We start from the raw sequence: 57,671 nt of genomic DNA on the forward strand, positions 1-57,671 counted from the left end.
TCTCTGCCGGATGGTGTACTGTTTTGATGTGTTCACAAACTCTATGGTGTAGAGGTTGGTCTTGATCAGCGGATTCTGTGCCCGCTCGAAGCTGGTCAGCAAAATATCCAGATAATTCACAATCTCTTCATCGCTGAAATCTTTGGATAAAGTCTTATCACAGCGGAACTCTATGAGCTGTGTCACTTCTTTCCGGATCACGTAAACTGCCGGATTCCACCAGATCAACACACAGACGATGTTCATAAACAACTTCTTCCAGATATCATGGCGTCTCCAGTGCGTATATTCATGGAGAAGAATATAGCGGAGCTCCCTCTTCGTGTAAGAATACTCCGGAAAATAGATAGCCGGACGATAATAACCCGCCAGCACCGGAACAGAAATGCCTGAACAAATACGAACAGACAAGTGACAATCTTCATCAATGGATGCCAGAACTTCGGCCGCTTCCGGATAATCTGTGCAGCCATTATCCCGTATAACCTTCTGTACGTCCCTGGACTTCTTCAGCAGACGAAAAATACTAAACAGACTGCCGCCAATCCAGATTATAATCAGAATTGTCAGTACCATCCGGTGAAAATCCGGATGCAGGATAAACTTAAAGTGTTCCACAATCCATGAATACAGAAAATTATCTGCAAGTATGTACTGATGTTTTGGAAATTCCACTGGAAACAAAATCCTCACGATACAACATATAGTCAGGAACCGCAACACTGCCGTTCCATACTTGGAAATCAGCATCGTTCTGGTTCTCAGAAGAAATATAACAAAAGCCATCAGGCAACAGTTAATAATAGACCAAAATAAGGAATAAACGGTTATCATCTGTATTCTCTCCTGTTGTCATTTTAAATGATTCCTTCTGCCTGCGTTATTGTTCACATATTTCTTTCTAAATTATGAATATTTTATAATCATAATCGTTCTGTAAAAATCACAATTATGTATCCATAATAAATCATATGCTTATCACATTTTTTATAATACAATAACTTTCCATTTTTTTCAACAACTTTTGAAAAAAATCATTCTTTTTTACAGCAGACAGAAACAAATCTTTATAATATTTTTGTATCTGAAATGTTACATTTATTACATGTTTTTTATTATACCATTTCCAACCATAAAGATGGTGAAAAATACGCATCATAGACCTTATATATTTTTGTTATATCATTTTCTATATTTGTTATATCATTTTCTTTAAAAAAACAGCATGATATATATATCAGAAAAATCCTCTGCCATAAAAAAACATCGCAGTCTGCTTGCGATGTCATATGTCCGGGATTTTCTCCTTTATATAGTTTTGATCAGACGTTGATTAGATGCTATTTTGAGGCAAAATAAAAAGTACCCAAAACCTTTATAAATAAAAGATTTCAGGTACTTGCTGTCATGGACCTGAGGGGAATCGAACCCCTGTCCGAAAACCTATTCCGCACGGTATCTCCCATCACAGTCTTTATTTTGACATTCCCTCCATCCGGCGTCTAAAGACAAACTCCAGACTTCAGTAGCTTCATATTACTTCATACCCGGCAAAGCTTACGGATACGAGTGTCCCACATAATCGGTGCCGGACTCTCAACCTGTGGGTATGCTGAGGCCGACAGCTGCAACTTAGGCAGCGTATGCTAAATTATTATCTTCAGCGTTTATATTTAATTCCGAGTTTTAACGTGGTCCCGGACCACGGATGGCTGCCCCACGTGCAAAGCCCCCGTCGAAACCAGTACAAGCCCGTACTGTCTACGGCAGGCAGATTATGCTGCTGCCGTGTGGCTACGGCATGAACCGTAGTATATTTATTATACTGAATAGAAATATTTTGTCAAGCACATTTTTCAGCCCTGTGTTCTGTATGATTCTTTCACTTAGTACTTATCTATTCTTTTCCTCTTTTTTTAAAAAATCAAGAAATTTTTCCAGAGATTTTGTGAGATATTTTTCTGTGCGGACCAGAGCAAACATACGATTTTCCATCCGGACATTCTTCAGGCTGATACGCCGCAGTCTTCCAAGAGCCAGGGAATCCATCAGCAGTTTTTCCGGCAGAACCGCAATTCCCAGGCCTTCCTCCGCCGCCTTAATCAAAGCGAAGGAATTCACGCTCTCCCAGACCGGCACGGCTGTACAGCCGACGACAGCCAGCATGTTGTCAAAGGTATCACGAATAGCACTTCCCGGCTCGCGGAGAAGAAGCGGATAACGAACAAGCTCCAGAAGTGTGAGAGGTCCGGCCGGCAGTGTAAAGTCCGGCGCACAAACTGCCTGCAGGGAATAACTGCCAAGAGGAATCGCCAAAAAGTTTCCCCGGGGCATGGTTCCCTCCCAGAAAGCGGCGTCTGCTCCGCCATTGTTCAAAAGATCAAGGCACGTCTGCGCACTCTCCACCCGCACCGATATATGCAGTTCCGGCATTTCCCGGCGGATGTTGGAAAGAATGCGTGGCAGCAGAAATGAGGCTATCGTAATACTTGACGCGACATGAATCGGTATATTCTCCTCGAGATGGGGAATTCTCCGGTCCAGATCCCGGCAGGCGGTGAGGATCCCTTTTGCTTCATCAAGAAGCATTTCTCCGCAGGGCGTCAGCGCCACTCCTTTGGGCAGCCTGTAAAAAAGATCCGCCCCTGTCTGTTTTTCCAGTTCCGCCACAGCATGAGAGACCGCTGACTGGGTAATATATAGTTTTCTTGCCGCTCCGGTAAATGTTCCTGTCTGCGCGATGGCCTCCAGAATTTCCAGATGTCTCAATATCATACCCGCACCTTCCTTCTTTTGCTATTAATACTATTCATGGGTTTCATTAAATAATAGCATTATACAGATTGCACGGCAAGGAGTATAATAGGCCCGTGTACAATACGATTTTAATCAGAGAAACGAGGGATGCAACTTGTGTGAAGAAAGAAAAGAAAAATTAAAACAGTATCTCTGGCTGCTGGGCATCAATTTGTTTATCAGCGCTTTTACCTTTGGCGGGGGATATGTGGTCGTGCCGATGATCCGGCAGTATTTTGTGCTAAAAAAGGGATATTTCAGTGAAGAAGAACTGATGGATATGGCCGCCGTGGCCCAGTCCACCCCCGGAGCCATCGCTGTCAATCTGTCCGCTCTGGCAGGATACCGTACTGCCGGGATGGCGGGCGCCGTAATCAGCTGTGTGGCCGCGGTGCTGCCGCCGCTGATCATTCTCGGAACAATATCTGCTTTCTACCACATATTTATTTCCAATGCGGTCCTCGCCGCGGTTTTAAAGGGAATGGAAGCAGGGGTTGCCGCGGTAATGGCGGATATGATTACAGACATGTGCGCCATAGTTCTCCGGGAACGCTCTGTTTTCTTGTCTCTGATGATACCGGCAACTTTTCTTCTTAATTTTGTTTTTCATATCAATGCCGTTCTTCTTCTCATTTGCTGCTGTATTTTGTGTGTGGGACGGATTTGTCTGATCAGATAGGGGTAGACGATGAATACATTATGGATATTATTCTGGACTTTTTTAAAGATTGGTCTTTTCAGCATCGGCGGAGGCTATGCGGTGATTCCCCTGATCCAGGAACAAGTGGTGGAATCCTGCGGCTGGATCAGCGCCAAAACATTTTCGGACATTATTACCATATCACAAATGACGCCGGGACCACTGGCCGTCAACACCTCCACCTTTGTGGGACTCCAGATTGCCGGCATCGGCGGAGCGGTGGCCGCCACCGCCGGCTGTGTATTGTGCGGCGTGGTCATCTCCCTTGCACTGTTCCGTTTTTTCCGGAAACATCAGGATTCTTCTTACATTTTTGAATTGTTAAAAGGACTGAAATCTGCCTCGCTGGGTCTGATCATCTCCGCCGCTGCCACGATCCTTCTGCTGGCCTTATTTGGCAGTCAGACTATAAAACCGGAAGATATGCTGCATAACCTGAATCTCCCGGCTGCTCTATTGTTTCTGGCAGGTTTCTTTATTCTTCGCCGCAAAAAATGCGGTCCTGTACTTTTGATGCTTTTGTGCGGAGGCGCCGGACTGTTTTTCTATCTTTAACATACTGCGTCCGGCTGCCTTATGCCATTTATCCCAGATTCCGGATCTTAAAATCTCTCTGGGCTTCCCGCTGCGCGTCCTTTTTAGCAATATCCCGCCGCTTGTCATAAAGTTTCTTGCCTCGCGCCAGGCCGATCTCTACTTTTACAAGGCTGCCTTTCAAGTACACCTTCAGGGGCATAATAGTATAACCCTTCATTTTGACCTGATTTTCCAGCTTACGAATCTCCGCCTTATGAAGAAGGAGCTTTCTGGTGCGCAGAGGATCCTTATTAAAAATATTTCCTTTCTCGTAAGGGCTGATGTGCATATGCTGAATCAGCACTTCCCCCCGATTGATGGTGATGAAGGCCTCTTTGATACTGCATTTTCCCATGCGAAGAGATTTCACCTCCGTACCATGGAGAGCGATGCCTGCTTCATATTTTTCATCTATAAAATAATCATGATATGCCTTCTTGTTGTTCGCAATCAGGCGAATATTTTCTGATTTTGCCACTGTTTCCTCTCCTTTTCTATTTTATTTCGACTGTCTTAATATTCAGATGTCTCTCACGTCTTTCTTCGCGTAAAGCTTTAAGAGACGGTCTGCTTCCTCATCATCCAGCCAGTCATTTTTTGCGATATCATCTTTACTCTGAATCCAGCCTTCCTCCTCGTCGGAATACCATTCCTCCTCGGTACCATCAAAGAGGATCTCCTCTTCCCGGGAAGAATCGTCATTTTCGCTGCCGGCGGTATTATATTTCTCTCCATGCACATCCCAGCCGGCGGCGGCAGAGAATTCTTCCAGCACAAAATCAATGGTTTTTGCAGCTTTGCTGGCTGAAGCCATGACCACCCGCACTTTTTGCCCCAGGGTAAAGACACGTCCGGTCCGCTTGCCTTCCAGACGGTACTGCTGCTCGTCAAAAAGATAGTAGTCATCCATCAGGCTCTGGGTGGAAACCATACCTTCCACGGTATTTTCCAGCTCCACAAAGAAACCTTTGGCGGTAACGCCGGAGATTACGCCATCGAAAGCGTCCCCGATGAATTTTTCCATATATTCCAATTTCTTGAGCTTCTCCACTTCCCGCTCGGCGTCCTGAGCCCGGCGTTCCCGTTTGGAACTCTGCTCCGCCACCGACGGAAGAATCGCCTCATAATGCTCTACTCGTTTCCGGTTCAGCCGTCCATGGATGTTCTCTTTAATGATTCTGTGAATCTGCAGATCCGGATACCGGCGAATCGGCGAAGTAAAATGAGTATAATACTGGGTGGACAGGCCAAAATGCCCCACATTCAGGGTGGAATATCTCGCCTGTTTCATGGACCGCAGGGCCAGACGGCTGATCAGCGCTTCTTCCGGCTCTCCTTCCAGGGAAAAAAGCAGCTTCTGAATCTCTTTTGGATGAAAATGTTCTCTCCCTGTCTTCATATAGAAGCCGAAATTGCGAATGAAGGTGTCCAGCCGGGCAATCTTGTCCGGGTCCGGCTCCTCATGGGTCCGGTATACAAACGGCAGCTCCTGCCAGAAATAATCTTCCGCCACGGTCTCATTGGCCAGAAGCATGAAATCTTCAATAATATCCGTAGCCACATTTCTCTCATAAGGATGAATGTCCGTCGGATATCCGTCCTTATCGAGAACGATCTTGGATTCTGGAAAATCAAAATCAATAGCGCCGCGCTTTCTTCTTTTTTCTTTCAGGACGGCGGCCGCCTCTTTCATAAGAAAACACAATTCCCGGATATCCTCCCTCTCGCCTTCCGGATGCGGCTGTCCTTCCAGAATTGCCTTTACTCCCGTATAACTCATCCGTTTATCCACTCGTATGACGGACTCCACGATCTGATGTCCGATGACATTTCCCCTGGCATCCACCTGCATAACGCAGCTTAACGCCAAACGGTCCACGCCGGCATTGAGGGAACAGATCCCATTGGACAGCTCCCGCGGAAGCATCGGAATGACCCGGTCACAGAGGTACACACTGGTTCCCCGTTCCAGTGCCTCCTTGTCAAGAGGAGCACCCTCCTTCACATAATTACTCACGTCCGCGATGTGCACGCCCAGCTCATATCCATCTCCCTGCCGGCTTAGCGTAATGGCGTCATCCAGATCCTTAGCATCCTCACCGTCGATGGTCACCGTGAGCAGATTCCGGAAATCCGTCCTGTTTTCCCCTTTTGGAATCGTCACCTCATCCGGAATGGATCTGGCCTCCCGCATCACTTCGCCGGAAAATGTATCAGGAATCCCGAAGGCCCGCACGATGGCCGTGATATCGGTGGACGGATCATCGGTGTTACCGATAATCTCCACAATACGCCCCTCCGGCTTTTTGTCTCTGGTTCCATAGTTCAACAGCTCCACCACCACTTTATCATTATTCATGGCAGCATCACAGTCTTTTTTGGAAATGAACACATCCTGCCCGTAATGGGTATCGTCCGGACGGACAAATCCAAAAGATCTGCTCTTCATAAAGGTGCCTACCAGGGTCTTGGTCCCTCTCTCCAGAACCTTTACCACAACGCCCTCTCTGCGTTTTCCCTCTCCGTGGCTTTCCCGGGAGATCTTCACCCTCACCACATCTTTATGGAAGGCCCCGCCCGTATAAGGCGCAGGGATAAAAATGTCTTCCGGCTCTCCCTCCACCGTCACAAAACCAAACCCTCTCGGGTGAGCGGTGAACACGCCTACCAGACTCTCCTGATCCGCCTTCACGTATTTTCCTCTGGCGGTAAGTTCCACGCTGCCTTCCGCCACCAGCGCATCCAGGACCTCTCTCAATTTATCTTTCTCATTATGAGGAACATTCATCAGATAAGCCATTTCCTTAAACTTCAGAGGAATGTACTCTTCGTCATAAATCATGTTCCGTATACTTTCTTTTCTCTGTTCAAATATTTTTCTATCTTCTATTGTCACTATAAATCTCCTGTCTTTCCATATCTTCCATATTTTACGGGTCTGTGTGCAAGTCCGTTTGGGTGAACAGATTTTTCATCCGTTTTTACTAAAAAATCCCCTCCTGCCGGGCAGAGTCTGCCTGGCAAAAGGGGGTTCTTTCACTACACATACTGTGATCATTTATCTGTGGTCATTCATTTATAGGAAAAACTTCAATTCAAGACCAATGGCAATAACGAAAAACAGAACGCCAAGGATAACCGTCGTTCTCTCCAGCTTACCCTCTCTGGTACGTCCGTGATTCTTTCTCACATAGGAATCAACCTGTCCGCTTAATGCCCCGAGTCCGGCTGACTTGCCTTCCTGCATCAATACAACTACGATCAATGCAAGACATATTAAGATGAATAAAATTGTAACTGCTGTTCTTATCAACATCTTCACCTCCTGTCATCACACACAACTTGTATCATGATAACATATTATCTTCCGCAATACAAGAGGGAAAATCTGATTCCTGCGGCGGCATCTTTGATTTTTCCGAAATATCTGTATTGTCCTCACTCTGGATCCTGTTCTCATCCGGCGGCCCCGCAGCGCTGTGCTACTCTATTCCTCAGCGTCCTCCGCAGTGCTGCCGCTTTCATCTGCGGAATCTGATTCGCTGTCCGTGGTATTTTCTTCATCTCCCAGATAATTGTAAGTGCTTTCTTCCACGCCGTCCACAAAGAACTCCATGGATGGAGCGGAACGTTTTCCCGACTCTTTATATTCTCCGCCTTTTATATTTTTGGCGTACTTCTTAAAGTCAGCATCATCTTCTGCCAGAGTCTCCAGAGAGCTTCCGTCCACGGTAAACTTCTCCGTATCAAATACTTTGGCGTCGCCGTTTCTCAGCTCTTTCTCCACATCCTGAAGACGTTCCACACTGCCGTCGGCCAGATGTGCATCATTTAACTGACTCAGAGTGACCGCATTGTCATCGTATCCGCCGCACCAGTCAGTGTCAATGGCGGTTCCGTTCACCACACAATTGACCGCATAGGTATAGTATACATTCCAGTTGACGATGGCGGACGTCAGCGCCTCGCTCGGAGCCACATCAATGATGTTCACCGCATTGCCCACGATCGGAATATCATTTTCCGCGCAGATGGTGGCCACACCGGTGGTCGTGGTAAACTGGCTCATCAGCGAAACTCCCGCTGACAGAAGCTGCTGTGCTGCCTCTGCATCCGCGTCATAATCTCCGCTGCCGTCTGTATAGCGCACCAGCATGGACGCCTGCGAGCAGACTTCCCCGACACCCATATAAAAGGCGTTGATGCAGCTGGTCGTCTCCGGAGATTCCTCGCTGGCGACAAAACCAATCACACACTCGGAACTGGTGATTTTTCCGCTGTTCAGATATTGATTCAGCTTCATTCCGGATATCACACCGGCTGCATAATAAGCTTCGAAAAGACGTACATAGTAATTATGCATATTATCAAGGCCGCTCTTTTTGGCCTTGGTGCCGTCTTCCTGGCAGAACTGTACATCAGGATTCTGCTCTGCCGCCTCCAGCATGGTATTTTCATACCGGCTGTCACAGGCAAAAATAATGTTACAGCCCTCCTTCACCATCTCATCGATGGCTGAAGCACAGTCGTCCTTTGACACATCCGTCCGAATCAGCACCTGACTGTCTTTCAGTCCCGTCTCGTACTGCATCTGCCGAATGTCTTCAATCCTGGAATTGGTGTCTGTAGTGTCCGTTCCTGACGGAAGGATGTATCCCACCTTCATCCCCGACTCATCCACCGGCGCTGTCTGAGAAGAATCACCAGCGACGGTGCTTTCCGGAAACAGATCTCCGGACTGTCCGCATCCCATTATGGATAAAGCCATCAACGCAGCCAGTATCATCGCAATATATCGTTTCATTTTCTTCCTCCTGCTTCTTTTGCGGCGGCGCGAACACTGCCGCTTTTGCGTTTTTCACTGCCCGGGCACAGTTTTCCGCCAGCTTTCCTCATCATTCCGGCTCCGGCTGTCTCAGGCAATACTTATATCTATATTAGAATACATTTTAAAAGAAGTAAAGAGGGTAATTGTTAAACTGAGAAAAAAATTACGCGGCAGAACAAACTGCCGCGCCACAACACAGACATCCGGGACGTCTGATCCGGATGCCATTTTATTTTTCTTTAAAGCACGCCGTGCTGCCCATCTCCTCCTCAATGCGGAGAAGCTGATTGTATTTGGAGGTCCGCTCTGCCCGGCACGGGGCACCGGTTTTAATCTGCCCGGCGTTGACCGCCACGGCGATATCCGCAATGGTGGTATCTTCTGTCTCCCCGCTCCGGTGGGAGATCACGGTGGTATAACCGGCTTTTTGAGCCATCAAAATGGCGTCCAGAGTCTCTGAGAGGGTTCCGATCTGATTCGGTTTGATGAGGATGGAATTGGCGATGCCTTTCTCAATACCATCCTGCAGGCGTTTGGTGTTGGTCACAAAAAGATCGTCGCCCACCAGCTGGATTTTCTCGCCCAGACGGTAGGTGAGCACCTTCCACCCGGCATAATCCTCCTCGCCCAGCCCGTCTTCAATAGAGATGATCGGATACTGCTCCACCAGCGCCTCGTAATACTGCACCATCTCTTCGGCGTTCCGGTAGATTTCTTTTTCTTTCATACTACTCTCTCCCGGAAAATAGTAGCGCTTGGAATTCTCATCAAAAAGCTCGGAAGCGGCGGCATCCATAGCAAAGCAGATGTCCTCACCAGGCTTATATCCCGCTCCCTCTGTGGCCTGCACGAGAATATCCAGGGCCGCCTCCGCCGACTCCAGGTCAGGAGCAAAACCGCCCTCGTCGCCCACGCCGGTGGACAGACCTTTTTCGTGCAGGGTCTTTTTCAACTGCTGATAGATCTCCGCACACATCTGAATACCTTCGGAGAAACTCTCCGCTCCCACCGGCATGATCATAAATTCCTGAAAATCAATGGAGTTTTTGGCGTGAGCGCCGCCGTTGATAACATTCATCATCGGAACCGGCAGTGTTTTCCCGTTCACGCCGCCGATGTAGCGGTACAGCGGAATCCCCAGGGCGTCCGCCGCCGCTTTCGCCGTGGCCAGAGAAACACCCAGAATGGCGTTGGCCCCGTATTTTCCTTTGTTTTCCGTGCCATCCGCCTCAATTAAAATACGGTCGATCTCCCTCTGATTGAGAGCGTCACAGCCACAGAGGCGGTCATTGATGCGGGTGTTGACGTTGGTCACTGCCCGCTCCACGCCCTTTCCTCCAAACCGTTTTTCCTCATCCCGAAGTTCCACGGCCTCATACCGCCCTGTAGATGCCCCGGACGGAACCATAGCTTTTCCGATGGCGCCGCTTTTTAAGAGGACGGTGACTTCCACCGTAGGATTTCCGCGGGAATCCAGCACCTCCAGACCGTGTACTTCTTCAATCACAAATTTTTCTTTTCCATAACATTTTGCCATAAAAAATCCTCCTATACTGAAATGATGTAAATTTTTCCCGTTTTCAGTATTGGAGGATTTTTTTAATTTTATACATCCACTTCTATTTTAAAAGAAAGGATTCCCTTTCTTTATCACTGTCAGGATAAATAAAGCTCGTTTTCTCCAAACTGTCCTGGAGAAAGCCATGTGATTTTTTTACTTTGGTTCTCACCCCACATATTTTTATCGGTACGGTCAATCGTCCCGAACTTTCCCGGGGAAAGAATGGTTGTCTTTTTTGATCCATCACTTGTTCCATAGAGGGTTACAGCCTGTCCTAACCGTCCCGGAGAAAAGAAATTAGATTCTGATAACATCGCCCTTTGTTCTGTTTGAGAAGGTTCGCTCTGTGTTGTGCCCGAAGAGGCTGCCTGTACCATGACCATGTTGCCCAGACATGCAGCGAATATCATTGCAGCGATTCCAAATGCTAAAAATGTTTTTTTCATTAACATGATAAAATCCCCTTTCTTTTTTTGTGCTTCCTATTATATAATTTTCGGGAACCAAAAGTCTTGTTTTCTTGAAACAATTGTATTATACTTCCCGAAACACAATACGTAAAATATATATATAATATCGTTATTATTCTATTTTGTTATGGCTAGGAGGAATTATCATGGTTATTCTGGATTATTACCGCATTTTTTATTACGTCGCTCAATATAAAAGCTTCACAAAGGCCGCCGAAGCTCTGGACAACAGCCAGCCTAACATTACCCGCTGTATGAATCTTCTGGAAAATGAACTGGGCTGCCGGCTTTTTGTGCGCTCCAACCGCGGTGTATCCCTGACACCGGAGGGAGAGACATTGTTTCATTATGTCTCTGTGGGCTACAAACAGATCCTCGCCGGCGAAAAGCAGCTGAGGAAGGAGCGGAACCTGGAAGAGGGTCTCATCACGGTGGGCGCCAGCGAGATCGCTCTGCGCCTTCTCCTGCTTGATAAACTGGAAGCGTTTCATGAACAGTACCCGCACATTCAGCTCCAGCTGCTGAACTGTTCTGCTCCCCAGGCCGTGCGCTCCCTCTGCGATCATCTGGTGGATTTCTCCGTTATCGCAACTCCCGTAAAAATAAAAAAGCCTCTCACTAAAATTCCACTGTCTTCTTTCCGTGAAATCTTAATCGGAGGCGTCAAATATTCTTCTTTTGCCGAGACGAAACATCATCTCTATGAACTGCAGGAGCTTCCCATTATTTCGCTGGGGAAAGAAACCAGCACGCGGCAGTTTCACCAGCAGTTTTTTATGGATCACAACCTGACTTTCCGGCCGGAAATGACGGCAGCCACCACCGACCAGATTCTCCCTATGGTGCAGCATAATCTGGGTATTGGTTTCTATCCGAAAAAACTGACCAGCCATGCTTTTGAGCGGAAGGAAATCGTGGAGATTCCCCTCTATGAATCTCTTCCGGAGCGGGAAATCTGTCTTCTTCAGAATTCCACGCACTCCCTGAGTCTTGCCGCCCAGAAGTTTATTGAACTCCTGCTGCAGCATCCGGAACATCCGTGACAGGCTCGCCCGGCTGTCAATCTCTGATCTGCCGGAAACAGATCCGGCTCTTAAAAGAACTGTGTAAACAGAAAATGAAAATTCATCACCATCAGTTTTTCATCCATCTTTTCATTTTCCAGCATATACTCTGTCAGAAAAGTAATGAATGCATCCGAAAAGAAATCGACGGCAAAATTCTCCTTCTCCTCGCGCATTCTCCATACGTTTTCATCTATGGTTTCATCGATCAGACGGTAGATCAATTTCCGGATATAGGGGAGTACTTCTTTTCTTACCTGCTCCACACCCACATCCCGCACCACCGTCCGGTAGAATTTATAATCTTCGTTAATCTTCCGGACCAGATAGATAATCAGATCTTCCACATACTTCTTATCGTACTTCTCCGGAATATTCGCCACAAGCTGGTGTCTGCAGACCCAGCCTAAAATATCGTATTTGTCACGGAAATGATAATAAAAATTCTCTCTGGTCATTCCGCATTCCTTTGTAATGTCCGCAATGGTCGTCTTTGTAAAAGACTTTTTGCAGACAACTGTCTTAAAAGCCTCTGCGAGTTTCTCTTTTGTCTTGCTTACCATCTCGTGTTCTCCTCTCCTGTGGTTACTCCAAAGTAAATCCCTCTTTTCTCCTCCCATAGTTTAGCTCTTTTTTTATCATCTGCATAATATATATATAATATCTTTGTTATATCAAATTCAAATGTCAGAAATAATTGCTTTCACATTCACATGTACACACGCACAGAATCGATTATAAAATAAATTTACCCAGGGCGGACATTTCTTCACAGCTAAAACATCTACTCTGGGCAAATAAATAATGTATAGAATTTTTATGGTAACATTCTTTTGGCTGACGTGTAATTACCACGGAATAACCATGTATAATAATACGGCAACGATTGCACCAATGATTGGTCCGAGAATAGGAACGATTGCGTATCCCCAGTCAGAGCTTCCTTTACCTTTGATAGGAAGGATTGCATGAGCGATACGAGGTCCGATATCACGGGCAGGGTTCATAGCGTATCCGGTCAGTCCGCCGAAGGACATACCGCAGGAAACGATGATCGCAAATACGAAGAATTTGGAAACACCGCCATCAACAACGCCGCAGTTCGGGAATGCAAGAATTGCAAATACCAGCCAGAAAGTTGCAAATGCTTCCTGTAAGATGTTGTAAGGAATGTTTCTTACGCCAGGAGCTGTACAGAAGACACCGAGCATTGTTCCCGGTTCGTCTGCTGTTGCATCGAACTGAGGTTTGAATGCGATCCATACAAGGATACCGCCGATGATACCACCAACCATCTCTGCAATGATATAACCGATGCACTGAGACCATGGCAGAGAACCGCCGATGCAAAGAGCAATAGTCAGAGCAGGGTTATAAGACGCTGCACAGATGTTGCTGAAACATGCTGCCGGAAGAAGTACTGCCATACCCCATCCGATTGTTACAATTACCAGACCGCCATTTTTGAAATTTGATTTGTTCAGGTTCACGTTGGCGCAAACGCCATCTCCAAGAAGAACGAGGAGCATGGTACCTAAAAATTCACCAAGATATGCAGTCATAAAAAATTCCTCCTTCTGTAAAATAAGTTGTACACTAGTGTTGTATTAAATATAGCACTAAAAGTCCGAATTTTGTTTTCACATCGGAGGAATTTTGTAGGAAAATGTCGATTTTCTTACTTTTTCTTTATGATTTTCTAAATATTATTTATTCTTTTTATTCTTTTCCATCCCAGCAGTAAGTACACAGACACTCTCTCGGAAGTCCGATGGACTCAATCATATCGTCCAGTCTGTGGAAACGCAGAGAGGTAAAATTCAGCTCCCTGCAGATATCATCGAGCATAGCCTGATATCTCTCAGAATCCGGATTGGCGTATTCCGCAAGAATCTCCGGATCATTGGCCTTTTCCTCCCCTTCCCTCTTTAAGATCACACGGCGGGTGATCAGGTCCAGTTCTGACTTGGAGCGGGAGAAGTTCAGATACTTACATCCGTACAGCAGCGGCGGACAGGCCGGACGGATATGCACTTCTTTCACACCGCTCTCATAAAGAAATTCTGTGGTTTCGCCCAGCTGCGTTCCCCTCACAATGGAATCGTCAATGAGCAGAAGTTTCTTTCCCTTGATCAGCGGATGCACCGGAATCAGCTTCATTTTGGCAATGAGATTCCTCTTGGTCTGATTCTGCGGCATAAAAGAACGCGGCCAGGTTGGAGTATATTTGATGAACGGCCGGGCAAACGGGATCCCCGACTCATTGGCATAACCCACCGCGTGGGCGATACCGGAATCCGGCACACCGGCCACATAATCGGTCTGCACATCATCTCTTTTCGCCAGCAGCTCACCGCAGCGATACCGCATGGTCTCCACATTGACGCCCTCGTAAGTGGCATTCGGGTATCCATAATATACCCAGAGGAAGGAACAGATCTTCATCTTATCACCGGCAGGCACCGCTGTCTTCACGCTGTCCGGGCGGACAAAGACCACCTCTCCCGGTCCAAGCTCCTTACAGGTCTTATATCCCAGATTGGCGTAGGCGAAATCTTCAAAGGAAATACAGTGACCGTTCTCTTTCTCACCGATAAAAAGAGGGGTTCTTCCCAGAAGATCTCTGGCCGCAAAAATGCCATGTTCTGTCATGACCAGCATACTCATGGAACCGTCAATGGATTCCTGAGCGTGGCGGATTCCCTCGGAAATACTCTGCTTTTCATTAATCAGCGAGGCCACCAGCTCTGTGGGATTCACACCTCCGCCGCTCATCTCCAGAAAATGTGCGCGCCCGTTGTCAAAGGCTTTCTGTACCAGTTCTTCCTGATTGTTGATCTTCCCCACCGTGGTGATGGCAAAACTGCCCAGATGGGATTGTACCAAAAGCGGCTGCGGCTCATTATCAGAAATGCAGCCGATGCCCAGATAACCGGACAGCTCATCCACATCTCTCTCAAACTTTGTCCGAAACGGAGAATTCTCGATATTGTGGATGGAACGGTCAAACCCCTTCTCTTTGCTGTACACAGCCATTCCGCCCCTGCGGGTTCCCAGGTGAGAATGATAATCAATACCGAAAAACAGGTCAAATACACAGTTCTCTTTTGATGCTACTCCAAAAATTCCGCCCATATTACGCTCCTTTACCGTAAAAAATGAAACTTAATTCTATAAAATTGATTGCCGCATGATGATATCCGCGGCGCTTTACTGTTTGCAGATGTCAATATAATCTTTTACCACCTTGACCAGCTTCTCATAACTGGTGCTGGAAGTATTCAGACAAAAATCATAGTTCCGCGCATCATTCCAGTCTCTTCCCGTGTGATATTTATAGTAATCAGAACGATATTTGTCTCTCTTTTCAATTTTTTTGATAATGTCTTTTTCTGTACCGCCGTTCTGCGCCATGGTCCGTTTGATACAGTCTTCTCTGGACGCATAGAAAAACAGCTTGATCACATTCGGCTCGTCCTTCAAAATGAAGTCCGCACAGCGTCCGATGATGATACAGGACTCTGTCTTTGCCAGTTCCTTGATACACTTTGCCTGATAATTGAACAGGTTGTCGTCGGAAGTGTAGTCGTCGCTGTCCGGCGGCAGCACTTCTCCCTTGTAAATGTTCCTGCTGATACGGAATAAAGGCATGGTCTTTATTTTCTCGTCCACTTTTCCAAACAGCGCCTCATTGATGCCGCTCTGCTCGGACGCCATACGGAGAAGCTCTCTGTCATAGCAGTGAATTCCCAGCTCCTCTGCCAGAAGCTTTCCGAGGGTTCTTCCGCCGCTTCCATAGCTTCTCGCAATTGTAATTACCGTATGTTCCATACAATCACCTACTCTCCCAGATATGCTTTCTTAATGGATTCATTATTCATCAGTTCCTTCGCGTCCCCGCTGAGCACAATATTTCCTGTTTCCAGAACGTAAGCTCTGTCAGCAATGGACAACGCTTTTTTGGCGTTCTGTTCCACCAGAAGCACAGTGGTTCCCGCTGCGGATATATCCTGAATGATCTTAAATATTTCTTCCACAAAAATCGGAGAAAGTCCCATGGAAGGCTCATCCATGAGGATGATTCTCGGTTTGGACATAAGCGCCCGTCCCATGGCGAGCATCTGCTGTTCTCCGCCGCTTAACGTTCCCGCGGACTGATTCTTTCTCTCTTCCAGTCTCGGAAAGCTTTCATATACCTTTTTCAGCGTCTGCGCGATCTCGCTCTTATCTTTCCGCGTATATGCGCCTAATTTCAGATTCTCAAGAACAGTGAGGTCAGCAAACACCCGGCGTCCTTCCGGCACGTGGGCCATTCCCATGGACACGATTTTATGTCCCGGTACTCTGGTAATGTCTTTTCCCTCAAAGATGATCTGTCCTTTTTTTGCCTGAAGCATACCGGTAATTGTCTGCAGAGTAGTGGTCTTTCCCGCTCCGTTGGCACCGATCAGCGCGATGACCTCTCCCTGATTGACTTCAAAGGAAATTCCCTTGATAGCCTGGATCACACCATAATATACTTCCAGGTCCTTTATTTCAAGCATAGCCATACAGTCATTTCCTCCTATTCTCCCAGATATGCCTTGATGACTTCCGGATTGTTCAGTACGTCACTGGTCTTTCCCTGAGCCAGAACTTGACCAAAGTTCAGGACCGTCAGCTCCTCGCAGATACCAGATACAAGCTTCATGTCATGCTCAATGAGCAGGATGGTCATGTCAAACTTATCCCGGACAAAACGAATCATATCCATCAGTTCCTGCGTCTCATTTGGATTCATGCCGGCCGCCGGCTCGTCCAGAAGCAGAAGCTTCGGTTCTGTGGCAAGGGCACGGGCAATCTCCAGCTTTCTCTGATCGCCATAAGGAAGGTTGGACGCCAGATAATCCGCCTTGTCATCCATCTCAAAGACTCTGAGAAGTTCCATGGCTTTCTCGTTCATGGCTTTCTCCATCTTCCGGTATTTTGGAAGACGCAGAATTCCGGTCAGCGTGGAATATTTATAATGATTGGCAAGACCGATCTTTACGTTATCAAGGACAGTCTGCGCGTGGAACAGCCGAATGTTCTGGAACGTTCTCGCCACGCCTGCTTTGTTGATCTCAATGGTACTTTTGCCGATGAGATCCTGTCCGTCCAGACGGATAAGACCGTCATCCGGTTTGTAAACACCGGTGAGCATATTAAACACTGTGGTCTTTCCGGCTCCGTTCGGGCCGATCAGCCCGTACAGCTGGCCTTTCTCGATATTGACTTCAAAATTATCTACTGCCCTGAGGCCTCCGAAGGAGATACCCAGGTTTTTTACTTCAAGCATTGCCATGATCATTGTACCCCCTTCACGTCTTTATGGAAGAGCTTTTTCACAGAAAATCTCTGTCTCCACTCAATGGCTTTCGGCGCCCAGTTAAACAGCATCATCGCAATAAGCACGATGGCGTAAATGAGCATTCGGTAATCGGCCAGTCCCCGGAGCACTTCCGGAAGCATGGTAAGGATCACCGCTGCAATGATGGAGCCGCGGAAACTTCCGATACCTCCCAGTACCACAAAGACAAGGATCATAATGGACATGTTATATCCAAAGTTAGCCGGAAGAGCTGTCAGCGTGGACAGGTTGTGGGCGTAGAGAACGCCGCCCGCTCCGGCGATGGCCGCAGAAATACTGAATGCCATCAATTTATATTTTGTAATGTTGATTCCCACGGATTCCGCCGCGATACGGTTGTCTCTGATTGCCATGACGGCACGGCCGCTGCGGGAATTTACCAGGTTAAATACCACAAAAAGACATACCAGCAGAATAACAACACCAATGAGGAAGGTAGACTGACGCGGCGTTCCCGTAATACCCATGGCGCCGTCAATGATCATATCGCCGGTGTCATCCAATGTAAAGGATGCGTTATCGTTGATGGAAAAATGAAGACCCGCGCTGTCTTTTCCCACATACATAACGTTAATGACATTTTTAATGATCTCTCCAAAGGCCAGAGTAACAATGGCCAGATAGTCTCCCCGGAGACGGAGAACCGGAATTCCGATCAGACATCCGAAGAGAGCCGCTACCAGCGTACCAATCACCAAAGCCAGAAAGAACCGGAGATTCGGATTCATACCGGAGTCTTCCATATATTTGGTAAAGAAAGCACTGGAAAACGCGCCTACACACATAAATCCCGCATGTCCAAGACTCAGCTCGCCCAGATATCCCACACAGAGGTTGAGTCCCACCGCAACAATGGAATACGTACACAGGGGAACTAAAAGCCCCTGCATCAGACTGGAAATCATGCCGCCGGAAACCATAAACTGCACCACTGCGAATACGATGATCACCATGGCATAGGTAATGAAATGATTTTTTGTAGTTTTATTCATATTTTTCAAACTGAAATTCTTCATCTTACGTCTCCACCTACACTTTCTCATGAATTGGCTTACCAAGAATTCCGGTAGGTTTGATCAAAAGCACCAGAATCAGAACTGCAAACACAATGGCATCGGATAACTGCGAGGAAATGTACGCTCTTCCCAGGATCTCAATGACTCCCAGAAGGATTCCGCCGATAAACGCACCTGGAACGGAGCCGATTCCACCGAATACCGCCGCTGTAAAGGCCTTGATACCCGGCATGGATCCTGTATACGGAGACAAGGTCGGATATGCGGAACAAAGCAGTACACCTGCGATGGCTGCCAGACCGGAACCGATGGCAAATGTCAGAGAGATTGTTCTGTTGACATTGACACCCATCAGCTGCGCGGCGTCTTTATCTTCAGAAACCGCCAGCATCGCCTGTCCTGCCTTTGTCTTTTTGATAAAGAGCATGAGGGCGGCAACAATAACGATACAGACAATGACTGTGACGATAGTCACGCCGGAAATCACCAGCTTGCCCCCTGCCAGACGCAGCGGCTGCATATTGACCACGGAAGTAAAGGATTTTGTATCCGCGCCAAAAATGATCAACGCCAGATTCTGCAGGAAATAGCTGACACCGATGGCTGTGATCAATACCGCCAGCGGGGACGCTTTTCTCAAAGGTTTATACGCAATTTTCTCAATGACAACACCAAGGACTGTACACCCCACAACTGCTGTCAGAATGCTGACGATTGGATTCATTCCCAAAGTTGTCATCATGGTAAACACGATGTAACATCCAATCATAATGACATCACCGTGAGCAAAGTTCAGCATCTTTGCGATACCGTACACCATCGTATATCCAAGAGCGATGATGGCATATACACTGCCCAGACTGATGCCATTCAATAAATAGGATATAAAACTCATCTTTCCACCTCTTTTTTCTTTCTTTCAAACTGTACTGTACAAGCTTTTCTCCTGTTATACCTGTAACCTGCTTACCATACCGGGACGCAGAAACGCTTCTTCCCCGCAGACTCCGGTATACCGCTCTTTTGTCAGAACAATATGTCGTAAGCATTCCGAAAAACATAATTGTCTCCCCGGCTTCTGCCTTTTCCAATTATATTTTTCGGAATACCCATTTTGCCGAATCTGTGGGCAAAATGTTTCATCAATGAAAGAAGGGCTGCCTCACGCAGCCCTTCTCCGGGCTCTTATCCTGTATGATAACCCCGTATTATTCCTGAGCAGCTGTATCTGCCTCTGGTGCAGCCTCTGTATCAGCTGCGGCAGCGTTGTCAGAATCCATACTTACGTATACGCCGTTCTTGATCACAACCGCTTTCGGGGACTTGTTCACTTCACCGGTCTCAGACCATTTCAGTCCGCCCTCGTCGCCGGTCAGACCCTGTACATCAATCTGAGTCATTGCAGTCTTCATGGCATCACAGATATCAGAAGCGCTCATATCCGGAGTCACTCCTGCCTGTTCGATGGCTGCCTTGATGGCATAGATTGCATCATAACCGTCTGCTGCGAACTGGTTTGGAGTCTCGCCGAACTGATCTTTATACTTGGTAACAAAGCTTACTGTCGCATCATCCTGAGCATCTGCTGCGAATGGTGTCAGAAGCATAACGCCCTCTGCCAGGGATGTGTCAAAGTTCTCTACAGTCAGGATTCCGTCCATGCCGTCCACACCGAAGAATGTCGGAGCGTAACCCATGTTATTTGCCTGCTGTAAGATAATAGAAGCTTCCTGATAATAAATCGGAAGGAAAATCAGGTCTGCTCCAGCATCCTGTGCTTTCTGAAGCTGTGTCTGGAAATCTGTCTTGGAATCAGCGGTAAACGCTTCTTCTGACACGATCTGCAGTCCTCTGTTTCCTGCTTCTTTTACGAAGTTCTCTTCGATTCCTGAGGAATATGGATCGGAACTGTCATAGATAATACCGATCTTTGTTGCCAGATTGTTCTCATCGATATACTGCGCGGAAGCAGTACCCTGGTTAGGGTCAGTGAAACATACCTGGAATACATTGGTCTTTCCATCGATAACATCAGTGGAAGATGCAGATGGGGTAATCTGGAACATATTGTCAGATGCCGTCATATCTGCCACTGCGATACATGGTGCTGTTGTAACTGTTCCGTAAAGGATCTGCATACCCCAGTCCTTTAAGGTATTATACGCATTGACCGACTTCTCAGCATCATTCTGATCATCTTCAAACCGATACTCAATCTGAGCGCCGTTGATTCCGCCAGCTTCATTGATCTCATCAATGGCAATCTGGGCACCGTTCTTTGCCGCATTACCATAAATCGCTGCAGCACCTGTTGTCGGTCCAATTCCACCGATGTAGAAGGCGTTGGCATCTTTGCTTCCTTCTGAACTTCCGGAACCGCCACTGCAGCCTGCAAGACATCCCACCGTCATGGCAAGAACAAGAGCTGCTGTCACTAACTTTTTCATCTTACTTCTTCCTCCTTCAAGAATGATTAATTAATAATGAAAAAAGGCATCCTTCAGTCATCCCATAAGAACGCCTTTCTTCTTCTTTACGATTCTACTACATTCTTTTTGCAAAAGCAACAATTTTTCATCCCTAAATTGTCCTTTTTGAACGACATTTTTGAATAAATAAAAATAATTTCCTTCAAAAAATCATTTCAGCTTTGGACAATCCTGGCTTTCCATGCCGAGAATACTGCGGACATCGTCGCAGAGCGCCAGGATTTCCGGCGGAATCGTTCCGTCATCCTTCCGGCAGCATTTCTTCAGAGCATCGATATACTGCATGGAAATCTCTTTCAGTTTTCTTTCCGGAGCATCCCCGCTCTCCTCCGGACGAACGTCGTCCGGGCTGTCATCACAGCCATCTTTCCGGCGGTTTTCCATCCGGCTGTCACCGGTTATCCATACCGGCGGTTTTTTAAATCTCTTATACTGATGATAAATGTCCCTGTTATGGATATAGGTCTCCAGATCAGAGGCCCGTTCTTTATCGTATTTCTCCTGAAGACAGCACCGGGTGATGCGGTACAGGTCCTTTGCGTCTTCCAGAGCGTTATGGGCGGTGCGATGCTCCATTCCGCAGATGTATTTCATATCGGAAAGACTTAATGTAATCCCTTTTCCGTAAATCCGCCTTGTGAGACGTTTGGTGATATCCTGCAGCAATCCTGCAATTTTCCGAAATCTTCTGGCCACAAACTTATGGTTCTTCTCAATATCATGGCGCAAAGTATGCGCATCATTTCCCCAGGTAAATATTTCCTTCACCGGGTACTCCTGCAGCAGCAGGTACAATTCCTGAAAGACCGCCTCATAGGAAGGCGCCCCATCGATCTCCTCCTGTGTCAGTCCTGTCAGTTCTTTGCAGTAACCGGTCAGCTTCGTATTATACAGCGGATGGATTGGTGAATAATAGGTGCGCACCAGATTAAATCTCTTGTCACAGATAACCATGCCCACTGACAGCAGCTCTCCGCTGTGTTCTTTGTCAAAAAACGTGTCATTTTCCATGAAACAGGTGTATTCCGCATCAAAAAAAGCATAATAAAACTTCTTTTTTGTATTGCTGTTATTCACTCCATCACCTCTTTTCTGTCTTTTTCGTTATTTTATTGAATAAAATTTAATTAATAAGAGAGAATCTCCGTGCCGTTCTCCGTTACTAAAATCGTGTATTCCCACTGGGCAGAAGGTTTTCCATCCTGAGTATAGATCGTCCAGCCGTCTTCCTCGTCCTGATACACGTCCGGTTCTCCCATATTGACCATCGGCTCGATGGTAAAGGTCATTCCCGGCACAAACAGCAGCCCGGAATCCGGCACACCAATATGATTGATCCACGGATCCTCATGGAAATGTACGCCGCAGCCATGTCCTCCGATCTCCCTTACGATGGTATATCCGTTTTCCACGGCGTGTTTGTTACAGGCATAGCCCATATCTCCCATGGTTCCCCACGGACGAACAGCGGCAAGAGCCAGGTCCAGACACTCTTTGGTCACCCGCACAAGCTTTCTCTTCTCTTCCGGAACATCCCCGATACAGAACATCCGGGACGCATCGCCATAATATCCATTATAGATAGTGGTACAGTCCACATTGACGATATCTCCGCTCTTTAACACCTGATTCTCGCTGGGAATACCATGGCACACCACATCATCCACAGAAATGCAGACGCTTTTCGGATAGCCCTGATAATGAAGGCAGGCCGGAATGCATCCCATCTCCCGGGTGAATTCTTCGATCCGTCTGTCCAGTTCTTCCGTGGTGACTCCTTCCTTCACAAAAGGAGTAATATAATCAAGCACCATGGTGTTTCTCCTGCCTGCTTCCCGGATTCCCGCAATCTGTTCCGGTGTCTTTATCATCTGATGATTCGGCACTTCATATCCACGATTCTGAAAATCTTTGATCCGGTTATCAAAAGACATATGACAGGATTTATACTTTTTACCGCTGCCACACCAGCATTTATCATTTCTTCCAAGTTTCAATTTCTCCTACCTCCTGGTTACAATCGTTTGCCGGCCTTCAGCCCGCATTCTTCTGCATTATAGCACCTTTTGTTCCAATAGAAAACCTCTGTTTTCTCTCCCGGAAAAGTTACCCGGAAAAACACCCGAAAAAATCTCCAAAAAATCCCGGATCAGGAGAAAACAGCCTCACAGCGTCAGTTTTCTGACCCTGACGCCCGTTAAGCTCCCCCTGTCCGGGATTCTTTCAATGATTATTCACTGATTATTTTATTTTTTACCGGCTCTTCTTATTTTTTAATAAGAAGAGACTTGCCTGTCATTTCTTCCGGCTGCTCCATTCCCATCATCTCAATGAGCGTCGGAGCGATATCTGCCAGGCATCCGCCCTCCCGCAGCGTATACGCCGGATCATAATTTACCAGAATGAACGGCACCGGATTGGTGGTATGTGCAGTAAGCGGAGCACCTGTCTCATAATCAATGAGCTGTTCACAGTTACCATGGTCTGCGCAGATGAACATCTGTCCGTCTACATCTTCAATGGCTTTCACTGCGTTGCCCACACAGGTATCCACGGTCTCCACCGCCTTGATCGCTGCAGCTTCCACACCGGTATGTCCAACCATATCCGGGTTAGCAAAGTTAATGATGATCACATCATATTTGCCGGAACGGATGGCGTCCACCAGTTTCTCCCCTACTTCCGGAGCGCTCATCTCCGGCTGCAGATCATATGTGGCAACAGAAGGAGACTTCACAAGGATTCTCTCCTCTCCTTCATTTGGAACCTCAACGCCGCCGTTAAAGAAGAATGTAACATGGGCGTACTTCTCTGTCTCTGCCAGACGAAGCTGTTTTAATCCGTGGGCTGCCAGGAACTCTCCGAACGTATTGGTAATCTCTACCTTATGGAAAGCGACGATAGTATTCGGAATGGTAGCATCGTACTCTGTGAAACATACATAAGTCATCGGGAAATAACCGTTTCTTCTCTCGAAGCCGGTAAATTCCGGATCACAGAGGGCGCGGGTGATCTCTCTCGCGCGGTCCGGACGGAAGTTGAAGAAAATCACAGAGTCATTCTCTTTCAGTGTTCCCACTGGTTTGCCGTCTTTTTCGATGACTGTCGGAAGCACGAACTCGTCCGTCACATCATTAGCATAGGAATCTGCCATGGCCTGTACCGGATCTGCAGCTTTCACGCCTTCTCCGTATACCAGCGCTGCATAAGCTTTCTCCACACGCTCCCAGCGGGTATCTCTGTCCATGACATAATAACGGCCTTCGATGGTAGCGATCTGGCCAACGCCGATCTCATCCATCTTTGCCACCAGTTCTTCCACAAAACCTTTTCCTGATGTCGGTGCAGTATCTCTTCCGTCCATGAAACAATGTACACATACATCTGTAAGTCCCTGTCTCTTGGCCAGTTCCAGCAGTCCATAAAGATGGGTGTTGTGGCTGTGCACACCACCGTCGGAAAGCAGTCCGTAAAGATGAAGAGTGGAATTATTCTTCTTACAGTTCTCCACTGCCTCCAGGAAGGCCGGATTCTCAAAGAAATCGCCGTCCTCGATGGACTTTGTGATTCTTGTAAGTTCCTGATATACGATTCTTCCGGCACCCATATTCAAATGACCTACCTCTGAGTTACCCATCTGTCCGTCCGGAAGACCAACGGCCAGGCCGCTGGCATTTCCTTTTACAAAAGGATATTCAGCCATGATACGGTCAATATTCGGGGTCTTTGCCTCATAAACCGCATTAGCTTTTGGATTATCGTTTAATCCAAAGCCGTCCAAAATCATTAAAACTGTCGGTTTTTTACTCATAATTCAAATCTCCTGTAAAATCAAAATCGTTTATGCGCGTACATTTTTGTACAGGCAATGGAATAGGGGCTGCCGCCAATATCCGGGAATCCTCCTCCCGTGTATCATGCAACAACCCCCTTACCTCAAACCCCGCTGTCGCGAGATTGATTATTTGTTGTAATTTACAATCTTTCCAAAGTCAGCTTTCAGAGAAGCGCCGCCAACCAGACCGCCGTCGATATCTGCCTGTGCAAATAATTCAGGTGCTGTATTGCCGTTCACACTTCCGCCATACTGAATGCGGATTGCTGCTGCTGTAGCATCATCGTAAATCTCAGCGATGCATGCACGGATTGCTGCGCAGACTTCCTGTGCCTGTTCTGTGGTAGCTGTCTTTCCTGTACCGATGGCCCAGATCGGCTCATAAGCGATCACTGCTGTTTTTGCCTGATCTGCTGTCACACCGTAGAAGCCTTCTTTTACCTGCTGACGTACAAAATCAACAGTAACGCCCTGCTCTCTCTGCTCCAGAGACTCGCCACAGCACATGATAGGAGTAATGCCATGCTCAAAAGCTTTTAACACTTTTTTGTTGACATCCTGATTGGTTTCTCCGAAGTATTCTCTTCTCTCAGAATGTCCGAGAACTACGTATTTCACTCCGGCATCCACCAGCATAGCCGGGGAAATCTCGCCTGTGTATGCGCCGCTCTCTTCATAATACATGTTTTCTGCGCCGATTGCAATATTGGAATCTTTGGCAGCTTCCACTGCTGGAATGATATCGATGGCTGGTACACAGAATACCACGTCAACATCATCATTGGCGCAAAGCGGTTTTAACATATTGACAAGCTCAACTGCTTCGCTAGGAGTTTTGTTCATTTTCCAGTTACCGGCAATAATTTTTCTACGCATGATATATTTCCTCTTTTCTTATTGAATATATTTCAATTATTTATCGTTTGCTGCCGCAACACCAGGAAGCTCTTTACCCTCCAGGAATTCCAGAGAAGCGCCGCCGCCTGTGGAGATGTGAGTCATCTTGTCACCGAAACCAAGCTGGTTAACAGCTGCTGCGGAATCTCCGCCGCCGATGATCGTGATGGCATCAATATCAGCCAGAGCCTTAGCCACTGCGATAGTTCCTTCTGCAAAGTTCGGCATCTCGAATACGCCCATCGGTCCGTTCCATACAACGGTCTTCGCATCTTTTACTGCGTTGGCGAAGATTTCTCTTGTCTTAGGTCCGATGTCCATACCCATCTCGTCAGCTTCCATGCTTCCCTCTACCACACGGCTTGGTGCATCATTGCTGAACTCTTTTGCAACAACGGTGTCAACCGGCAGTAATAAGTTCACACCTTTGTCTGCAGCTTTTTTGATCATCTCGTTGGCGTAATCAAGATAATCGGCTTCCAGTAAGGATTTACCAACTTCTTTGCCCTGTGCTTTCGCGAATGTATAAGCCATGCCGCCGCCGATGATCAGAGTATCTACTTTATCAAGCAGGTTGTTGATAACGGAAATCTTGGAGGAAACTTTTGCTCCGCCTAAGATAGCAACAAAAGGTCTCTTTGGATTGTTGACTGCGTTTCCGAGGAAATCGATTTCTTTCTGCATCAGATAACCAACTACGGCTGTTTTCACATATTTGGTCACACCTACGTTGGAGCAATGAGCTCTGTGAGCAGTTCCGAATGCATCATTTACGAAAACATCACAGAGAGAAGCGAGTTCCTTAGAGAAGTTATCCTCATTTTTAGTCTCCTCTGCACGATAACGGGTGTTCTCCAGTAAGATAACATCGCCATCTTTCATAGCTTCCACAGCTGCTCTTGCGTTCGGGCCTACCACTTCCGGATCAGCAGCAAATTTTACTTCCTGTCCCAGAAGCTCGGATAAACGTACGACAACCGGTGCCAGAGATAATTCCGGCTTCGGCTCTCCCTTCGGTTTGCCCAGGTGAGAGCAAAGGATTACTTTTCCGCCGTCTGCGATTAATTTTTTGATGGTTGGCAGAGCAGCGACAAGACGGTTCTCATCTGTGATCTTTCCATCCTGTAACGGAACGTTGAAATCGCAGCGAACCAGAACTCTCAAACCTTTTACATTAATATCATCAACTGATTTTTTATTCAGCATGGGTGTAATCTCCTCTCTATAACACAAACAGGGTCCGGTCCAACAGACCGGACCCATGTCTGGATCTTATATACTCAATTATGATCGTCTTAAAATTATGCTAATTCAGCGAAGTATTTGATTGTACGAACCATCTGAGATGTGTAGCTGTTCTCATTGTCATACCATGAAACAACCTGTACTTCGTATAAGTCATCAGAAATCTGGCAAACCATTGTCTGAGTAGCATCGAATAAGGAACCATATGTCATTCCAACGATATCGGAAGAAACGATCTCGTCTTCGTTGTAACCGAAGGATTCGTTTGCTGCTGCTTTCATAGCTGCGTTGATACCGTCAACAGTGATGTCTTTGCCTTTTACTACTGCTGTCAGGATTGTTGTGGAACCTGTAGGAGTAGGAACACGCTGAGCGGAACCGATTAATTTACCGTTTAATTCAGGGATAACCAGTCCGATTGCTTTTGCAGCGCCTGTGCTGTTAGGAACGATGTTCACTGCTGCTGCACGGGAACGTCTCTTATCGCCTTTTCTCTGCGGTCCGTCCAGAGTCATCTGGTCGCCTGTGTAAGCGTGGATTGTTACCATGATACCGCTCTGGATAGGAGCGTATTTATTTAATGCGTCTGCCATAGGTGCAAGACAGTTTGTTGTACAGGAAGCTGCGGAAATGATAGTATCGTCAGCTTTCAGTGTCTCGTGGTTTGTGTTGTAAACGATTGTAGGAAGATCATTTCCTGCTGGTGCGGAAATAACAACTTTCTTAGCGCCGGCATTGATATGAGCCTGAGCTTTTGCTTTGCTTGTGTAGAATCCGGAGCACTCCAGAACTACGTCAACACCGATCTCTCCCCATGGGCAATCATTTGCATCCGGGTATTTGTAGATCTTGATTTCTTTTCCGTCAACTGTGATAGAGTCTTCACCGTAGGAAACCTTGTCGCATAATGCGTATCTTCCCTGAGAAGAATCGTATTTTAACAGATGAGCTAACATTTCAGGACTTGTTAAGTCATTGATAGCTACTACTTCGTAGCCTTCTGCTCCAAACATCTGTCTGAAAGCAAGACGACCAATACGACCAAAACCGTTAATTGCTACTTTTACTGCCATGATAATTCCTCCTAAGTTTTTAGAATTGTTAAAGCTTCGGGTACATGAACCTCTTGTCCACATCCCATAAAAGATTTGGCTCACTATGTCAAACCTTTAACTATTTTACCTAATTTATGGTGATTTTTCAAGTAGAATTTTGCATAAAAAAAAGAAAAATATTATCCCCGATTTTATGCTATTATTATATAGCAACTGGTAAAACACAAATTATTCATAAATAATATCCATGAAAGGAGCATCCCAATGCTGATTAGCGACACACATTTGCACAGTTTTTTCTCATCGGATTCCGAGGCCTCTATGGAAGATATGATTTTACAGGGAATTTCCCTCGGTCTCCGCACCCTCTGTTTTACAGAACACTACGATCATGACTTTCCTGTGACGGACGACGGGCTGGATTTTCAGCTGGATTTCGATGCCTACCACAACATGTTTCTCCAAATGAAAGAAAAATATGCATCGCAGATCGAACTGCTCCACGGCATTGAACTGGGCGTACAAAAACACTCCGGTCCTGCCCTCATCAATTTTTACAGCAAAATCGGAGGACGCTATGATTTCATCATCAATTCCTGCCACCTGGTGGACGGCGTGGATCCATATGAAAAAATGTTTTTCGAAACCCACACGCCGGAAGAAGGCGTCCGCCGGTATTTCGAGAGCATTCTGGACAACCTGAAAGTATATCCGTATTTTCAGACAGCCGGTCATCTGGATTATATCTGCCGCTATATCCCTGAACCGCGCCCGGAATTTCACTACGAAGAATACGCCGATGTTCTCGATGAGATTCTCAAACTTCTCATCAGCAGCGGCAAAGCTCTGGAGGTCAACACCGCCGGCCTGAAAAAGGGACTTCCGTGGCCGAATCCTCATATGGACATTCTGAAACGCTACCGCGCCCTTGGCGGCGAACTGATCACCATCGGCAGCGACGCCCACCGCCCGGAGGATATGGCCTACGCCTTTGACCGGCTGCCGGATATTCTGGCAGAAGCCGGCTTTCAATATTACGCCCTTTACAGAGATCAGAAACCGGAACTGATCCCGATAGACTAACCCTTCCGGCACATGTGTGCGATCACCACGATCACACCGGCAAAACCCCGGCATCGTTTTTCCGATACCGGGGTTTGGGAACACATGCCATTCCGGATCAAGGACCGCCTGTGCTCATTTCCAATATTTATTTACAGTCTGCGTCTGCGCACAACCATTACGATGCCCGCTGCCAGCAGCAGTACCGGCAGTACAAATACACAGCCGATCAGCGTTACTTTCTGGCTGAACGCCGGAACAATGGCTGTGTCGGCGGATAAATCTTTGGCACGGATGGAAATCTTGCTCTCCTGCTGGCTCAGATAATTAATGCCGTTTAACACAAAGTCTGTGTTGGCACCGCCGACCGCATAATCAATGGAACTTTCCAGCATATTGCTGCAGCCCGCAACGATCAGTCTGCCACCCTTATCATCAGAAACCGCCATGGCAATGGAGAACGGGCCGTCGATATCGCCGTCTTCCTTTTCAATGGTGGAACTGTCGGTATCCACCTTGGAGTACGCGCCGTCACTGGTGGAAAGGAGGGAAGTCACTGTATACGTGTTTTCTTCTCCGTCCGTATCTTCGGAACCGTCTGTACTTTCTTCAGCCGCCGTGGTATCTTCGTCAGTCTCCCCGGCGCTCAGGTCAACCAGTCCTTTGGCACTTGGCGCAAGAATATAAACATTACTGTCATACTGCGCCTGGGTCACGTCAGAACTCTCGATTTCCGGAAGCAGATAGATCGGATACTGGGTGTACATGGTGCTGTCTGTCTCCACCACAACGCCTGGTTCCACGCCGACATCGTACTCTTCCAGCAGAGAATACAGCTGTGGAAGATCATCCACGCTGGCATCCAGGAATACATACATTTTACCGCCGTTTGCCATGTAGGTTTCAATCTGCGCTTTCTCATCTTCGGTGATGTCTGTCTGAGGCCCGTTGATCAGGAGAATATCGCAGTCATCCGGCACAGCTCCCGCGGACAAGAGACTCAGCGTCTCCACGGCATAATTGTCTCCCTCAAAACTGCTGATCACATCGGAAGACAGATCTTTTTCTGAGTGGCCGCTCAAAGTATAAACCACCGGAGTTTCGTCAGAGGTCACATAATTGATCGCTTCCGTCAACAGCTGTTCCACCTGCAGAGAATCCGCAGAATAGGAATATCCGCTGCTGTAGCTGTAGGAGATAAAATCATCCGATGAAATGTACCGGCTCTTATCCCCGCACACCACGATCACACTGTCCGCGCTGACACTTTCCGGATCATCCACGTACTCTTCTGTAAAATTCGGATACAGATCCGGATCCCGGTATTCTATCTTGATATTGGACGACAGCTTTTTATATTCATTAAAAATCTGTTCATAAGCGCCGTTTACATCGGATTCGGAATTAATGACATAGAAGGTGACCTCCTGATCAAGCGCCTTTACGATACTCTTTGTCTGGTCTGACAGGGTATAAAGCTGATTGGACGTCACATCCACACTGAAATCTTTCCAGGTGATCAGAGCGTTGGCAGCCACGGCGATGATGAGCACCAGCACCACGGCCACTGCGGAGAACAGACCTTTCTTAAAATGCCGGTTTTTAAAGAACTGCCGGCGTCCGGATTTTTTCCCGTCATCCCCGGACGTTCCTCCGGCGGCTTCTTCCTCAGCTCCATGGGCATTTTCCTCACTGGCCTTTTCCTCCCCGGAGATCTTTCCCTCTTCCCGGATGGTATCTTCCGAGATACTATTTTCTAAATCTTTATTTCTTTTCCAAAATTTTTTACTCATGACTGCTCCTCCTAATTCCATCTGCGTTTCTCAATGGTCTGTATCGACAGGAAGATGAACACTGCGATAAAGGACAGGTAATAAATGACTGAAGAGGCATTTAAAATACCGGAGCAAAAATCATTGAACCGGTCCATGACAGAAAACCAGTCGATGATCTTGGACAGACCATTGTCGAACAGGCCCGGACGTAGCCAGGCAAAAAGTCCCAGTACCGCAGCGCCGATCACCGCTGTGATCACCCCTGCCTTCCAGCTTTTCGTCTGCTCGAAAAAGAACCACGCCAAAAGAATGATCGCTGCCGCGCAGACAATATAAGTATATCTGGCTCTTCCCGGCACAATATCCGAAAGATTCGGGAGCAGCATGCAAAGAAGCACCACACCAAAAGAAATACCCGCCGCGATCATCTGGCTTTCCGTGATGGACGAGATGAACAGACCGATGGCGAGAAGACAGGCTCCCACCAGAAAATATCCAAGGCCGCCGGTCAGCACCGTCTTCCAGTTGACATCTCCGTACATGCTCAGTATTCCTGCCTGTATAAATGTAATGATCACCGCGCCAAGCAGCAGGGTGAGAACTGCCAGATATTTTCCGACAACAATCCCCGTCACCCGCACCGGCGAGGTGAGCAGGAGCTGATCTGTCTTCTGTTTCCTCTCCTCCGCCATGAGTCGCATGGTGAGGATCGGCACGATAATAATAAAGATTATAGTGATACTTGAATAGATATTAGCCGCGTAATCCGTATACCCGTACGACATACAGATTACAGAAAAATATACGCCGGAAATGGCGAGAAACAGCGCCAGAAACAGGTAGGCGGATAATGAATGAAAATAGGATTTCATTTCTTTTATATATATTGCTCTCATGATTATTCTTCCTCTCCTTCCTTGCCGGTCAATTTCAGGAATACATCTTCCAGGCTTAACGTCTCCATCTCCATTTTTACGATCGGCAGCTTCTTATCTGCAAATTCAAAAAACAGAGCGTCCCGGATATCTTCTTTTCCGGTGGTCTCCGCCGTCACATCAAGCACTCCTTCATTTTCTCCGGTCACTTCATAAGAAGCGATGTATTCGGATTCTTCCAGCGCTTCCTCGATCCGATCTTTCTCTCCTTTGACAGAGAGGAGAATCCGGTTCTTATCTGCGAAATGTTCCGCCAGATGCTCCGGCGTATCTTCCGCAACCAGATGTCCCTGATCGATGATCAGCACGTAATCGCAGATGGCGTTTACCTCTGACAAAATATGAGAGCTCAGAATGATGGTATGTTTTTCCCCGAGTTTTTTGATCAGCGAACGAATCTCGATGATCTGATTGGGATCAAGTCCCACCGTCGGCTCGTCAAGAATCAAAAGCGGAGGATTGCCGATCAGTGCCTGGGCAAGTCCCACCCGCTGTTTATATCCTTTGGACAGATTTTTAATGAGACGCCCTTTCACATCGGTGATTCTGACTGCCTCTTCCACCTCGGCAACTGCTTCTTTTCTTTCCTTCTTTTTCCGGATTCCTTTCAGACTGCATACAAAGTCCAGATATTCGCTGACCGTCATCTCCTCATAAAGCGGCGGCATCTCCGGCAGATACCCAATGAGCTTTTTGGCCTTAAGGGGCTGCTCCAGCATATCATATTCTCCAATTTTTACGTTTCCGGACGTGGCGGAAATATATCCGGTCATGATATTCATGGTCGTGGATTTACCCGCGCCGTTGGGCCCGAGAAGCCCGACAATCTGTCCTTCTCCCACTGTAAAGCTGATTCCCTTTACAGCATGATGATTCCCGTAATCTTTCACCAGATTTGTTACTTCAATCATAATCTGCCTCCATTATTTTTTCGCGGCAGCAAAGCCGCGGTATATTGCTTCGTACATACTATGCAATATTTAAGATAATTCTGTGAACATTGTGCACTGTTCACATTTTTTTCACGATTTCCTTTCTTCTCTCTTAATAATATTAATTTTTTCTTCAATTATTTTTATAAAATTAACTCGATCTGCTCTTTTCGTTAAGAAACTGTTTTTCCGGGCATTATTTTCAATTATGAAGTTTCCACTTCCCGAAAAGTCATTTTACGTGCCTTTTCCTTAAAAAAATGAGGTTTTTCACCCATTTATGAAGGTTTTATTAAAAAAAATGTTGTTTTTCCCATGGTTTTTTATTGATAAGTCGAAAACAATATAGTATAATAAGGGACGTTGAAGAAAACAGAACAAGCAATTATGCATTTAAGGAGGATTAATTATGTCTTACGTTGATGACGTACTCGCAAAAGTAATCGAGAAGAATCCAAGTGAGCCGGAGTTTCATCAGGCTGTCACAGAGGTTTTCGAATCCATCCGTCCGATGATCGAAGCCAACGAAGAATTATACAAAAAAGAAGCCATTCTTGAAAGACTGACAGAACCGGAAAGAATGATCAAGTTCCGCGTTCCTTGGGTTGACGATAAAGGAAATGTACAGGTGAACATGGGTATCCGCGTTCAGTTCAACAGCGCCATCGGACCTTACAAGGGAGGTTTACGTTTCCACCCTTCCGTAAACCAGGGTATCATCAAGTTCCTGGGCTTTGAGCAGATCTTCAAGAACTCCCTGACCGGTCTTCCAATCGGCGGCGGCAAAGGTGGTTCTGATTTCGACCCGAAGGGCAAATCCGACCGTGAAGTTATGGCATTCTGCCAGAGCTTTATGACAGAGCTTTACAAACACATCGGACCTAACTGCGACGTACCAGCCGGTGATATCGGTGTAGGCGGAAGAGAGATCGGTTACTTATTCGGACAGTACAAGAGACTGACCACACGCTACGAAGGCGTGCTGACAGGTAAAGGTCTTACCTACGGCGGATCTCTTGCAAGAACCGAAGCTACAGGTTACGGTGTTGTATACATTGTTGAAGAATTATTAAAAGACCACGGTTCAGACTTAAAAGGCAAGACAGTCTGCGTATCCGGTGCCGGAAACGTTGCTATCTACGCCATCGAAAAAGCACATCAGTTAGGCGCAAAAGTTGTTACCTGTTCTGATTCCACAGGCTGGGTATACGATCCGGAAGGTATCGACGTTGACGCATTAAAAGAGATCAAAGAAGTGAACCGTGCCCGTCTGACAGAATACAAGAAATATCGTCCAAACAGCGAGTACCATGAAGGTCGCGGCGTATGGCAGATTAAATGTGACGTTGCTTTACCTTGCGCTACTCAGAACGAATTATTCACAGAGGACGCAGAACAGCTGGTAGCCAACGGATGTATCGCAGTTGCAGAGGGCGCTAACATGCCTACTACCATGGAAGCAACCAAATACCTGCAGGATCACGGCGTATACTTCATCCCTGGAAAAGCTTCCAACGCCGGCGGCGTAGCTGTATCCGCTCTGGAAATGTCCCAGAACAGCGAGAGATTAAGCTGGACTTTCGAAGATGTTGACGGAAGATTACAGGGCATCATGGCTAACATCTACCACAACATTTCTGACGCAGCAAAACGTTACAATGTAGAAGGCGACTACGTATCCGGTGCAAACCTTGCCGGTTTCGAAAAAGTCTTAAACGCTATGCTTGCACAGGGTGTCTGCTAATCACTGCATACATTTTGTATTTCAAAAAAATACTTGCCAAATTCGGCAAGGTACTATATAATAGCACCGACGCAAAGGAGTGTCCCATTGGGGATGCTCCTTTTTTGTTTTTGTGGTTTACCTGGAGATAAACTGCATAGATATATCATACATATTTTACTGCTTAAAATGCATTATTGCTGTTTTTCTACCGGAGGTTGATTTTTATGGATAAAATTGATAAAAAAATAATTTCACTATTGCAGGAAAATGCCAGATACCCTTTAAAGTATCTGGCTCAGAAGGTCTTCTTATCTTCTCCTGCCGTCTCCACCCGTATTGAACGGCTGGAAAAAAGCGGTATTATCACAGGCTACCACGCAACCGTTGATCCGGTAGCGCTTGGCTACCACATCACCGCATTCATCAATCTGACACTGGACCCGAAACAGAAGGATGAATTCTATCCTTTTGTCACTGACTGTCCAAATGTCCTTGAATGCAACTGCGTCACCGGAGTGTACTCCATCATGCTGAAAGTTGCTTTCCCAAGCACCATGGAGCTTGACACCTTCATCGGCCACCTGCAGCAGTACGGCAACACCCAGACGCAGATCGTCTTCTCCACCGCTGTACCGCCCCGCGGCATTCAGCTACCGCAGGAGGAAGAGGAGGAGGAAACCGCGCAGAACCAATAGCCTCTCGGAGCTGGCTGCGGCGTCCGCACTTGATCTTACAGATACAGCTCTTTTCCGCTGAAAATTTTTGCGGAGCGCGACGCATTTTCAATCAGACATATATTCTTTTTTTATGACTGTTTCCTTTTCCCATCGGGAAAGAAACGCACAGAATTCATCACTCCTGCGCAGAAAATCATACTCTTGGTTTTCTGCATTTTTCATTTCCTGAATCAAATTGCTCATGAGCATCTCTCCCATGGTGCCGGCACCTTTTCTGCTCTGCGCTCCGACACCTTCTCTGTCCTGCACTCCGGCCCTTCTCACAACCTGATCTCCGGATCTCTCCGCTTGTTTCCCGGCGCTGTTTTTTACCGGCAAATGGCGGTACAGTGCGGAATCAGGCACTGAGACATCCTCCATCTTTTGCATGGCGGCAAACATGCTCTCCAGGCTGACAAGACACTGCGATGCGTCCTCTTTCGCCATGGCCACCTGGAAATCAACGGCATATTCCTCGTACTCCCACAAATCATACAGGCGAATGGTCTGCTTTGCTGTCTGCGCCAGCATTTCCACATCCTCTTTCCTGTCTTCTTTCATCGCAATCTCCATCAGAGTAAGCAGGCCGCTGACCACACCGCTGATATCACTCATCATCTTTCTCTCGATAATCTGCGCCGCCTCTTCCGTCCTGCCCTCCGCCAGATACAGACCGGACTGGATCATCTTCTTATCATACAGCGTTTCATCAGGCAGTTCCTCAAGAAGCCGTTCCGCCTCCTCATATTCCCCTCTCTCCTTATGTTTGGAAACCAGCATGGACTTGGCATGATATTTTACCGCCGCATCCTTGCTGTTGCTGTTTGCGGCTCTTTTGTACATTTCCTCAATCTTCGGCAAGTACTGCTCCTGCATCCCGGCCCTGGCCGTCAGCAGCACAACCCCTTCCAGGGCCAGCGCTGCATTTAGCACCAGTTTGTCGCAGGAAGGATACTCCCTTATCTTCTCTTCTGCCAGAGCAAATGCATCGGCAATCCCCCTGCCTTCCTCCATGGCGACCATACATATCTCACCGGTAAACGCTCCGATCTCCTCATCGGTCAGATTTTCTTTAAACGACAACAGCGTATTCAAATCCGTCTCCAGCAGCCTTGCCAGCGCCGGCAGCAGCGTAATATCCGGATAAGACACAGCCTTTTCCCACTTATTGACCGCCGGGGCAGAGACTCCCAGATATGCCGCCATCTGCTCCTGGGTCATTCCCCTGGCTATCCTCTTCTCCCGGATGATTTCATTTATCTTCATCGTTTCCGCCCTCCTGCTTTATATTTACTTTATTATATAAAACAGCAGCGACACAGACAATTGAATTGTTATTACTTTGCGGGAAGAAAAGTTAACCGGAGGTTAAAAAAGGGACTTACATTTTTATAAGTCCCTATGCACGTAGACCGCATATAGATTTACAAACATATCATTTACTTGTGATACGGATGATGATTCAATATCCGATACCCCCGGTAGATCTGCTCATAAAGAATCATGGCGGTCATGGCCGTGTTCATGGTGAAATCTGAGAGATTCAGAATTTCTGTGTTTTCTGTTTTATCTTTATCTCCGCTGTCTTCTGTATCATCTATATCATCTGTATCATCTTTATGATATTTTGGGGTGCTGCCGCCTTCCATCCCGGCGAAGTGAGCAGCCGGGATAAAGAACTGTTTCTTTCCCTGCCCGGACATTTCCCACTGTCCGATGGTCTGGCTGAACGATTCGGAAGTTACGGAGTCCGGTCCCGGCTGGACCAGACAGACATTGCCGGCATCGGCGGCTTCCGCGAGAAGTTTTTCCCACTCTCTTTCTTTTTTGACAAAGCGGCAGGCAATTTTACAATAGCGGCTCAGACGCTTTTCATATTCCGCGATAGCTTTTTTATAAAAAGAGGCGGTTTTGACCTCCTCAAAAATGTAAATCTCGTATTTCATTGTTTTCACTCTTTATATAAGATTTGCAGGGAATATCCGGCTTTTGCACAGATCTTCCCTGCATTTTTATGTACGCTTTTACGTTATCTTATTTTGCTTTATTTCATGAAAATCAGTTCGTAATCACGGTTTCCAAGACCGATTTTTGCCGCATGATCGAGACATGTCTTGTACTCGGAATCCGGCGTGGTGTTTTCAAAATGATCGTGATGATCGCAGAATCCATCACTGTGCATCCGGTCAGACAGCTGGCTGTTTGGCAGCGGATCACATTTCAGACAGGCGTCCACGCAGGCCTGGTCAAGCGCCAGCGGGTCAAAGGATGCAAACATACCGATATTCGGCAAGATCGGCGCATCGTTTTCCGCATGACAGTCGCAGTTCGGAGATACATCCACAATCAGAGAAATGTGGAAATTCGGACGTCCGTCCACGACAGCCTTGGTGTATTCTGCCATCCGGCAGTTCAGTTCCTTGGTGGCCGCATCGTTGATAAATTCAATGGCGTCAAAGGTACATGCGCCAAGACATCTTCCGCATCCCACGCAGTTGTCGGTATTGACCGTCATCTTCTTTGTCTCTTCATTGAATTCCAGTCCATTGTTGGCACACTCTTTCTGGCAGCGGCGGCATCCCCGGCATGCTTCCGGATCAATGCTAGGCTTTCCGTTGGAGTGCTGCTCTTTCTTGCCGGCGCGGGAACCGCAGCCCATACCGATGTTTTTGATGGCTCCGCCGAAACCAGTCATCTCATGACCTTTAAAATGAGTCAGACTGATAAAGATGTCGGCATCCATCACAGCACGTCCGATTTTGGCGCTCTTTATGTATTCGCCGCCTTCCACAGGCACATCGATATCATCGGTGCCTTTCAGGCCGTCTCCGATGATCACCGGACATCCAACCGTAAGCGGTGTAAAACCATTTTCCCAGGCACACTGCAGATGTTCCAGAGCGTTTTTCCGGCTGCCCGGATATAAGGTATTGCAGTCGGTGAGGAATGGCAGTCCGCCCATTTCCTTTACCACATCAGCAACCGCTTTGGCGTAATTCGGACGAAGGAAACCCAGATTGCCCAGCTCGCCGAAGTGCATCTTGATGGCCACGAACTTCTGGTCCATATCAATGTCGCCGATACCAGCCTTTTTGATGAGTCTTTTTAATTTGGTCGGGAGACCTTCTCCCAGCTTCGTTCTGAAATCTGTGTAATATACTTTTGATTTTTCCATTTGATACTCCTTCATTCTAGTTTATCCTTTTCTGCCCTCTTATTATACTATCTTTTCCGGAAAAAGCACAACAGTAAAATACATTTACAAAAAGAAAAAGAGCTCCTATCTCAGGAACTCTGCTCTGACAGTCTGATATGAACATAAAAAAACGAACCAGAAGGGACTCGAACCCCCGACACACGGTTCCGGAAACCGTTGCTCTATCCAACTGAGCTACTGGTCCATGGAAGAAAACTTCCGGCATTTATAATACTATATTTTCGGATGATTTGCAAGGAATTTTTTCAAAAAAATAGAAAAAACAGAAAATTTCTCTTTTTGAGAAAAAATCCCCATTAATTTTACATTTTTTCTCCGGTTTTGTTGTTATAACCACCGATTTTTTCCCTTTTTATGGTATAATGCATCCGTTATCTTAAATTCAAGGAAAGAGGTGTTTACAATGAATCCAAGAAAAGCTGCGATTATCGGCTGTGGTTTTGTGGGCTCCGCCACAGCGTTTACTCTCATGCAGAGCCGTTTATTTTCTGAAATCGTTCTCATTGACGCCAACTATGATAAGGCTGACGGGGAAGCGCAAGATATCGCTCACGGCATTCCTTTTGCAGGACAGATGAAGATTTATGCCGGTGATTATAAAGATATTGCCGACGCCGGCATTGTGATCGTGACTGCCGGTGCCAACCAGCAGCCAAATGAGACCCGTCTTGATCTGGTACATAAAAATGTAGCTATTTACAAAAGTATTATCCCTCAGATCACGGAACAGGACTTCCAGGGAATCTTGCTGATCGTATCGAACCCTGTGGACATCCTCACGTACGTGGCTCTGAAACTCAGCGGCCTGCCGGAAAACCGGGTCATCGGCTCCGGAACAGTTCTTGACAGCGCCAGACTGAAATACGCGCTGGGCGAGCATCTGAGTGTGGACAGCCGCAGTGTCCATTCCTTTATCATCGGAGAACACGGTGACAGTGAGATCGCTGCATGGAGCAGCACCAACGTTTCCGGTATTCCGCTGGATACTTTCTGTGAGATGCGGGGACATTTCAACCACGAAGCGTCCATGAAGAGAATCGCTGAATCCGTAAAAAACAGCGCTTATGAAATTATCGCCAAGAAACGGGCGACTTACTACGGTATCGCCATGTCCGTAAAACGGATCTGCGAATGTATTGTAAGAAATGAGAAGTCTATCCTGCCGATTTCCGCCATGATGCACGGCGAATACGGCATTGAAGGGATTGCCCTCAGCATGCCGGCCATCGTAGGCTTTGACGGCATCGAGACACATGTTCCGATCTCCCTGAACGAGGAAGAGCAGAGACTTCTCCAGGAATCCGCAGAGACACTGAAAAGCGTGGCAGCGGAACTGGATCTGTAAAATCAGAAATAAGACCATTTCAGCGGTGTTTGTTCCGCTTCACAAAGAAAGGAGCCGCCTGTCAGCATAATAGCATTTTCTGTGCAGTCTCGCGTTCCCCATGGGAAAGCACGGATGCAGTCACCGGAAATCATGCTGATATGGCAGCTCCTTTTTATGGATGCACATTTGTTGTGTATACAAATATCACAGTCTTTTCATAACCCCCTGTTTTACCAGACAGACTGTTTAAAATAATAATAAATGTAAGGTATTTCTTCGTTACGGTGTAACTGTAACTCCTTCCGGATAAATGGTCGCAAAATCGTCTTTCATAGAAATGACATTCCATCCGTATCCTTCAAAGGTTTCTCTGGAAGACTGTGCCTTTTCAGGATTGCCATGTTCTCTTTCCGTGTCATCGTTGACCAGTAAAAATGCTTCACTCCGATAAGGATTATCCACAGTGACATATTCCGCCATACTGATATCTCCGGAGCTGTTTCCGAAAGCGAGAACCGGCTGCGTGCCGATTTCCTGAGCGATCAGGGAAACTTTATTCATCTTTACATTTTTGATCAACAGCTGATCGCCACGGATAACCTTGTCCGTTTCCTGGAATACATAATCCAGACCATCCGTATCTCCCTGTCCGGAAGCAATCAGATTTACATCCATACCAATGACCTGTCTTTCCGGAATGTCCAAAACGCCCTCAATAGCTGCGCGGACAGCCAGACGGTCTGTTCCGCTGACAATATACACGATAAAGTCATTATCCTGCAGGTAGCTGACAACTTCTTTCATAGGAAGATAAAAAGCGTCTTTTCTCTGGAGTCCGCTGAAACCTTCGGCCGGGCTGTCAAGGAAATTGCGCACATAATCACAATATTCATCTACTGTCATGCCCGCATACGCCTGAGCAGCGAGGGTCGCATGTTTCTTTTCCAGCTCATCAGAAATAACACCGGTTTCTCCTGCTTCCAGTATTTCTTCTGCAGTTTCTCTGATTTCTTTCGGAGCATCATAGTCCGGATCATTCAACGCACGTTCTGCAAACATCTGCCAGTCAAAATAAATTGGAAATGTCTCGCAGAAAAGAGTACCGTCCAGATCAAATACAGCGATCCGGTCTTCCTCCGGTATATAATTCTCAGAAGATTCATCGGTCACGTCCGCAACATAATCTTTCAACTCTGACAATACCGCAGAATCCTGATTCCAATAAGTAAAGGTACCAGTGCTTCTATCATCCGCCGCAGTTGTACTTTCCGGTGTGCCAGACGTATTTTCTGAACCCGAAGTATTTGTGCATCCAAAGGTTAACATAGAGCATACGAGCATAAGTACCAGCAGCAATGACATAGCTGATTTTCTTTTTTTCATAAGTTGTCCCTCCTCCTTTATTGATTTACGTAAGCTTTACACAAACCTTACATTTATTACATGGGTACAGTATAACAATATTTTACGTAAATATCAACTTGATTTTAACTTTTTATATGCATATTATACAAGGAACAACTTATACAAAACTCATTTCCATTTTCCACGGAAAAGACTGCTGGAACCGGAATAAGAATTGGCATCAGCCTTCCATCCCATGTAACTTTCCAACATATCCGCCTTTTTGTTGTACTTGTAGCTGAGTTTTTCTCCTCTGCTGTTTTTCAATTTGATCAGGTAGCCGCCTTTGACTTTTTTACAGCCGCAGATCTTCATTTTGCCAATGCACTGCCCGGTACTCCGGTCATAAACCTTCATTTTTGTCCGGGAAAACTTCCGGTCCGTGCCGCCAGAAGAGACGTTGGTCCACCATCCCTTTATCTGGCGGTACACTTTTTTACTGAGCCGGAAAGACTTTTTCTTTGCCAGTGTCTCCACCTTCACAGAAGCCGGACTGATTTCCCGGGCATTGAGAACCGGAAGCGGCAGAGAAACCGCAAGCAGCAAAGAAAATATCACCGCAGATATCCATCGTTTTTTCTTCATAGGGACCCTCCTTATAGTATGATAGCATTATTATACTATAGGCGGATACCGAAGGAAAGCGGCATTTTCCGTCCGGACATATAATCTTCAAATTCCGGTGAATTTTGACGGAGTCTCGCGACGCATTTCTTGATGCACTCCACCGCACGGTCCATCTCCTCCATGGTATTCTGATATCCGATGGTCAGCCGGAGGGTTCCATGGGCGATATTGTCCGGTAATCCCATGGCCTTTAACACGTGGGACGGCTCCTTCGATCCTGTGCTGCAGGCGGAACCGGCGGCAGCGCAGATCCCCTCTTCATCCAGAAGTACTAAAAGAGCCGCCCCTTCGATAAACTGAAAACTGATATTACAGTTTCCGGCCAGACGATATCGCAGGCTGCCGTTGAGCCGGGCAAACGGCACCTCATTCAACAGTCTCCGGATCAGATAATCCCGCATGGCAGCTGTCTTTTTTTCCCGCTCCGCCATCTTCGTATGGGCCAGACGGGCGGCCATACCTAATCCCACAATCCCGGGCACATTTTCCGTGCCGGCCCTTTTTCCTCTTTCCTGTCCTCCTCCGTGTATAAAGGGCGGCAGATCCACGCCTTTTCTCACATAGAGGAACCCGATTCCTTTCGGCCCGTTACACTTATGCCCGCTGGCGCTCATCATATCAATGCCCAATCTCTTTACCGGCAGCGGAAGATGCCCGTAAGCCTGCACCGCGTCTGTGTGAAATAAAATATGATGGCGCCGGGCAATCTTTCCAATCTCCCTGACCGGCTGTATGGTTCCCACCTCGTTGTTGGCGGTCATGACAGAAATCAGCACGGTATCCGGCCGGATGGCTTTTTCCAGCTCTCTCACAGAAATCTGACCCATTTCGTTGACCCTGAGATAGGTCACCTCACAGCCTTCTTCTTCCAGCGCCCGGCAGGTATGCAGCACTGCGTGATGCTCGATCTGTGTGGTGATGATATGGCAGCACCGGCGGCCGCCGGTGCCAAAGTCTTTTCTTTTTTTCGCGGCTTCGACCGCCGATTTAATGGCCCAGTTGTCGGATTCTGTCCCTCCGGAAGTAAAATAAATTTCTTCCGTCTCACATCCCAGCGTGGCTGCGATGGTTTTCCTTGCCGCTTCCATCGCCTCTTCCGCCTCCACCGCCAGCTGATACAGTCCCGATGGATTACCATATTGTTCTTTCAGATAGGGGAGCATTGCCTCCCTCACCTCCGGTCTCACCGGCGTTGTGGCTGCATGATCCAGATAAATCCCAGGCATGATTACACCGACCTTTCTTCTTTTTATTCTAAGCTGTCTGTCCGGCTCATATATTGAAAAGAAACCACTCGCAGGTGTTTCTATGTCCTATAAAAAAACCATATTTACCGGAACCCTGATCCTCACTCTATCCGGATTTCTTTCCAGAATTCTGGGTTTCTATAACAGAATATTCCTCTCCAACCTGATTGGTGCAAAAGAATTGGGTGTTTATCAGCTGATTTTTCCTGTATACATGCTCTGCTTTACATTGGTCTGCCATGGATTTGAGACAGGGATCTCCAATCTGACTTCCCGCTTTTATGCCACAGGCGAAAAGAAAAACATCCACCGCCTGATCCGCCTGACCTGCACACTGGCTTTTCTTCTGTCCCTCATACTTCTGTCCATCCTTTATGAGAGCGCCGGATATCTGAGCACGCATCTGCTGCATGAAGCTTCCGCCGCTCCCGCCCTTCGCATTGCCGCTCTCTCCCTGCCTTTTGTGGCCGTCAAGTCCTGTCTTCACGGCTATTATATTGGCTTAAACCGCTCCAGCGTTCCTGCCGCCAGTCAGCTGGTGGAACAATGCGCCCGGGTGGGCAGTATTTATCTCCTCTCGATCTCCGTTTATCTGTTCACCGCAGATGCGCGCATTGCCGCCTGGGGTATGGTCATCGGAGAAATTGCTTCCACTGTCTACACTGTGCTTGCCTATGCGTATACCAACCTTTTCGGAGAACGTCCGGTCCGCAGACGCTTTTCACGGCATCCTGCCAACATCCGCCCAAACCATTCTCCGGAACCATCCATGCCGTTTTCCGTCATGGTGCGGGAATTTTTCTCCTTCAGTATTCCTCTGACCATCAATCATTTTTCTCTGACCATCATCAGCAGTCTGGAAAATATGCTGATTCCGTTCATGCTTGTTTCTTACCTGGGCAGTCAGACCCGGGCTCTGGAATGTTACGGAACTCTCACGGGAATGGCACTGCCTTTTTTATTTTTTCCGGCAACTATCGTCAATTCCCTGTCCGTCATGCTGCTGCCCGCCATTTCTTACTCTTATAAACAGAAAAAAATGATGCAGATCAGAAGCACCATTTCAAAAAGTCTTCATTACTGCATCATTATAGGAATCTTCAGCACCTTTGGATTTCTCATTTACGGAAATACCCTCGGCAATATCGTCTTTGGCAGCGAGGAGGCCGGACACTATGTCTATATGTTTGCCATCCTCTGCCCGTTCATGTATACGGCGCAGACCATTTCCAGCATTTTAAACGGATTCGGAAGCACCAGGCAGACTCTCTACCACAATCTGCTGGGCATGGGGATGCGAATCCTGTTTATCCTTACCATGATACCATCTTTTGGCATTCAGGGATATCTGTACGGCCTCCTGGCCGGTTACAGCGTACAGATTCTTCTGGATCTGTTCTGCATATTTAAAGTGACATCCTTTCCGTTTTCTGTGGAAAAAACGCTGCTGCTGCCTGCCGCTCTGGCTCTGGCCGGGAGCTGGCTGTCCGACCGGCTTTATCACCATCTGCTGCTGACCGGCGGTCTGCATCCGTTCTTCATGCTGGTGATCAGCGGTCTGTTTTACTGCGCATTCTTCCTCACGCTGCAGCTGACCGTAGAACACTGTTCTGCCTGAGGAGTGCTGCTCCGTCTGAGGAGTGCTGCACAGCCGGCCCCTCTCACTTTTTCAGTATGAATACGGGAGCTTACGGGAGCTAAGCGAACGCATCCGCGATCTGCTCACAAAGGATCATCCGCATCATCTGATGAGGAAATGTCATGGCAGAAAAACTCAGTTTCTCGTCCGCCCGCCGCACCACAGCGCCGGACAGTCCCAGCGAACCTCCGATGACAAACACCAGAGAACCGGAGATAAGGCGGGCGCGCTTCTGCATGCGCTCCCGCCATACATCGGAAGGATATTGTCTGCCGTCAATACAGAGGGCGATCACATAATCTTCCTCTCTGATCTTCTCCAGAAGCTTTCTCCCTTCCGTCTCCCTGATCCGAAGTTCTTCCGCCTCCGAAGCCCGGTCCGGCGTCGCCTCGTCATCACATTCCACAATAGACACCGGATACTTTTTATTGATCTGACCGGCAAAAAATGCAATGCCGTCACGAAAATACTTCTCTTTTACCTTTCCCACACAGAGAATCTTGATATCTTTCATGGCCGCAGACTAATCATCCCTTCTTCCAAACAGCAGAACCAGACGCAGGAGCTGGAGAATGGTTGATGCCGCTGCTGCCACATAGGTGAGGGCCGCCGCGCTCAAAACCTTTCTTGCTCCCCGCAGTTCATCTTCATAGAGCATGTGGGAATCTCCCAGAATCCGGAGAGCCCGGGAGGAAGCGTCAAACTCCACCGGAAGTGTCACCAGCTGGAAGACCACCGTCAGGGAAAACAGCACAATTCCCAGAGTGATCAGAAAATGATTAAAACTCAAAAGCACACCGATAATGATCAGCGGCCACGACAGCGCCGAACCGAAATTTACCACCGGGACGATGGCTCCACGGATCCGGAGAGGCGCATAATCTCTCGCATCCTGAATAGCATGGCCGCACTCGTGGGCCGCCACACCGATGGCTGCCACCGAAGTGGAACGCCAGGTGGCGTCCGATAAATGAAGCACCTTGCTTCTCGGGTCATAGTTATCCGTCAGATGTCCGGAAATATGTTCAATCCGCACATTATAAATACCAGCGCCGTGAAGAATCTGCTGCGCCGCCTCCGCCGCCGTGACGCCGGAGTGGCTTCTCACTCTCTCAAACTTCGCATAGGTGCTTTTTACCCTCGCGGAAGCAATGAGGCAAATCACCACGCCGATGATCACAAGAAAATAGGTCGGGTCCCAGAAAAATCCACCCAGACCGTATCCATAATACATAGTGATACCACCTTTCCAATTATTGCAGGAGTCTCCTCCTTATGCAGGATCTGTATGTTCATACTCTCTGATATGCACTGACTATCTCTTATTATGCATATACAACAACAAAATACACATACAAATATTGTGAACTGTCCATTGTCCAAAGTCTTCGGGACAGCGATAGTCTTATTCCCAGTGTCCGGTTATTATACTGTCAAATTATGTTTAAATTGTGTCTGAAATATCAACGCACCTTACACATCCAGCTTCTTCACAGCCTCAATGATCAATTCTTCTGTCACTTTATATGGATAATGTTCCACATCTTCGTCCTCAGTCATGGCATGGGCGCAGGCTGCCACCTGTTCCACTGTGACATCAATATCGGACAGCTTCGTCGGAAGTCCGACGGTCTTGTTAAATTCCATGAGTTCTCTGCACTCCTCTTCTCTTCCGTCCATGACGAGCAGAAGAAGAACACCGAAGCTCACCACAACACCGTGAAGATGATTCTCGTCAAATCCCGGCAGATTACAAAGACCATAGAAGAAGGCATGTGCCACGCCGCCGTTATAATCCATGGTATGATCCCTTGCCACCAACATGGACACCCATCCTGTGGTGATGATGATGGCCAGCGCCGCCTGCTCCAGATCATAGGAGGCGATGCCTGCCTTATTATCAGAAAGGGCCTGGGCGCCATGAGCCACCAGCGTCTCCATGCACATACGGCTCATATTGACGCCGAGAGCCATATAATGCGGCAGATCCTCGCCCCGGGCGGAAATGCTCACCTCATAATATTTGGCATAAGTATCACCGATACCGGCCCAGAGATATTCTTCCGGCGCCCGGGCAATGATGTCTGTATCAATGAATACATGCTTTGCCGCATCCAGAAAATGTACAAAATCTGCAAAAGAACCATCTTCTTTATAGACAATGGATACCGCAGACGCCGCCGCGCAGTTGGATGCGATGGTCGGAAAAGCAAAATACGGTTTCTTTAAATCGATGCTGACCAGTTTCGCTGTATCAATGGCCTTGCCGCCGCCCACAGCAAAGATCATATCGGCCTCTTTAACCGCGTCCATGGCTTCCAGCCGCCGGGCCGCCTCAAACGTACATTCCTTTCCAAACAAAAGAAAAGACAAAATCTCAATCTCTGTGCCTTCCACAGCCGCCAGCAGCTTCTCTCTGGAAGCCCCCATGGCTTTTTCTCCACCGATGACCACTGCCTTTGTGCCGTACAGGCGTGTATATTCCGCTATGCTGTCATATGCCTTCGGTCCCACAGTATAAGGAACCGGCAATATTGTATAATTCTCCATGATGTACTCCTTTTTGCTGTATATTTTCCTGCCAGTGATATCATCTCTGTTCTGCAGACACAGGCTGCATCCTCCGATATCACATGCAGGATTCTCTTCGTATTATAAACAAACTCCTTCTGTTCGTCAACGCAGAGGAGACGCTTCTTTTCTTACTATCTTGATTTCTCCGCCCGTCTGATTTTTCTGCCTTTCACCGGACATTTTTCTGTGCAATCTTGTGACATCGCTTCTTCCGTGCTAAAATAATTACGGTTCCGCCATATACCGGAACCACAGCATCAAGAAAGGAGACATCAGCATGATCAACAAATATTACACATCCATGCTGTCTGAAAAAGACATCATTTTTGAGATATTTCAGTATTCACAGGAAAAAGCAAAGATTGTGGGTGCGGAAAACATTTATGATTTCAGCCTGGGCAATCCTTCTGTTCCGGCACCGCCAAGTGTCAACGACACCATCATAAAAAATGTACGGGAACTTGACGCCCTCTCTCTTCACGGCTACAGCCCGGGAATGGGTATCCCGGAAGCAAGGGCCTCCATCGCGGAGAGCTTAAATCAGAAATATGGCTGTCATTATCAGCCGGAAAACATTTTTATGGCCATCGGAGCCGCCGGCGCTCTGGCGCACGCTTTCCGGGCCGTCAATAATCCGGGAGATGAAGTGTTGACCTTTGCCCCATGTTTTTCCGAATATAAGCCTTACACGGCCGGAGCTTCTCTGAAATTGTCCATCGTGCCGGCGGACATCGACAGCTTTCAGATTAATTTTGAGGCTTTCGAGCAGATGCTCACCCCGTCCGTGACATCGGTGCTCATCAATTCCCCGAACAATCCTTCCGGAATTGTATATTCCACTGAGACCATCAAACGGCTTGCCGACATCCTTACCGCCAAATCTGAGGAGTCCGGTCATCCGATCTACCTGATCTCCGACGAGCCGTACCGGGATATTGTCTTTACAGGAACAGACAGCCCATACATCGCCAACTATTACAAAAACACACTGACCTGCTATTCTTTCAGCAAGTCTCTCTCCCTGCCGGGCGAGCGAATCGGTTATCTGGCTGTGAACCCGGAATGTGAGGGAGCAGAAAATATCATAGCTGTCTGCCCGCAGATCTCGAGGACCATCGGTCAGAACGGTCCGGCTTCCCTCATGCAGAGAACCATCATTGATGTGTGCGGGGACACCGCCGACCTGTCCGTCTACGAGGAGAATAAAAAGATTCTCTATGACGCCCTTCTCTCCTACGGCTACTCCTGCGTGGAACCGGGCGGTACCTTCTACATGTTCCCGCGTTCCCTGGAACCGGATTCCTATGCATTCTGCGAGAAAGCAAAGGAGAAAAACCTGATGCTGGTGCCAGGCGACATCTTCGGCTGCCCGGGCCACTTCCGGATTGCCTACTGTGTGCCGACAGAGCGCATACAAAAGGCTCTGCCTGTCTTTAAAGAACTGGCAGAAGAATATATAAAATAAAACTTCCGGACAAGACCTACGGTACTGTACGCCGTCCGGAAGTTTCAGGATTACATGTTCAAGGAAGAATCCTGAAAGAAAAAATCAACCGGAACAAAAAAGTTCCGGTTGATGCTTTATACAGCGTACTGCTGTCATCTTTATCCTGTCATAACATTTTACTGTTCAAAATATCTCTCCAGGAACTGCCTGGTCCGCTCTTCTTTCGGATGTTCAAATACCTGTTCCGGGCTTCCGTATTCCGCTACCATTCCCTTATCGAGGAACAATACCTTATCAGAAACATCACGGGCAAACTGCATTTCATGGGTGACAATGACCATGGTTGTCTTTTTGTCTGCCAATCCGCGGATCACTTTTAACACCTCGCCGGTAAGCTCCGGGTCCAGGGCGGACGTCGGCTCGTCAAAGCAGAGAATGTCCGGCTGCAGCATCAGAGCTCTGGCAATGGCAACACGCTGCTGCTGGCCGCCGGAAAGCTGATGCGGATAGTAGTCCATTTTCTCCTGAAGGCCGACACTGGCAAGCAGTGCCTCCCCCTCTGTCCTGATCTCATCAAGAATCTGCTTTTTATTGGCTTTAAAATCCGGACGCTCCTTGGCCATGAGCTCTTTCGCCAGCGTACAGTTCTTTAATACCGTATACTGTGGAAAAAGGTTAAAAGACTGAAACACAAGACCAAAATGCAGACGATTCTTCCGGATCTCTGCCTCGCTCAATGTGCGGGCGTCCGCTCCGTCAAAAACAACTTTATCATTGACGCGAATCTGTCCGCTGGTCGGTCTCTCCAGAAAATTAAGACAGCGCAGCAGGGTAGTCTTACCGCTTCCGGATGCGCCGATCATGGCAAGAGATTCTCCCTTTTCCAGAGAAAAGTCAATGCCTTTTAATACTTCCAGACTTCCAAAATTCTTTTTCAGATTATTTACTTCTAATATCGCCATGTCTGCGCCTCCTTATACTCTGAAATAATCCATCTTTCTCTCAATCCAGCCAAACAGCAGGGAGAGGATGCCGACAAACACAAGGAAATACACAGCTGTGGAGAACAGCGGCCAGATAAGACCCATTTTAGTAAATCTCTCCGCGCTCATGATAATCTCACCGATACCGATGACACGGGCCAAAGCTGTATCCTTTGTGAGCGTGATGATCTCGTTGCTCATCGGCGGCACAATGCGCTTGATGACCTGCAAAAGCACAACCTTAAAGAAAATCTGTGTTCTTGTCATACCCAGTACTTTGCCGGCCTCATACTGTCCCACAGAAATACTCTCGATCCCCCCTCGGTAAATCTCCGAAAAATAGGCGGCATAATTGATCACAAACGCAATCACAGCCGCGGTAAAACGGGATGACATAGGGATGCCGAAAAGCAGTCCCGGCGCGTACAATACCACGAAAAGCTGAAGCATCAGAGGCGTTCCTCTGATCACCCAGATAAATACCTTCGTAATCCATTTCAAAGGCTTAAACTTGGACATGGAACAAAATGTAATGATCAATCCCAGCGGAAGAGCCAGAAGCAGCGTCACCACAAACAATTCCAGGTTTAACAAAAATCCACTGGTCAGCGACTCGATCGGATTAGCTCCCAACATAGCGTATCTCTCCTTTTTTATGTATTCCGGGTTCTTTGCCCGGTGTCCAAAACTGACTCCAGTCAGCGACTGTGCAATTCCGGTATTTTCACAACAAGAATCCGGCTTTCCACTCTCCCGCCGCCATGCGGGATGCCGGAAATCCGGATTCAATTATTAGTTATATGATTATTTCTACTTGCTGTTATTCATTTATTCTGCCGCTGCAGTTGCTGCTTCTGCCGCAGTATCACCGGTAGCCGCTTCCGGTGCGGCTTCTGTGGATGCCTGGGTATCCTTCTCGATCAGAAGATCGGAAAGATTATATTTTGCAGCCAGTTCGGCAACGGTACCATCTGCATAAAGCTGATCAATGGCATCGCTTACATGCTGCTCCAGATCGCTTCCCTTACGGAAACCGATGACGTATTCCTGAAGACCAAAGTTATTGTCCACATTGATGACCATATCAGAATAGTCGGTGTCAGGGCCGACCATACCATATGCAGCCACACTGTCAACCAGAGCCACATCTGCTGTTCCTGCTTTTACTTCCATCAAAGCCTTCGCCATGGAATCAGAAGCTACATAATTGGCATTGGCAAAGTATTCTTTTGCGGATACTTCTACGGTATCATCGTCGGCGATCGTTCCCAGCAGCTTTCCTTCACCGGTGGAACCTTTCTCCGCTGTAACGGTCAGTCCGTCCACGCTCTTCATAATCTCATCTTCTCGGTCAGCCTTCATGACCATGGCCTGTGTATTATACAGATACGGTTCAGAGAGAGTCATGGTCTCCTGTCTCTCCGCCGTGCTGCACATACCGTTCCAGATACAATCAATGTTCTTGGAATTCAACTCGATCTCCTTGGAATCCCAGTTAATTTCCACGAAATTGATATCAATGCCGAGCTTCTCGCCCACAGCCTGTGCCAGCTCCGTATCAAAACCAACAAAATTATTGTTCTCATCATAATAGTTCATCGGTGCGAATAAGGTCATACCGATGGTCATCTCACCCTTAGCGCTGACATCTTCCCAGTCAGACTCTGCAGCAGCCTGAGTGCCGCCCTCTGCGGAACCTTCTCCGCCTCCATTGGAACTACCACATCCTGCCAGAGAAGTAACACACATAGCAGAAAACAACGCCATGGCAATAAATTTCTTCATAACTTAGTTCTCCTTCTACATTTCATTTCTTTTTTTGATTCAAAGGTTTATCAATCTACTCTAGTAAAGTATTATAGTCGAAAGGAAGGGAAAAAGCAAGGGTTAATTATGAGAATTGTTTTTCGCATGGATTGTCCAAAATCGCATTCAACATATTATTTTGAACAATCCCTGCCCTAAGCAAGATAAATTCAAACGATTCCGGCATCCACATGGAAATTCTTTTATCCATGTTCTGCTCCGCAAATTCCAGACAATCTTCTACCATAGAACCAAATGCTGCACCATCTGCAATCACAAACATATCTTTTGTGGTTTGTTCTTTCATCACATTTATAATATTTGAATTGCCTCCTGCGCTGATAACTTCACTTTTTTCAAATAAAGCAGAATAAAACGTAAATCCTGAGTTACTGTCTTCTGTCACGACTAACGACATTTTATTATTGTTTATATTTGGAAAATTGCTGTACAGCTCTTCAAAATCACAAAGGACCTGGCGCATATCTGCCTGTTTTTTTCTTGTTTTGATTTCATATATTTCATGAATGCTATAAGGCAGCATTTTTAACGGCGCTCTGCTCACAAACACAAAATAATTTCCGGAAGCTAAAGCATATTCTGCAAATTCCTGAGAAAAAATAAAATTATTATTTTCTTCAACAAAAATTATCGTTTTTTTTAACGGTTCAAACATTTCCTTCCAGCTTCTGCCCGGCACATCCCGAAGATAGACATAATATTTTGCATTGGTGGAAACTATAAAACCGGATTCTCTGCCATTCAGCAAATATTCATACATCATATTTAGTAACGTGGTTTTCCCCGATGCACTGTCTCCTTTAATAATGGTAATATTTCTTTTTATTTCAAACCGGAATATAACCTTTTTGCTCCGCACCTCAAATTTATATCTTCCCTTCATTGACCATTTCCTCCGCTTTCAACAGCTCATTTACATATTCTTTGCCATTATGAACGATTTTTCCTGTATTCATAATCATAATTTCGAACTCTCCGGTAAATCTGAGTATGTGCTGAAGATATACAGTCAAATCCTTTTTCTCGGCTATTTTCAAAATCCATTTTGCACAATTATTGCCGCAATTTGACATATTATAAACAAAAGAATCGTCTTTCAGCATGAGAATCAGGACTTTCACTCCGCCGGAAAGCTCCTTTGGCGTAATCGCTCCAAGTACGGGACTTTCGATAATATGCGGGCTGATCACTTTAGAGCTGTCAACATCTAAAATCATTTCTTTGACAAAATTGTCTTCCAGCCATTCGTCTTCATATACATTATTAAAATATGCCGGCGCATCTTTCATATACTCCACACCGCCATAATACCAGATTTTTAACATTTTCTTCCCTCCCAACATTTTTCACTGATATATTTATATTATAATTCCAACTCCATGGAGAACACCTCTACTCCATTTTCTTTTTTAAATTTTTTCTTTATTTTAAAACCACAGGCAGCATATACACTTTTAGCGCGGGCATTTTTGACTCTGACATTCAGATTCATTTTTGTCCGGTCAAAAAGAGTCTTCGGAACGGAAACAGCACCGTTCCATTTTTCCGGACCGGATATGCCTTTTCGATACGGATAAGTACTTCATCGGCAAAAGCCTGCATCTCCTTCTCATTCAACCGGCTTTGATATGGCGTAAATGCAGCTCCCCTCAAAAAGTCCAGAATCTGCTCATGATTTTGCATGATATGGCAGTAGTCTGTCACCCACATATGAACTTTAGTGGTGTGCTCCGCAAATATATCATAATAGTGCGCGGCAGTATGAGTGATAAATTTATCTTCTTCAATACCAGCGAATCGTTCTTCCCATATTTTTTCCACCTCTAGAATGCACTTGCTGGCCGGCATTTCGTCAAACAGCGGAATCTGCACTGCCAGCACTCCGCCTTCTTCTAACATGGAAAATGTCTGTCCGATAAAATCTTCCTGATTGGGTATCCATTGCAAAAATGCATTGGAAAATATCAGGTCGAATGTTCCCAGATCCGCCAGTGATTTACTGCAGTCTCTTCTTATAAATTGTACCTGCGGCAGGATTTTTCGGGCCTTTTGCAACATTTCTTCTGATAAATCCACACCGGTTACTTCAGCATCCTCCCACGTGGAAAGAACCGCCGCTGTACTCATGCCGCTCCCGCAGCCCACGTCCAGGATTCTTTTGAACTTTTTATCTTTTAAACGGGCTGCCAGATCAATGGACGGCTGCATCCGCTCTTTTCCAAAACTGTCATAAATCTCTGCATTCCACATGAATGTTTCCTTCTTTCTTTTTCTCAGTCTACAATAGTTATAACATCTTCTCCATCCGGACACAGTCAAAGGTGTCGCCGTGGATAATCTGTCCATCGCAGATTTCATAACCGAGCTTTTCATAGAAGCCTACGGCCACATCCCGGCTCTCTAGAACCGATTTTTGATACCCCATCTCACGGGCCCAGTTTTCTGCCTCAGTTACCGCCATCCCTCCAAGCCCTTTCTTCCTGTATTCCGGCAGAACCACAACCCGTCCAAGCATCACAGAAGGAAACACTTCCCCGGAAATCTCATAGAGCCGGCAGGTCGCCACCGGAAATGCATCGTCCAGCAGCACGATATATTTGGCATCCGGGCTGTCATGCTCATCGAACTCTTCCCGGAGCGTGATGTGATACTGCCTGGCCATAGCCTGGATGCGCACATAGTAGGCGCCGGCCTGCTGCCAGAGTTCTTCTGCTCTTAACACATGTATTTCCATCTTTATATCTCCGTTTCTTATCTTAAAAATCTTAAAAATTTCTTTTTTGCAATTTTTGTTTTCTGCCCTTTATCTGGCCTGATTTCTCCTCCCTAATCTTTTTTACGTTCAGATCCGGCATCTGAAAAAATTCAATTTTTTCTCTCAGATCTTTGCAGATCCATTTTCACAAGCCCCACCGCCAGCAGTCCCAGGAGCAGCACCGCATCCACCAGAAGAACCGTCACAATATTTTCTGCCAGTCCAAACACAAACAACACGTTAAAAACTTCTGTCGACAGAGCAACAAAACACAGGGAGTTACTCAGATATTCTGAGATAATCTTCCCGTAAATATTGTTCATCTGCACTTTTACATACAGATACGGCCGGAGAAAATAGCGAATCACAACACAGATTACCGGATACGCAAAGATACACTCCTTCCGCGCCAGAGTACTCGCAATGCCAAGCTTCCACTGTACTGGAATCTGTGGAGGCAGTTTGCTGTAAAATAAGATACCCACAAGCAGGCACAGAACAGTCAGCGCCATCCACGTCTGGAAACTGCCCCACAGCCAGAGGAAACTGACGGTATCCAGACGAAATACCGGCTGATTCTGCTCCCAGTAATCTTCCAGCTCACCGGTGTACCGCTCCACCTCCATGGTCTCGTAAGTAAGCTCCCGGTCGTGGAGCATTTGTTCACAGAGGGCTTTAGCCCTGTCCAAATCGTCCATCTGCATTGCCAGCCGTTCACTCTGCCTCTCCAGAATCTCAGTGAGAGACTCCTTCCCCTGGATTACATTTCGGATATCCTCAATGGATATCCCCAGCGTGCGCAGGTACGCGATTTTTTTGAGATTCTCCACATCACTTTTTGAATAATCCCGGTAGCCGTTTCGCTCGTTTCTTGATGGCTGGATCAGCTTTTCTTTTTCATAAAACCGAACATTGGAGCGGGCCAGGCCCGTCCGCTCCTCCACTTCTTTTATGGTCATATTTCCGCCTCCTCGTCTTTTTATGAGGCATAAATATACAGTATCAATGAGGTTTACAGTCAAGGGAAATTTATTTTTAAGGAACGCATTTCCTCTTCCACTATTCCCTTTGAAGTAACTATTAAGATATAGTATAATTCTATGTCACTGTTTATTCAAGTAAAATTTTTCTCACTCCGAATTGCTGATTTTAAATTTTCCGAATCGATGATCCCGCATTATAAATTTTTTCCTTTCATACTATCTTTTTGCTTCTCCGATTCGTTATACATAATAGAAAGAGAAAATCGTTAAAAGAAAGGAGGATTCTGTGGACCTGGATTTTTTACTGATCAGAAAAATGAGGCAGGGCGATGAAAAGGCATTTGATCTGTTTATCCATAAGTATTACAGAGATATTCTCTCTTATTGTAATTATCATTGTGTAAATAAAGAATATGCAGAAGATTTGACGCAGGAAACATTTGTCCGCTTTTTCGCAAAACTTTCTGATTATCATCATATGGGAAAAGTAAAAAATTACTTATATATCATTGCAAGAAACCTATGCGTTGATTACATGAAAAAAATAAAAGAAATCCCGACTGAACATACAGAATTGGTGAAACAGCTGGAAAGAGGAAATCCGGAAAATGATACGGTTTTAAACAGGATTTCTTTGGAATCCGCGCTGAAAAAATTGCCGGATGAATTGCGGGAAGTGATCGTTCTTTATTATTTTAACGAACTGAAAATAACTGAAATTGCCAAAAATCTGGGAATTACGGTTTCCCTGGTCAAATACCGGCTGAAGCGGGGAAAAACCCGGCTGAAACAATTGATCGGAGGTGAAATGAATGAATAACTTTGAAAAACAGCTGGAGGATTACAAAAAGGAAACTCATATTGAACCACGGGAAGAAAAAATACAGGAGACCATCCGGAAATCAAAGGAAGCTTTTTTCCGGGCGGAGGAGGAGAAAACATTGTCCTATTATGAATTTGTCCTGGGACAATTCAGACTGATACGGAAGCGATGGTGGTTCTTTCAGATTGTCTTACTGGTATTTTTATGGCTCATTCTCATCTCTGTAAAAGATGACGCCTATGTCCAGAGAAGCCTTGGAATCATCGCGTCCTTGTTTGTTATTTTGATCATTCCCGAGCTGTGGAAAAACAGAACCTGCCAGAGTATGGAAATCGAATCCTCTGCGTACTTCTCACTCCGGCAGATTTACGCCACGCGGATGCTTCTGTTCGGTCTGGCGGACATTTTATTTCTTTCCGTTTTTATGGGTATCTCCATATCTGTCTTACATTTTAATATGCTGGATCTGCTGATACAATTTCTCTTTCCTATGACAATTACTGCCTGCATTTGTTTTCACACGTTATGCTGCAAGCGATTGAACGAAACCGCAGCGGTTGCATTATGCATCGCGTGGAGCAGTGTGTGGCTGTTTATTGTTCTGAATGATTCCGTATACACGCGGATCACCATTCCCATCTGGATCTTTCTGTCGGCCCTGTCAGTGATTTATCTGGGTGCGGTAATTTATCAGACCTTAAAAATGAGTACAAATTATTGGGAGGTATCGGTTCATGGAATTGAAATTAACTGATTTAACAAAAAAATTTGGCAATTTTTCAGCGGTAGACCATATCAACCTTACCATGCGAAATGGTGTTTACGGTCTTCTCGGAGTAAATGGCGCAGGAAAAACAACGTTAATGCGAATGCTCTGCACATTGATCAAACCTACACAGGGACACATCACTTATAATGGAAAAAATATTTATGAGATGGACAGCGCATACAGAAACCTGCTGGGATATCTGCCACAGGAATTTGGGTTCTATCCGGAATTTACCGTTCAGGATTATCTGCTCTATATCGCTTCCATCAAAGGAATCCGCCCGGTTGTAGCAAAAAAAAGGACAAAGGAATTGATTCACGGGGTGGGTCTTGCGAAAGCTGCCAACAGAAAAATGCGGACTTTATCCGGAGGCATGAAACGACGCGCCGGGATTGCCCAGGCGATGCTAAACGATCCTAAGATATTGATTCTTGATGAACCAACGGCAGGACTTGACCCCAATGAAAGGATACGTTTTCGTAATCTGATCAGCGAACTTTCTGAGGAACGGCTGGTCCTGTTATCCACGCACATTGTTTCTGATATCGAATATATTGCCAATGACATACTGCTGATGAAAGACGGCAAAATTATCCGTCAGGGAACACTTGACGCCATTATCGCGTCCATGCCCGAAACTGTCTGGATCTGCCATGCAGAAAAACAGCAAGTATCTTCAATGATTGAAAACTACCGGGTATCGAATATAAAGGCAGAGAATGATCATGCAGAACTGCGTATCATTTCATCAGAAAAACCGCTGCCGGAAGCAACGCCCGTACAGCCAACGCTGGAGGATGTATTTTTACATTATTTTGGAGAAAAGGCAGGTGACAATCATGTTGAATTTTGAGATCAAAAAAATTTTTTCTAAGGCAAGAAACAAGGTGGCAATGACAGCTTTGCTGGCAATCCTTCTGGTGGTATCCTTGTTATCCATAAATAAAGTGGAATACATGGATGAAAATGGAAATCACACAAC

Annotated in this window: 57 protein-coding genes, 1 tRNA gene and 1 other RNA gene (2 of these 59 only partly in view); 13 read left to right on the forward strand and 46 right to left on the reverse strand. The window is 46.7% G+C overall.

What is annotated here, in order from left to right; all coding sequences use genetic code 11:
- The 3 genes from B5E53_RS03035 to B5E53_RS03050 all read right to left on the reverse strand — a co-directional run.
- Positions 1–618: the 5' portion of a M56 family metallopeptidase gene (locus B5E53_RS03035; RefSeq protein WP_162611767.1), read on the reverse strand. 402 nt of this gene lie to the left of the window's left edge; only the first 618 of its 1,020 coding nucleotides appear in the window; the start codon lies at positions 616–618; its stop codon lies off the left edge, out of view.
- Between the two features lie 787 nt (positions 619–1,405).
- Positions 1,406–1,754, reverse strand: a transfer-messenger RNA (tmRNA) gene (gene ssrA / locus B5E53_RS03045).
- Between the two features lie 139 nt (positions 1,755–1,893).
- Complete coding sequence (locus B5E53_RS03050) at positions 1,894–2,775, reverse strand: LysR family transcriptional regulator (protein WP_087312559.1); 882 nt, start codon at positions 2,773–2,775, stop codon at positions 1,894–1,896.
- 136 nt (positions 2,776–2,911) lie between these two features.
- Between B5E53_RS03050 and B5E53_RS03055 the strand changes: the two genes are divergently transcribed.
- Positions 2,912–3,475 (forward strand): chromate transporter, encoded by a 564-nt coding sequence (locus B5E53_RS03055; protein WP_087312560.1) that lies wholly within the window; start codon positions 2,912–2,914, stop codon positions 3,473–3,475.
- 9 nt (positions 3,476–3,484) lie between these two features.
- Positions 3,485–4,051 carry a chromate transporter gene (locus tag B5E53_RS03060; protein ID WP_087312561.1) on the forward strand — a complete coding sequence of 189 codons (567 nt, stop codon included), beginning with the start codon at positions 3,485–3,487 and terminating at the stop codon, positions 4,049–4,051.
- Between the two features lie 28 nt (positions 4,052–4,079).
- Here B5E53_RS03060 and smpB read toward each other — a convergent pair whose 3' ends face one another.
- From smpB to B5E53_RS03090, 6 genes are all read right to left on the reverse strand, one after another.
- The gene (smpB, locus tag B5E53_RS03065) at positions 4,080–4,550 is read right to left on the reverse strand and encodes an SsrA-binding protein SmpB (protein WP_087312562.1); all 471 of its coding nucleotides are present in this window, start codon (positions 4,548–4,550) and stop codon (positions 4,080–4,082) included.
- A 42-nt stretch (positions 4,551–4,592) separates the two neighbouring features.
- Entirely contained in the window at positions 4,593–6,968 is a 2,376-nt protein-coding gene (gene rnr, locus B5E53_RS03070; RefSeq protein WP_343215574.1) for a ribonuclease R, read from the reverse strand.
- 180 nt (positions 6,969–7,148) lie between these two features.
- Positions 7,149–7,388: a preprotein translocase subunit SecG gene (secG, locus tag B5E53_RS03075; RefSeq protein WP_087312563.1), complete on the reverse strand. Its 240-nt coding sequence runs from the start codon at positions 7,386–7,388 to the stop codon at positions 7,149–7,151.
- Between the two features lie 171 nt (positions 7,389–7,559).
- On the reverse strand, positions 7,560–8,876 hold the full coding sequence (locus B5E53_RS03080) for a BMP family ABC transporter substrate-binding protein (protein WP_087312564.1): 1,317 nt from the start codon (positions 8,874–8,876) through the stop codon (positions 7,560–7,562).
- Between the two features lie 253 nt (positions 8,877–9,129).
- Positions 9,130–10,437, reverse strand: a complete 1,308-nt coding sequence (gene eno, locus B5E53_RS03085; RefSeq protein WP_087312565.1) for a phosphopyruvate hydratase — start codon at positions 10,435–10,437, stop codon at positions 9,130–9,132.
- A 119-nt stretch (positions 10,438–10,556) separates the two neighbouring features.
- Positions 10,557–10,913: a hypothetical protein gene (locus tag B5E53_RS03090; RefSeq protein WP_140401431.1), complete on the reverse strand. Its 357-nt coding sequence runs from the start codon at positions 10,911–10,913 to the stop codon at positions 10,557–10,559.
- A 164-nt stretch (positions 10,914–11,077) separates the two neighbouring features.
- On the opposite strand from B5E53_RS03090, the gene B5E53_RS03095 reads away from it, so the two are divergent.
- A complete protein-coding gene (locus B5E53_RS03095; RefSeq protein WP_087312567.1) occupies positions 11,078–11,974 on the forward strand; it encodes a LysR family transcriptional regulator in 897 nt (298 codons plus the stop codon).
- Between the two features lie 50 nt (positions 11,975–12,024).
- Here the strand turns inward: B5E53_RS03095 and B5E53_RS03100 are convergent, their stop codons facing one another.
- The 15 genes from B5E53_RS03100 to gap all read right to left on the reverse strand — a co-directional run bounded on the left by B5E53_RS03100 (position 12,025) and on the right by gap (position 27,939).
- Entirely contained in the window at positions 12,025–12,558 is a 534-nt protein-coding gene (locus B5E53_RS03100; protein ID WP_162611768.1) for a TetR/AcrR family transcriptional regulator C-terminal domain-containing protein, read from the reverse strand.
- Between the two features lie 285 nt (positions 12,559–12,843).
- Positions 12,844–13,557 carry an MIP/aquaporin family protein gene (locus B5E53_RS03105; protein ID WP_087312569.1) on the reverse strand — a complete coding sequence of 238 codons (714 nt, stop codon included), beginning with the start codon at positions 13,555–13,557 and terminating at the stop codon, positions 12,844–12,846.
- Positions 13,558–13,714: 157 nt separating this feature from the next.
- Complete coding sequence (locus B5E53_RS03110) at positions 13,715–15,130, reverse strand: amidophosphoribosyltransferase (protein ID WP_087312570.1); 1,416 nt, start codon at positions 15,128–15,130, stop codon at positions 13,715–13,717.
- A 75-nt stretch (positions 15,131–15,205) separates the two neighbouring features.
- A complete protein-coding gene (locus B5E53_RS03115) occupies positions 15,206–15,826 on the reverse strand; it encodes a cytidylate kinase-like family protein (RefSeq protein ID WP_087312571.1) in 621 nt (206 codons plus the stop codon).
- Positions 15,827–15,834: 8 nt separating this feature from the next.
- Positions 15,835–16,545, reverse strand: coding sequence for an ABC transporter ATP-binding protein (locus B5E53_RS03120; protein ID WP_087312572.1), 711 nt, complete (start codon positions 16,543–16,545; stop codon positions 15,835–15,837).
- 14 nt (positions 16,546–16,559) lie between these two features.
- Positions 16,560–17,318, reverse strand: a complete 759-nt coding sequence (locus B5E53_RS03125; RefSeq protein ID WP_087312637.1) for an ABC transporter ATP-binding protein — start codon at positions 17,316–17,318, stop codon at positions 16,560–16,562.
- 2 nt (positions 17,319–17,320) lie between these two features.
- Positions 17,321–18,400: a branched-chain amino acid ABC transporter permease gene (locus tag B5E53_RS03130; RefSeq protein ID WP_087312573.1), complete on the reverse strand. Its 1,080-nt coding sequence runs from the start codon at positions 18,398–18,400 to the stop codon at positions 17,321–17,323.
- 13 nt (positions 18,401–18,413) lie between these two features.
- Complete coding sequence (locus tag B5E53_RS03135) at positions 18,414–19,295, reverse strand: branched-chain amino acid ABC transporter permease (RefSeq protein WP_087312574.1); 882 nt, start codon at positions 19,293–19,295, stop codon at positions 18,414–18,416.
- A 313-nt stretch (positions 19,296–19,608) separates the two neighbouring features.
- The gene (locus B5E53_RS03140) at positions 19,609–20,847 is read right to left on the reverse strand and encodes an ABC transporter substrate-binding protein (protein WP_087312575.1); all 1,239 of its coding nucleotides are present in this window, start codon (positions 20,845–20,847) and stop codon (positions 19,609–19,611) included.
- Positions 20,848–21,039: 192 nt separating this feature from the next.
- Positions 21,040–21,966: an exonuclease domain-containing protein gene (locus B5E53_RS03145; protein ID WP_087312576.1), complete on the reverse strand. Its 927-nt coding sequence runs from the start codon at positions 21,964–21,966 to the stop codon at positions 21,040–21,042.
- Between the two features lie 50 nt (positions 21,967–22,016).
- On the reverse strand, positions 22,017–22,886 hold the full coding sequence (locus tag B5E53_RS03150; protein ID WP_087312577.1) for a methionyl aminopeptidase: 870 nt from the start codon (positions 22,884–22,886) through the stop codon (positions 22,017–22,019).
- Between the two features lie 269 nt (positions 22,887–23,155).
- A complete protein-coding gene (gene gpmI / locus B5E53_RS03155; RefSeq protein WP_087312578.1) occupies positions 23,156–24,700 on the reverse strand; it encodes a 2,3-bisphosphoglycerate-independent phosphoglycerate mutase in 1,545 nt (514 codons plus the stop codon).
- A gap of 150 nt (positions 24,701–24,850) precedes the next feature.
- A complete protein-coding gene (tpiA, locus tag B5E53_RS19635) occupies positions 24,851–25,603 on the reverse strand; it encodes a triose-phosphate isomerase (protein WP_087312579.1) in 753 nt (250 codons plus the stop codon).
- 33 nt (positions 25,604–25,636) lie between these two features.
- Positions 25,637–26,827: a phosphoglycerate kinase gene (locus tag B5E53_RS19640; RefSeq protein ID WP_087312580.1), complete on the reverse strand. Its 1,191-nt coding sequence runs from the start codon at positions 26,825–26,827 to the stop codon at positions 25,637–25,639.
- Positions 26,828–26,922: 95 nt separating this feature from the next.
- Complete coding sequence (gene gap, locus B5E53_RS03170; protein ID WP_087312581.1) at positions 26,923–27,939, reverse strand: type I glyceraldehyde-3-phosphate dehydrogenase; 1,017 nt, start codon at positions 27,937–27,939, stop codon at positions 26,923–26,925.
- Between the two features lie 246 nt (positions 27,940–28,185).
- Here gap and B5E53_RS03175 point away from each other — a divergent pair, with 246 nt between their 5' ends.
- Positions 28,186–29,004 (forward strand): histidinol-phosphatase HisJ family protein, encoded by an 819-nt coding sequence (locus tag B5E53_RS03175; protein WP_087312582.1) that lies wholly within the window; start codon positions 28,186–28,188, stop codon positions 29,002–29,004.
- A gap of 131 nt (positions 29,005–29,135) precedes the next feature.
- Here B5E53_RS03175 and B5E53_RS03180 read toward each other — a convergent pair whose 3' ends face one another.
- Genes B5E53_RS03180 through B5E53_RS03190 form a run of 3 tightly spaced genes read right to left on the reverse strand, consistent with a single transcriptional unit; the run spans position 29,136 to position 32,604 of the window.
- The gene (locus B5E53_RS03180) at positions 29,136–30,776 is read right to left on the reverse strand and encodes a GldG family protein (RefSeq protein ID WP_162611769.1); all 1,641 of its coding nucleotides are present in this window, start codon (positions 30,774–30,776) and stop codon (positions 29,136–29,138) included.
- Between the two features lie 11 nt (positions 30,777–30,787).
- The gene (locus tag B5E53_RS03185) at positions 30,788–31,654 is read right to left on the reverse strand and encodes an ABC transporter permease subunit (protein ID WP_087312584.1); all 867 of its coding nucleotides are present in this window, start codon (positions 31,652–31,654) and stop codon (positions 30,788–30,790) included.
- 2 nt (positions 31,655–31,656) lie between these two features.
- A complete protein-coding gene (locus B5E53_RS03190) occupies positions 31,657–32,604 on the reverse strand; it encodes an ABC transporter ATP-binding protein (RefSeq protein WP_087312585.1) in 948 nt (315 codons plus the stop codon).
- 430 nt (positions 32,605–33,034) lie between these two features.
- Here B5E53_RS03190 and gdhA point away from each other — a divergent pair, with 430 nt between their 5' ends.
- Positions 33,035–34,369 carry an NADP-specific glutamate dehydrogenase gene (gdhA, locus tag B5E53_RS03195; protein WP_087312586.1) on the forward strand — a complete coding sequence of 445 codons (1,335 nt, stop codon included), beginning with the start codon at positions 33,035–33,037 and terminating at the stop codon, positions 34,367–34,369.
- Between the two features lie 206 nt (positions 34,370–34,575).
- A complete protein-coding gene (locus tag B5E53_RS03200; RefSeq protein WP_087312587.1) occupies positions 34,576–35,046 on the forward strand; it encodes an Lrp/AsnC family transcriptional regulator in 471 nt (156 codons plus the stop codon).
- Between the two features lie 87 nt (positions 35,047–35,133).
- Here the strand turns inward: B5E53_RS03200 and B5E53_RS03205 are convergent, their stop codons facing one another.
- The 4 genes from B5E53_RS03205 to B5E53_RS03220 all read right to left on the reverse strand — a co-directional run bounded on the left by B5E53_RS03205 (position 35,134) and on the right by B5E53_RS03220 (position 38,468).
- On the reverse strand, positions 35,134–36,333 hold the full coding sequence (locus B5E53_RS03205) for a helix-turn-helix transcriptional regulator (RefSeq protein WP_087312588.1): 1,200 nt from the start codon (positions 36,331–36,333) through the stop codon (positions 35,134–35,136).
- Between the two features lie 173 nt (positions 36,334–36,506).
- Positions 36,507–37,013: a 23S rRNA (pseudouridine(1915)-N(3))-methyltransferase RlmH gene (locus B5E53_RS03210; protein WP_087312589.1), complete on the reverse strand. Its 507-nt coding sequence runs from the start codon at positions 37,011–37,013 to the stop codon at positions 36,507–36,509.
- Positions 37,014–37,111: 98 nt separating this feature from the next.
- Positions 37,112–38,242: a DUF362 domain-containing protein gene (locus B5E53_RS03215; protein ID WP_087312590.1), complete on the reverse strand. Its 1,131-nt coding sequence runs from the start codon at positions 38,240–38,242 to the stop codon at positions 37,112–37,114.
- Positions 38,243–38,394: 152 nt separating this feature from the next.
- Positions 38,395–38,468, reverse strand: a tRNA-Arg gene (locus B5E53_RS03220).
- A gap of 219 nt (positions 38,469–38,687) precedes the next feature.
- On the opposite strand from B5E53_RS03220, the gene B5E53_RS03225 reads away from it, so the two are divergent.
- Complete coding sequence (locus B5E53_RS03225) at positions 38,688–39,629, forward strand: L-lactate dehydrogenase (protein ID WP_087312591.1); 942 nt, start codon at positions 38,688–38,690, stop codon at positions 39,627–39,629.
- Positions 39,630–39,890: 261 nt separating this feature from the next.
- Here B5E53_RS03225 and B5E53_RS03230 read toward each other — a convergent pair whose 3' ends face one another.
- From B5E53_RS03230 to nifS, 3 genes are all read right to left on the reverse strand, one after another.
- Complete coding sequence (locus B5E53_RS03230; protein WP_087312592.1) at positions 39,891–40,994, reverse strand: HAD family hydrolase; 1,104 nt, start codon at positions 40,992–40,994, stop codon at positions 39,891–39,893.
- Positions 40,995–41,144: 150 nt separating this feature from the next.
- Entirely contained in the window at positions 41,145–41,600 is a 456-nt protein-coding gene (locus B5E53_RS03235; RefSeq protein ID WP_087312593.1) for a hypothetical protein, read from the reverse strand.
- Positions 41,601–41,635: 35 nt separating this feature from the next.
- A complete protein-coding gene (gene nifS, locus B5E53_RS03240; protein WP_087312594.1) occupies positions 41,636–42,871 on the reverse strand; it encodes a cysteine desulfurase NifS in 1,236 nt (411 codons plus the stop codon).
- A 79-nt stretch (positions 42,872–42,950) separates the two neighbouring features.
- Here nifS and B5E53_RS03245 point away from each other — a divergent pair, with 79 nt between their 5' ends.
- Entirely contained in the window at positions 42,951–44,507 is a 1,557-nt protein-coding gene (locus B5E53_RS03245; RefSeq protein ID WP_162611770.1) for a polysaccharide biosynthesis protein, read from the forward strand.
- Positions 44,508–44,586: 79 nt separating this feature from the next.
- On the opposite strand, the gene B5E53_RS03250 is transcribed toward B5E53_RS03245, so the two are convergent.
- From B5E53_RS03250 to B5E53_RS03260, 3 genes are all read right to left on the reverse strand, one after another.
- Complete coding sequence (locus B5E53_RS03250) at positions 44,587–45,042, reverse strand: 23S rRNA (pseudouridine(1915)-N(3))-methyltransferase RlmH (protein WP_087312596.1); 456 nt, start codon at positions 45,040–45,042, stop codon at positions 44,587–44,589.
- 9 nt (positions 45,043–45,051) lie between these two features.
- The gene (locus B5E53_RS03255; RefSeq protein ID WP_087312597.1) at positions 45,052–45,762 is read right to left on the reverse strand and encodes a zinc metallopeptidase; all 711 of its coding nucleotides are present in this window, start codon (positions 45,760–45,762) and stop codon (positions 45,052–45,054) included.
- Between the two features lie 239 nt (positions 45,763–46,001).
- On the reverse strand, positions 46,002–47,078 hold the full coding sequence (locus B5E53_RS03260; protein WP_087312598.1) for an iron-containing alcohol dehydrogenase family protein: 1,077 nt from the start codon (positions 47,076–47,078) through the stop codon (positions 46,002–46,004).
- 301 nt (positions 47,079–47,379) lie between these two features.
- Here B5E53_RS03260 and B5E53_RS03265 point away from each other — a divergent pair, with 301 nt between their 5' ends.
- The gene (locus B5E53_RS03265) at positions 47,380–48,567 is read left to right on the forward strand and encodes a pyridoxal phosphate-dependent aminotransferase (protein WP_087312599.1); all 1,188 of its coding nucleotides are present in this window, start codon (positions 47,380–47,382) and stop codon (positions 48,565–48,567) included.
- 158 nt (positions 48,568–48,725) lie between these two features.
- On the opposite strand, the gene B5E53_RS03270 is transcribed toward B5E53_RS03265, so the two are convergent.
- The 9 genes from B5E53_RS03270 to B5E53_RS03305 all read right to left on the reverse strand — a co-directional run bounded on the left by B5E53_RS03270 (position 48,726) and on the right by B5E53_RS03305 (position 55,073).
- Positions 48,726–49,511 carry an amino acid ABC transporter ATP-binding protein gene (locus B5E53_RS03270; protein ID WP_087312600.1) on the reverse strand — a complete coding sequence of 262 codons (786 nt, stop codon included), beginning with the start codon at positions 49,509–49,511 and terminating at the stop codon, positions 48,726–48,728.
- Between the two features lie 12 nt (positions 49,512–49,523).
- On the reverse strand, positions 49,524–50,168 hold the full coding sequence (locus B5E53_RS03275) for an amino acid ABC transporter permease (RefSeq protein ID WP_087312638.1): 645 nt from the start codon (positions 50,166–50,168) through the stop codon (positions 49,524–49,526).
- A 192-nt stretch (positions 50,169–50,360) separates the two neighbouring features.
- A complete protein-coding gene (locus tag B5E53_RS03280; RefSeq protein ID WP_087312601.1) occupies positions 50,361–51,317 on the reverse strand; it encodes a transporter substrate-binding domain-containing protein in 957 nt (318 codons plus the stop codon).
- A gap of 106 nt (positions 51,318–51,423) precedes the next feature.
- On the reverse strand, positions 51,424–52,242 hold the full coding sequence (locus B5E53_RS03285) for a hypothetical protein (protein ID WP_087312602.1): 819 nt from the start codon (positions 52,240–52,242) through the stop codon (positions 51,424–51,426).
- On the reverse strand, positions 52,226–52,684 hold the full coding sequence (locus B5E53_RS03290) for a DUF4869 domain-containing protein (protein WP_087312603.1): 459 nt from the start codon (positions 52,682–52,684) through the stop codon (positions 52,226–52,228). Before B5E53_RS03290 ends, B5E53_RS03285 begins: the two co-directional genes overlap by 17 nt.
- A gap of 38 nt (positions 52,685–52,722) precedes the next feature.
- Positions 52,723–52,851, reverse strand: a complete 129-nt coding sequence (locus B5E53_RS19920; protein WP_275532662.1) for a hypothetical protein — start codon at positions 52,849–52,851, stop codon at positions 52,723–52,725.
- The gene (locus B5E53_RS03295; RefSeq protein ID WP_162611771.1) at positions 52,848–53,609 is read right to left on the reverse strand and encodes a methyltransferase domain-containing protein; all 762 of its coding nucleotides are present in this window, start codon (positions 53,607–53,609) and stop codon (positions 52,848–52,850) included. The genes B5E53_RS19920 and B5E53_RS03295 overlap by 4 nt, the downstream gene beginning before the upstream one ends.
- A gap of 37 nt (positions 53,610–53,646) precedes the next feature.
- Positions 53,647–54,093, reverse strand: coding sequence for a GNAT family N-acetyltransferase (locus B5E53_RS03300; RefSeq protein WP_087312605.1), 447 nt, complete (start codon positions 54,091–54,093; stop codon positions 53,647–53,649).
- 131 nt (positions 54,094–54,224) lie between these two features.
- Complete coding sequence (locus B5E53_RS03305; protein WP_087312606.1) at positions 54,225–55,073, reverse strand: MerR family transcriptional regulator; 849 nt, start codon at positions 55,071–55,073, stop codon at positions 54,225–54,227.
- A gap of 310 nt (positions 55,074–55,383) precedes the next feature.
- On the opposite strand from B5E53_RS03305, the gene B5E53_RS03310 reads away from it, so the two are divergent.
- The 4 genes in view from B5E53_RS03310 to B5E53_RS03325 are tightly spaced (each overlapping or abutting the next) and all read left to right on the forward strand, a layout consistent with a single transcriptional unit that may run on beyond the window.
- Entirely contained in the window at positions 55,384–55,917 is a 534-nt protein-coding gene (locus B5E53_RS03310) for an RNA polymerase sigma factor (RefSeq protein ID WP_087312607.1), read from the forward strand.
- Entirely contained in the window at positions 55,910–56,674 is a 765-nt protein-coding gene (locus B5E53_RS03315) for a hypothetical protein (RefSeq protein ID WP_087312608.1), read from the forward strand. Before B5E53_RS03310 ends, B5E53_RS03315 begins: the two co-directional genes overlap by 8 nt.
- On the forward strand, positions 56,655–57,542 hold the full coding sequence (locus B5E53_RS03320; RefSeq protein WP_087312609.1) for an ABC transporter ATP-binding protein: 888 nt from the start codon (positions 56,655–56,657) through the stop codon (positions 57,540–57,542). The genes B5E53_RS03315 and B5E53_RS03320 overlap by 20 nt, the downstream gene beginning before the upstream one ends.
- On the forward strand, positions 57,529–57,671 hold the 5' portion of the coding sequence (locus tag B5E53_RS03325) for an ABC transporter permease (RefSeq protein WP_087312610.1). It continues 1,063 nt past the right edge of the window; 143 of the gene's 1,206 nt are visible here — the first part of the coding sequence; the start codon lies at positions 57,529–57,531; the stop codon falls past the right edge of the window. The genes B5E53_RS03320 and B5E53_RS03325 overlap by 14 nt, the downstream gene beginning before the upstream one ends.

The sequence above is a fragment of the Eubacterium sp. An11 genome, assembly GCF_002161065.1.
Lineage (GTDB): Bacteria > Bacillota > Clostridia > Lachnospirales > Lachnospiraceae > Anaerobutyricum > Anaerobutyricum faecale.

What these genes read in the sequence shown, in the direction of transcription:
- B5E53_RS03090 (WP_140401431.1), bottom strand. Translation starts at nt 10,913, where the DNA reads ATGTTAATGAAAAAAACATTTTTAGCATTTGGAATCGCTGCAATGATA.
- B5E53_RS03110 (WP_087312570.1), bottom strand. Translation starts at nt 15,130, where the DNA reads ATGGGCGGAATTTTTGGAGTAGCATCAAAAGAGAACTGTGTATTTGAC.
- eno (WP_087312565.1), bottom strand. Translation starts at nt 10,437, where the DNA reads ATGGCAAAATGTTATGGAAAAGAAAAATTTGTGATTGAAGAAGTACAC.
- B5E53_RS19920 (WP_275532662.1), bottom strand. Translation starts at nt 52,851, where the DNA reads ATGAATCTGAATGTCAGAGTCAAAAATGCCCGCGCTAAAAGTGTATAT.
- gdhA (WP_087312586.1), top strand. Translation starts at nt 33,035, where the DNA reads ATGTCTTACGTTGATGACGTACTCGCAAAAGTAATCGAGAAGAATCCA.
- B5E53_RS03080 (WP_087312564.1), bottom strand. Translation starts at nt 8,876, where the DNA reads ATGAAACGATATATTGCGATGATACTGGCTGCGTTGATGGCTTTATCC.
- B5E53_RS03050 (WP_087312559.1), bottom strand. Translation starts at nt 2,775, where the DNA reads ATGATATTGAGACATCTGGAAATTCTGGAGGCCATCGCGCAGACAGGA.
- B5E53_RS03225 (WP_087312591.1), top strand. Translation starts at nt 38,688, where the DNA reads ATGAATCCAAGAAAAGCTGCGATTATCGGCTGTGGTTTTGTGGGCTCC.
- gap (WP_087312581.1), bottom strand. Translation starts at nt 27,939, where the DNA reads ATGGCAGTAAAAGTAGCAATTAACGGTTTTGGTCGTATTGGTCGTCTT.
- secG (WP_087312563.1), bottom strand. Translation starts at nt 7,388, where the DNA reads ATGTTGATAAGAACAGCAGTTACAATTTTATTCATCTTAATATGTCTT.
- B5E53_RS03280 (WP_087312601.1), bottom strand. Translation starts at nt 51,317, where the DNA reads ATGAAGAAATTTATTGCCATGGCGTTGTTTTCTGCTATGTGTGTTACT.
- B5E53_RS03270 (WP_087312600.1), bottom strand. Translation starts at nt 49,511, where the DNA reads ATGGCGATATTAGAAGTAAATAATCTGAAAAAGAATTTTGGAAGTCTG.
- B5E53_RS03305 (WP_087312606.1), bottom strand. Translation starts at nt 55,073, where the DNA reads ATGACCATAAAAGAAGTGGAGGAGCGGACGGGCCTGGCCCGCTCCAAT.
- B5E53_RS03120 (WP_087312572.1), bottom strand. Translation starts at nt 16,545, where the DNA reads ATGGCTATGCTTGAAATAAAGGACCTGGAAGTATATTATGGTGTGATC.
- B5E53_RS03140 (WP_087312575.1), bottom strand. Translation starts at nt 20,847, where the DNA reads ATGAAAAAGTTAGTGACAGCAGCTCTTGTTCTTGCCATGACGGTGGGA.
- B5E53_RS03115 (WP_087312571.1), bottom strand. Translation starts at nt 15,826, where the DNA reads ATGGAACATACGGTAATTACAATTGCGAGAAGCTATGGAAGCGGCGGA.
- B5E53_RS03315 (WP_087312608.1), top strand. Translation starts at nt 55,910, where the DNA reads ATGAATAACTTTGAAAAACAGCTGGAGGATTACAAAAAGGAAACTCAT.
- B5E53_RS03245 (WP_162611770.1), top strand. Translation starts at nt 42,951, where the DNA reads ATGTCCTATAAAAAAACCATATTTACCGGAACCCTGATCCTCACTCTA.
- B5E53_RS03105 (WP_087312569.1), bottom strand. Translation starts at nt 13,557, where the DNA reads ATGACTGCATATCTTGGTGAATTTTTAGGTACCATGCTCCTCGTTCTT.
- B5E53_RS03275 (WP_087312638.1), bottom strand. Translation starts at nt 50,168, where the DNA reads ATGTTGGGAGCTAATCCGATCGAGTCGCTGACCAGTGGATTTTTGTTA.
- B5E53_RS03100 (WP_162611768.1), bottom strand. Translation starts at nt 12,558, where the DNA reads ATGGTAAGCAAGACAAAAGAGAAACTCGCAGAGGCTTTTAAGACAGTT.
- B5E53_RS03290 (WP_087312603.1), bottom strand. Translation starts at nt 52,684, where the DNA reads ATGTTAAAAATCTGGTATTATGGCGGTGTGGAGTATATGAAAGATGCG.
- B5E53_RS03320 (WP_087312609.1), top strand. Translation starts at nt 56,655, where the DNA reads ATGGAATTGAAATTAACTGATTTAACAAAAAAATTTGGCAATTTTTCA.
- B5E53_RS03230 (WP_087312592.1), bottom strand. Translation starts at nt 40,994, where the DNA reads ATGAAAAAAAGAAAATCAGCTATGTCATTGCTGCTGGTACTTATGCTC.
- B5E53_RS03295 (WP_162611771.1), bottom strand. Translation starts at nt 53,609, where the DNA reads ATGTGGAATGCAGAGATTTATGACAGTTTTGGAAAAGAGCGGATGCAG.
- B5E53_RS03250 (WP_087312596.1), bottom strand. Translation starts at nt 45,042, where the DNA reads ATGAAAGATATCAAGATTCTCTGTGTGGGAAAGGTAAAAGAGAAGTAT.
- gpmI (WP_087312578.1), bottom strand. Translation starts at nt 24,700, where the DNA reads ATGAGTAAAAAACCGACAGTTTTAATGATTTTGGACGGCTTTGGATTA.
- B5E53_RS03255 (WP_087312597.1), bottom strand. Translation starts at nt 45,762, where the DNA reads ATGTATTATGGATACGGTCTGGGTGGATTTTTCTGGGACCCGACCTAT.
- B5E53_RS03125 (WP_087312637.1), bottom strand. Translation starts at nt 17,318, where the DNA reads ATGGCAATGCTTGAAGTAAAAAACCTGGGTATCTCCTTCGGAGGCCTC.
- B5E53_RS03200 (WP_087312587.1), top strand. Translation starts at nt 34,576, where the DNA reads ATGGATAAAATTGATAAAAAAATAATTTCACTATTGCAGGAAAATGCC.
- B5E53_RS03265 (WP_087312599.1), top strand. Translation starts at nt 47,380, where the DNA reads ATGATCAACAAATATTACACATCCATGCTGTCTGAAAAAGACATCATT.
- B5E53_RS03285 (WP_087312602.1), bottom strand. Translation starts at nt 52,242, where the DNA reads ATGAAGGGAAGATATAAATTTGAGGTGCGGAGCAAAAAGGTTATATTC.
- B5E53_RS03215 (WP_087312590.1), bottom strand. Translation starts at nt 38,242, where the DNA reads ATGGAAAAATCAAAAGTATATTACACAGATTTCAGAACGAAGCTGGGA.
- B5E53_RS03060 (WP_087312561.1), top strand. Translation starts at nt 3,485, where the DNA reads ATGAATACATTATGGATATTATTCTGGACTTTTTTAAAGATTGGTCTT.
- B5E53_RS03135 (WP_087312574.1), bottom strand. Translation starts at nt 19,295, where the DNA reads ATGAGTTTTATATCCTATTTATTGAATGGCATCAGTCTGGGCAGTGTA.
- B5E53_RS03095 (WP_087312567.1), top strand. Translation starts at nt 11,078, where the DNA reads ATGGTTATTCTGGATTATTACCGCATTTTTTATTACGTCGCTCAATAT.
- B5E53_RS03175 (WP_087312582.1), top strand. Translation starts at nt 28,186, where the DNA reads ATGCTGATTAGCGACACACATTTGCACAGTTTTTTCTCATCGGATTCC.
- B5E53_RS03130 (WP_087312573.1), bottom strand. Translation starts at nt 18,400, where the DNA reads ATGAAGAATTTCAGTTTGAAAAATATGAATAAAACTACAAAAAATCAT.
- B5E53_RS03205 (WP_087312588.1), bottom strand. Translation starts at nt 36,333, where the DNA reads ATGAAGATAAATGAAATCATCCGGGAGAAGAGGATAGCCAGGGGAATG.
- B5E53_RS19640 (WP_087312580.1), bottom strand. Translation starts at nt 26,827, where the DNA reads ATGCTGAATAAAAAATCAGTTGATGATATTAATGTAAAAGGTTTGAGA.
- B5E53_RS03185 (WP_087312584.1), bottom strand. Translation starts at nt 31,654, where the DNA reads ATGAGAGCAATATATATAAAAGAAATGAAATCCTATTTTCATTCATTA.
- B5E53_RS03300 (WP_087312605.1), bottom strand. Translation starts at nt 54,093, where the DNA reads ATGGAAATACATGTGTTAAGAGCAGAAGAACTCTGGCAGCAGGCCGGC.
- B5E53_RS03190 (WP_087312585.1), bottom strand. Translation starts at nt 32,604, where the DNA reads ATGATTGAAGTAACAAATCTGGTGAAAGATTACGGGAATCATCATGCT.
- B5E53_RS03180 (WP_162611769.1), bottom strand. Translation starts at nt 30,776, where the DNA reads ATGAGTAAAAAATTTTGGAAAAGAAATAAAGATTTAGAAAATAGTATC.
- B5E53_RS03260 (WP_087312598.1), bottom strand. Translation starts at nt 47,078, where the DNA reads ATGGAGAATTATACAATATTGCCGGTTCCTTATACTGTGGGACCGAAG.
- B5E53_RS03235 (WP_087312593.1), bottom strand. Translation starts at nt 41,600, where the DNA reads ATGAAGAAAAAACGATGGATATCTGCGGTGATATTTTCTTTGCTGCTT.
- B5E53_RS03210 (WP_087312589.1), bottom strand. Translation starts at nt 37,013, where the DNA reads ATGAAATACGAGATTTACATTTTTGAGGAGGTCAAAACCGCCTCTTTT.